Annotated in this window: 51 protein-coding genes and 1 tRNA gene; 39 read left to right on the top strand and 13 right to left on the bottom strand. The window is 72.6% G+C overall.

Features of this window, described 5'->3' with window-relative positions; all coding sequences use genetic code 11:
• Positions 1 to 244 precede the first annotated feature (244 nt).
• The 12 genes from infC (at position 245) to SGA01_RS24855 (ending at position 14,841) form a co-directional block, all read left to right on the top strand.
• Entirely contained in the window at positions 245 to 1,003 is a 759-nt protein-coding gene (infC, locus tag SGA01_RS24910; protein ID WP_141298628.1) for a translation initiation factor IF-3, read from the top strand.
• 123 nt (positions 1,004 to 1,126) lie between these two features.
• On the top strand, positions 1,127 to 1,321 hold the full coding sequence (rpmI, locus tag SGA01_RS24905; RefSeq protein ID WP_024760685.1) for a 50S ribosomal protein L35: 195 nt from the start codon (positions 1,127 to 1,129) through the stop codon (positions 1,319 to 1,321).
• 107 nt (positions 1,322 to 1,428) lie between these two features.
• Positions 1,429 to 1,815, top strand: coding sequence for a 50S ribosomal protein L20 (rplT, locus tag SGA01_RS24900; RefSeq protein ID WP_024760684.1), 387 nt, complete (start codon positions 1,429 to 1,431; stop codon positions 1,813 to 1,815).
• 113 nt (positions 1,816 to 1,928) lie between these two features.
• Entirely contained in the window at positions 1,929 to 2,768 is an 840-nt protein-coding gene (locus SGA01_RS24895; RefSeq protein WP_141298626.1) for a TrmH family RNA methyltransferase, read from the top strand.
• 81 nt (positions 2,769 to 2,849) lie between these two features.
• Positions 2,850 to 4,031, top strand: a complete 1,182-nt coding sequence (locus tag SGA01_RS24890) for a sensor histidine kinase (RefSeq protein ID WP_141298624.1) — start codon at positions 2,850 to 2,852, stop codon at positions 4,029 to 4,031.
• A 169-nt stretch (positions 4,032 to 4,200) separates the two neighbouring features.
• A complete protein-coding gene (gene pheS / locus SGA01_RS24885; RefSeq protein ID WP_055644487.1) occupies positions 4,201 to 5,340 on the top strand; it encodes a phenylalanine--tRNA ligase subunit alpha in 1,140 nt (379 codons plus the stop codon).
• A complete protein-coding gene (gene pheT / locus SGA01_RS24880) occupies positions 5,340 to 7,868 on the top strand; it encodes a phenylalanine--tRNA ligase subunit beta (protein WP_141298622.1) in 2,529 nt (842 codons plus the stop codon). The genes pheS and pheT overlap by 1 nt, the downstream gene beginning before the upstream one ends.
• Before the next feature lie 152 nt (positions 7,869 to 8,020).
• Entirely contained in the window at positions 8,021 to 10,795 is a 2,775-nt protein-coding gene (locus SGA01_RS24875) for a Vgb family protein (protein ID WP_141298620.1), read from the top strand.
• A complete protein-coding gene (locus SGA01_RS24870) occupies positions 10,792 to 11,295 on the top strand; it encodes a hypothetical protein (protein WP_141298618.1) in 504 nt (167 codons plus the stop codon). Before SGA01_RS24875 ends, SGA01_RS24870 begins: the two co-directional genes overlap by 4 nt.
• Positions 11,296 to 11,544: 249 nt before the next feature.
• On the top strand, positions 11,545 to 12,612 hold the full coding sequence (locus tag SGA01_RS24865) for a PP2C family protein-serine/threonine phosphatase (RefSeq protein WP_141298616.1): 1,068 nt from the start codon (positions 11,545 to 11,547) through the stop codon (positions 12,610 to 12,612).
• A gap of 292 nt (positions 12,613 to 12,904) precedes the next feature.
• On the top strand, positions 12,905 to 14,248 hold the full coding sequence (locus tag SGA01_RS24860) for an NsdA family TPR-like regulatory protein (RefSeq protein WP_141298614.1): 1,344 nt from the start codon (positions 12,905 to 12,907) through the stop codon (positions 14,246 to 14,248).
• A gap of 62 nt (positions 14,249 to 14,310) precedes the next feature.
• Positions 14,311 to 14,841: an NUDIX hydrolase gene (locus tag SGA01_RS24855; protein WP_167534175.1), complete on the top strand. Its 531-nt coding sequence runs from the start codon at positions 14,311 to 14,313 to the stop codon at positions 14,839 to 14,841.
• An 81-nt stretch (positions 14,842 to 14,922) separates the two neighbouring features.
• On the opposite strand, the gene SGA01_RS24850 is transcribed toward SGA01_RS24855, so the two are convergent.
• On the bottom strand, positions 14,923 to 15,783 hold the full coding sequence (locus SGA01_RS24850) for a 3-hydroxybutyryl-CoA dehydrogenase (protein ID WP_141298612.1): 861 nt from the start codon (positions 15,781 to 15,783) through the stop codon (positions 14,923 to 14,925).
• A 170-nt stretch (positions 15,784 to 15,953) separates the two neighbouring features.
• Here SGA01_RS24850 and SGA01_RS24845 point away from each other — a divergent pair, with 170 nt between their 5' ends.
• Positions 15,954 to 17,261 (top strand): glycoside hydrolase family 10-like protein, encoded by a 1,308-nt coding sequence (locus SGA01_RS24845; protein ID WP_443098389.1) that lies wholly within the window; start codon positions 15,954 to 15,956, stop codon positions 17,259 to 17,261.
• On the opposite strand, the gene SGA01_RS24840 is transcribed toward SGA01_RS24845, so the two are convergent.
• Together SGA01_RS24840 and SGA01_RS24835 are read right to left on the bottom strand one after the other, a co-directional pair.
• Entirely contained in the window at positions 17,237 to 17,440 is a 204-nt protein-coding gene (locus tag SGA01_RS24840) for a DUF1918 domain-containing protein (RefSeq protein ID WP_141298608.1), read from the bottom strand. The genes SGA01_RS24845 and SGA01_RS24840 overlap by 25 nt on opposite strands.
• Positions 17,441 to 17,523: 83 nt before the next feature.
• Positions 17,524 to 18,519, bottom strand: a complete 996-nt coding sequence (locus SGA01_RS24835) for a DMT family transporter (protein WP_141298606.1) — start codon at positions 18,517 to 18,519, stop codon at positions 17,524 to 17,526.
• On the opposite strand from SGA01_RS24835, the gene SGA01_RS24830 reads away from it, so the two are divergent.
• The 4 genes from SGA01_RS24830 to SGA01_RS24815 all read left to right on the top strand — a co-directional run bounded on the left by SGA01_RS24830 (position 18,518) and on the right by SGA01_RS24815 (position 22,416).
• Positions 18,518 to 19,951 carry an aminotransferase-like domain-containing protein gene (locus SGA01_RS24830; protein WP_141298604.1) on the top strand — a complete coding sequence of 478 codons (1,434 nt, stop codon included), beginning with the start codon at positions 18,518 to 18,520 and terminating at the stop codon, positions 19,949 to 19,951. The genes SGA01_RS24835 and SGA01_RS24830 overlap by 2 nt on opposite strands.
• Positions 19,952 to 20,054: 103 nt before the next feature.
• A complete protein-coding gene (locus SGA01_RS24825; protein ID WP_229918031.1) occupies positions 20,055 to 20,516 on the top strand; it encodes a GNAT family N-acetyltransferase in 462 nt (153 codons plus the stop codon).
• A 69-nt stretch (positions 20,517 to 20,585) separates the two neighbouring features.
• Positions 20,586 to 21,161: a histidine phosphatase family protein gene (locus tag SGA01_RS24820; RefSeq protein WP_055646433.1), complete on the top strand. Its 576-nt coding sequence runs from the start codon at positions 20,586 to 20,588 to the stop codon at positions 21,159 to 21,161.
• A gap of 73 nt (positions 21,162 to 21,234) precedes the next feature.
• Positions 21,235 to 22,416, top strand: a complete 1,182-nt coding sequence (locus tag SGA01_RS24815; protein ID WP_141298602.1) for a methyltransferase — start codon at positions 21,235 to 21,237, stop codon at positions 22,414 to 22,416.
• A gap of 4 nt (positions 22,417 to 22,420) precedes the next feature.
• On the opposite strand, the gene SGA01_RS24810 is transcribed toward SGA01_RS24815, so the two are convergent.
• The 3 genes from SGA01_RS24810 to SGA01_RS24800 form a co-directional block, all read right to left on the bottom strand.
• The gene (locus SGA01_RS24810; RefSeq protein WP_141298600.1) at positions 22,421 to 22,822 is read right to left on the bottom strand and encodes a VOC family protein; all 402 of its coding nucleotides are present in this window, start codon (positions 22,820 to 22,822) and stop codon (positions 22,421 to 22,423) included.
• Positions 22,823 to 22,939: 117 nt separating this feature from the next.
• A complete protein-coding gene (locus SGA01_RS24805; RefSeq protein WP_174867458.1) occupies positions 22,940 to 24,538 on the bottom strand; it encodes an ABC-F family ATP-binding cassette domain-containing protein in 1,599 nt (532 codons plus the stop codon).
• Positions 24,539 to 24,679: 141 nt separating this feature from the next.
• Entirely contained in the window at positions 24,680 to 25,498 is an 819-nt protein-coding gene (locus tag SGA01_RS24800) for a sigma factor-like helix-turn-helix DNA-binding protein (RefSeq protein ID WP_141298598.1), read from the bottom strand.
• A 129-nt stretch (positions 25,499 to 25,627) separates the two neighbouring features.
• On the opposite strand from SGA01_RS24800, the gene argC reads away from it, so the two are divergent.
• The 5 genes from argC to SGA01_RS24775 are packed head-to-tail and all read left to right on the top strand — an operon-like array spanning position 25,628 to position 30,467.
• The gene (argC, locus tag SGA01_RS24795; RefSeq protein ID WP_141298596.1) at positions 25,628 to 26,656 is read left to right on the top strand and encodes an N-acetyl-gamma-glutamyl-phosphate reductase; all 1,029 of its coding nucleotides are present in this window, start codon (positions 25,628 to 25,630) and stop codon (positions 26,654 to 26,656) included.
• Complete coding sequence (argJ, locus tag SGA01_RS24790) at positions 26,653 to 27,819, top strand: bifunctional glutamate N-acetyltransferase/amino-acid acetyltransferase ArgJ (RefSeq protein WP_141298594.1); 1,167 nt, start codon at positions 26,653 to 26,655, stop codon at positions 27,817 to 27,819. The genes argC and argJ overlap by 4 nt, the downstream gene beginning before the upstream one ends.
• On the top strand, positions 27,816 to 28,718 hold the full coding sequence (argB, locus tag SGA01_RS24785) for an acetylglutamate kinase (RefSeq protein WP_141298592.1): 903 nt from the start codon (positions 27,816 to 27,818) through the stop codon (positions 28,716 to 28,718). Before argJ ends, argB begins: the two co-directional genes overlap by 4 nt.
• Entirely contained in the window at positions 28,718 to 29,923 is a 1,206-nt protein-coding gene (locus SGA01_RS24780) for an acetylornithine transaminase (protein ID WP_141298590.1), read from the top strand. Before argB ends, SGA01_RS24780 begins: the two co-directional genes overlap by 1 nt.
• A 7-nt stretch (positions 29,924 to 29,930) precedes the next feature.
• Positions 29,931 to 30,467, top strand: coding sequence for an arginine repressor (locus SGA01_RS24775; RefSeq protein WP_141298588.1), 537 nt, complete (start codon positions 29,931 to 29,933; stop codon positions 30,465 to 30,467).
• Positions 30,468 to 30,484: 17 nt separating this feature from the next.
• On the opposite strand, the gene SGA01_RS24770 is transcribed toward SGA01_RS24775, so the two are convergent.
• Together SGA01_RS24770 and SGA01_RS24765 are read right to left on the bottom strand one after the other, a co-directional pair.
• Positions 30,485 to 31,177 (bottom strand): L,D-transpeptidase family protein, encoded by a 693-nt coding sequence (locus tag SGA01_RS24770; RefSeq protein ID WP_141298586.1) that lies wholly within the window; start codon positions 31,175 to 31,177, stop codon positions 30,485 to 30,487.
• Positions 31,178 to 31,272: 95 nt separating this feature from the next.
• Complete coding sequence (locus tag SGA01_RS24765; RefSeq protein WP_141298584.1) at positions 31,273 to 32,502, bottom strand: hypothetical protein; 1,230 nt, start codon at positions 32,500 to 32,502, stop codon at positions 31,273 to 31,275.
• Between the two features lie 188 nt (positions 32,503 to 32,690).
• Here SGA01_RS24765 and argH point away from each other — a divergent pair, with 188 nt between their 5' ends.
• The 3 genes from argH to SGA01_RS24750 all read left to right on the top strand — a co-directional run bounded on the left by argH (position 32,691) and on the right by SGA01_RS24750 (position 36,380).
• On the top strand, positions 32,691 to 34,121 hold the full coding sequence (gene argH / locus SGA01_RS24760; RefSeq protein ID WP_141298583.1) for an argininosuccinate lyase: 1,431 nt from the start codon (positions 32,691 to 32,693) through the stop codon (positions 34,119 to 34,121).
• Positions 34,122 to 34,287: 166 nt separating this feature from the next.
• A complete protein-coding gene (locus SGA01_RS24755; RefSeq protein WP_141298582.1) occupies positions 34,288 to 34,839 on the top strand; it encodes a TetR/AcrR family transcriptional regulator in 552 nt (183 codons plus the stop codon).
• A complete protein-coding gene (locus tag SGA01_RS24750) occupies positions 34,836 to 36,380 on the top strand; it encodes an MFS transporter (protein WP_141298581.1) in 1,545 nt (514 codons plus the stop codon). The genes SGA01_RS24755 and SGA01_RS24750 overlap by 4 nt, the downstream gene beginning before the upstream one ends.
• 78 nt (positions 36,381 to 36,458) lie before the next feature.
• On the opposite strand, the gene SGA01_RS24745 is transcribed toward SGA01_RS24750, so the two are convergent.
• On the bottom strand, positions 36,459 to 37,130 hold the full coding sequence (locus SGA01_RS24745; protein ID WP_055646436.1) for a lysophospholipid acyltransferase family protein: 672 nt from the start codon (positions 37,128 to 37,130) through the stop codon (positions 36,459 to 36,461).
• A 222-nt stretch (positions 37,131 to 37,352) separates the two neighbouring features.
• Between SGA01_RS24745 and SGA01_RS24740 the strand changes: the two genes are divergently transcribed.
• The 3 genes from SGA01_RS24740 to SGA01_RS24730 all read left to right on the top strand — a co-directional run bounded on the left by SGA01_RS24740 (position 37,353) and on the right by SGA01_RS24730 (position 39,847).
• Entirely contained in the window at positions 37,353 to 38,531 is a 1,179-nt protein-coding gene (locus tag SGA01_RS24740) for a glycerophosphodiester phosphodiesterase (protein WP_141298580.1), read from the top strand.
• A gap of 112 nt (positions 38,532 to 38,643) precedes the next feature.
• The gene (locus tag SGA01_RS24735) at positions 38,644 to 39,315 is read left to right on the top strand and encodes a sigma-70 family RNA polymerase sigma factor (RefSeq protein ID WP_229918033.1); all 672 of its coding nucleotides are present in this window, start codon (positions 38,644 to 38,646) and stop codon (positions 39,313 to 39,315) included.
• Positions 39,316 to 39,352: 37 nt separating this feature from the next.
• Positions 39,353 to 39,847 (top strand): GNAT family N-acetyltransferase, encoded by a 495-nt coding sequence (locus SGA01_RS24730; RefSeq protein WP_055644510.1) that lies wholly within the window; start codon positions 39,353 to 39,355, stop codon positions 39,845 to 39,847.
• A 28-nt stretch (positions 39,848 to 39,875) separates the two neighbouring features.
• On the opposite strand, the gene SGA01_RS24725 is transcribed toward SGA01_RS24730, so the two are convergent.
• Positions 39,876 to 40,313, bottom strand: coding sequence for a hypothetical protein (locus tag SGA01_RS24725; protein WP_141298579.1), 438 nt, complete (start codon positions 40,311 to 40,313; stop codon positions 39,876 to 39,878).
• Between the two features lie 2 nt (positions 40,314 to 40,315).
• A complete protein-coding gene (locus SGA01_RS24720; RefSeq protein ID WP_141298578.1) occupies positions 40,316 to 40,678 on the bottom strand; it encodes a hypothetical protein in 363 nt (120 codons plus the stop codon).
• A 657-nt stretch (positions 40,679 to 41,335) separates the two neighbouring features.
• On the opposite strand from SGA01_RS24720, the gene SGA01_RS24715 reads away from it, so the two are divergent.
• From SGA01_RS24715 to SGA01_RS24680, 8 genes are all read left to right on the top strand, one after another.
• On the top strand, positions 41,336 to 42,394 hold the full coding sequence (locus SGA01_RS24715) for a methionine ABC transporter ATP-binding protein (RefSeq protein WP_141298577.1): 1,059 nt from the start codon (positions 41,336 to 41,338) through the stop codon (positions 42,392 to 42,394).
• The gene (locus SGA01_RS24710; RefSeq protein WP_055644514.1) at positions 42,391 to 43,059 is read left to right on the top strand and encodes a methionine ABC transporter permease; all 669 of its coding nucleotides are present in this window, start codon (positions 42,391 to 42,393) and stop codon (positions 43,057 to 43,059) included. Before SGA01_RS24715 ends, SGA01_RS24710 begins: the two co-directional genes overlap by 4 nt.
• Positions 43,060 to 43,151: 92 nt before the next feature.
• Entirely contained in the window at positions 43,152 to 44,015 is an 864-nt protein-coding gene (locus tag SGA01_RS24705; protein ID WP_055644515.1) for a MetQ/NlpA family ABC transporter substrate-binding protein, read from the top strand.
• A 246-nt stretch (positions 44,016 to 44,261) separates the two neighbouring features.
• Entirely contained in the window at positions 44,262 to 44,897 is a 636-nt protein-coding gene (locus tag SGA01_RS24700; protein WP_141298576.1) for a GNAT family N-acetyltransferase, read from the top strand.
• Between the two features lie 72 nt (positions 44,898 to 44,969).
• Positions 44,970 to 46,247 carry a precorrin-6y C5,15-methyltransferase (decarboxylating) subunit CbiE gene (gene cbiE, locus SGA01_RS24695; RefSeq protein WP_141298575.1) on the top strand — a complete coding sequence of 426 codons (1,278 nt, stop codon included), beginning with the start codon at positions 44,970 to 44,972 and terminating at the stop codon, positions 46,245 to 46,247.
• 306 nt (positions 46,248 to 46,553) lie between these two features.
• Positions 46,554 to 50,129 (top strand): nicotinate-nucleotide--dimethylbenzimidazole phosphoribosyltransferase, encoded by a 3,576-nt coding sequence (cobT, locus tag SGA01_RS24690; protein WP_141298574.1) that lies wholly within the window; start codon positions 46,554 to 46,556, stop codon positions 50,127 to 50,129.
• 239 nt (positions 50,130 to 50,368) lie between these two features.
• The gene (cobA, locus tag SGA01_RS24685; protein ID WP_141298573.1) at positions 50,369 to 51,610 is read left to right on the top strand and encodes a uroporphyrinogen-III C-methyltransferase; all 1,242 of its coding nucleotides are present in this window, start codon (positions 50,369 to 50,371) and stop codon (positions 51,608 to 51,610) included.
• Positions 51,611 to 51,685: 75 nt separating this feature from the next.
• On the top strand, positions 51,686 to 52,504 hold the full coding sequence (locus SGA01_RS24680; RefSeq protein ID WP_141298572.1) for a TrmH family RNA methyltransferase: 819 nt from the start codon (positions 51,686 to 51,688) through the stop codon (positions 52,502 to 52,504).
• A 101-nt stretch (positions 52,505 to 52,605) separates the two neighbouring features.
• Here the strand turns inward: SGA01_RS24680 and SGA01_RS24675 are convergent, their stop codons facing one another.
• Positions 52,606 to 53,790 (bottom strand): serine/threonine-protein kinase, encoded by a 1,185-nt coding sequence (locus tag SGA01_RS24675; RefSeq protein ID WP_141298571.1) that lies wholly within the window; start codon positions 53,788 to 53,790, stop codon positions 52,606 to 52,608.
• Between the two features lie 551 nt (positions 53,791 to 54,341).
• Here SGA01_RS24675 and SGA01_RS41175 point away from each other — a divergent pair.
• The 3 genes from SGA01_RS41175 (at position 54,342) to SGA01_RS24665 (ending at position 56,176) form a co-directional block, all read left to right on the top strand.
• Positions 54,342 to 54,509 carry a hypothetical protein gene (locus SGA01_RS41175; RefSeq protein ID WP_024758747.1) on the top strand — a complete coding sequence of 56 codons (168 nt, stop codon included), beginning with the start codon at positions 54,342 to 54,344 and terminating at the stop codon, positions 54,507 to 54,509.
• Between the two features lie 322 nt (positions 54,510 to 54,831).
• The gene (locus SGA01_RS24670; protein ID WP_141298570.1) at positions 54,832 to 55,851 is read left to right on the top strand and encodes a phosphotransferase; all 1,020 of its coding nucleotides are present in this window, start codon (positions 54,832 to 54,834) and stop codon (positions 55,849 to 55,851) included.
• A 46-nt stretch (positions 55,852 to 55,897) separates the two neighbouring features.
• On the top strand, positions 55,898 to 56,176 hold the full coding sequence (locus SGA01_RS24665; protein ID WP_141298569.1) for a TFIIB-type zinc ribbon-containing protein: 279 nt from the start codon (positions 55,898 to 55,900) through the stop codon (positions 56,174 to 56,176).
• A gap of 57 nt (positions 56,177 to 56,233) precedes the next feature.
• Here the strand turns inward: SGA01_RS24665 and SGA01_RS24660 are convergent.
• Positions 56,234 to 56,308 (bottom strand) — tRNA-Val (locus SGA01_RS24660).
• Positions 56,309 to 56,351: the final 43 nt, after the last annotated feature.

The following is a 56,351-nucleotide window of genomic DNA, read 5'->3' as shown; positions in this document are numbered from 1 at the left end:
AACCTTGTGTAACGACCGGCCGGACACTTGTGTGCCCGGCCCACAAGTGGAGGCTCCGTACTCCCACCTGACCACCCTCGCGGGTGGCGGGTCACCGGTCAGGTGGTCCCCATCGTTCCGTACGGACGATGGAGCCGCCCGATTCTGCGCCCCGCGGTTGACCGCGGCGGTGCTCCGGTTTTCCTTGGAGCCCCGCCTGTGTCCCGTCCGGGGCGTTTTTCATGTGCCGGCTCGGTTGGTCTCAATGAACAGACGTTGCGCGTCCGTCCGCCAGGCGGTCGCGTGGTGCTACCGAGGAGGATCCATCAGCGCCGAGCCCCGCATCAACGACAGGATTCGCGTTCCCGAGGTGCGACTTGTCGGACCCAGCGGCGAGCAGGTCGGGATTGTTCCGCTTGCCAAGGCCCTGGAGCTCGCACAGGAGTACGACCTCGACCTGGTCGAGGTCGCGGCGAACGCCCGTCCGCCCGTGTGCAAGCTCATGGACTACGGGAAGTTCAAGTACGAGTCGGCCATGAAGGCCCGTGAGGCGCGCAAGAACCAGGCGCACACGGTCATCAAGGAGATGAAGCTCCGGCCGAAGATCGACCCGCACGACTACGACACCAAGAAGGGTCACGTCGTCCGGTTCCTCAAGCAGGGCGACAAGGTCAAGATCACGATCATGTTCCGTGGTCGTGAGCAGTCCCGCCCCGAGCTTGGTTTCCGGCTGCTTCAGCGGCTGGCGTCGGACGTCGAGGAGCTTGGCTTCATCGAGTCCAACCCGAAGCAGGACGGCCGGAACATGATCATGGTTCTCGGCCCGCACAAGAAGAAGACCGAGGCCATGGCCGAGGCGCGTGAGGCCCAGGCCGCACGCAAGGCCGAGCGCCAGGGTGTCGCCTCCGACGAGGCGGCCGACGAGGTCGAGACGTCCGAGGCTCCGGTCGAGGAGGCTCCGGCCACCGACGCTCCGGTCGCCGAGGCTCCGGCCGACGCTCCGGTCGAGAACCCCGAGGCGTGACCCGACGGGCTGCCATCCAGGCAGCCCCGGGACCCGCCCGGAACCACCAAAACTAAGAATTGACGCTCCCGGCAGTCCGGTGTCCGCACCGGGGGAGCGCCACTGACGAGGAGATACGGCGCGATGCCGAAGAACAAGACGCACTCCGGTGCCAAGAAGCGCTTCAAGGTCACCGGCACCGGCAAGATCATGCGCGAGCGCGCCGGCAAGCGCCACCTGCTCGAGCACAAGTCGTCCAAGCTGACGCGTCGCCTCACCGGCAACGCCGAGATGGCCCCGGGTGACGCCGCCAAGATCAAGAAGATGCTGGGCATCTGATCTTGATCTCCCGCCCTCGGCGACGAGGGCATCCGGCTCAGACCGGGATCCATTCGTTTTTCGGGTCGTGTGAGGACCACCGCGACCCCGCTACAAGGAGTTAACAAGTGGCACGCGTCAAGCGGGCAGTCAACGCCCACAAGAAGCGCCGGGCAATCCTCGAGGCGGCCTCCGGCTACCGCGGTCAGCGTTCGCGCCTGTACCGCAAGGCCAAGGAGCAGGTCACCCACTCGCTGGTCTACAACTACAACGACCGCAAGAAGCGCAAGGGCGACTTCCGCCGTCTGTGGATCCAGCGCATCAACGCCGCTGCCCGTCAGAACGGCATGACGTACAACCGCCTCATCCAGGGTCTGAACGCCGCCAACATCGAGGTGGACCGCAAGATCCTCGCCGAGCTGGCCGTCAACGACATCAACGCGTTCGCCGCGCTGGTCGAGGTCGCGCAGAAGGCTCTGCCGGCCGACGTCAACGCCCCGAAGGCCGCCGCCTGATCTTCCAGGCCGCAGTACCTCTGCCCGGACCCGCAGGCGCGTGCGCCTGCGGGTCCGGGTGCGTCGGCCCCCGAAGTCGCCGTCCCCCTCGATAGAGAGAACCGCCGCACCTCATGGTCACCCCCGAGCTGATCTCCCCGCGTTCCCCGCGCGTCGTCGCCGCCCGGCGGCTCGCCAAGCGCAACTTCCGGGGCAAGGACCGCCTCTTCATCGCCGAGGGCCCGCAGGCCGTCCGGGAGGCCGTCGGACACCGAGGGGCCGGCGGCGAACCCACTCTCGTCGAGCTCTTCACCACCGTCGAGGCCGCCGAGCGGTACGCCCCGATCATCGAGGCCGCCCTCGCCTCCGGAGCCCGCGTCCACCACGCCTCCGACGCCGTCCTCGCCGAGGTCTCCCAGACCGTCACCCCGCAGGGCATCGTCGGCGTCTGCCGCTTCCTGGACTCGCCCTTCGAGGAGATCATCGCGGCCCGGCCCAAGCTGGTCGCCGTCCTCGCGCACGTCCGCGACCCCGGGAACGCCGGCACCGTGCTGCGCTGCGCCGACGCCGCCGGCGCCGACGCCGTCGTCCTCACCGACGCCTCCGTCGACCTCTACAACCCCAAGTCCGTCCGCGCCTCCGTCGGCTCCCTCTTCCACCTGCCGGTCGCCGTCGGCGTCCCCGTGGAGCAGGCCGTCGCCGGGCTCAAGAGCGCGGGCGTACGGATCCTCGCCGCCGACGGAGCGGGCCAGGACGACCTCGACGACGAGCTGGACGCCGGCACCATGGGCGGGCCCACCGCCTGGATCTTCGGCAACGAGGCCTGGGGCCTGCCCGAGGAGACCAGGGCCCTCGCCGACGCCGTCGTCCGCGTCCCCATCCACGGCAAGGCCGAGAGCCTCAACCTCGCCACGGCGGCCGCCGTCTGCCTGTACGCCTCCGCCCGCGCCCAGCGCCCCCGAACCTCCGCCTGAGGGGTCCATTCCGGCGTCCGTGCCCAGTAGAGTGACGCACTCGGGGGCCCACTGCGCTACACGGAGGGGTGGGATACGGGGATGACGGTCGGCACGGACAGTCCCGCACAGGCACGGAGCGACGCGCCGCACGCGCCGGAGCCGCCCGGAGCCGCCCGGACACCCGCGGACGACACAGCTGCCGCCGACACCGCCGGGGACATCACCTTCGCCGGAGTCCACCCCGACGACCTGCCCGACGGTCTCGTCATCGCCGACGAGACCGGCAGGGTCGTCTGCTTCAACGCCGCGGCCGGCCGCATCACCGCCGTACCCGCCGACCGGGCCCTCGGCCTCCCCCTGGACCAGGCCCTCCCCCTGGAGGACCTCAAGGGCCGCCGCTGGTGGACACTGACCGACCCGTACGGCGGACTCGCCACCCGCCGCGGCCAGCCCGAGCGCAATCTGCTCCTCCCCGGCGGCCGCGAGATCCTCGTCTCCGCCCGGTACGTCCGCGAGCACCCCACAGGCCCGGTCCGCCGCGTCGTGGTCTCCCTGCGGGGCACCGACGCCCGCCGCCGCACCGAGCGCAGCCACGCCGAGCTCATCGCCACCGTCGCCCACGAGCTGCGCTCCCCGCTCACCTCCGTCAAGGGCTTCACCGCGACCCTCCTCGACAAGTGGGAGCGGTTCACCGACGAGCAGAAGCGGCTCATGCTGGAGACCGTCGACGCCGACGCGGGCCGCATCAAGCGCCTCATCGCCGAACTCCTCGACATCTCCCGGATCGACTCCGGCCGCCTGGAGGTGCGCCGTCAGCCCGTCGACCTCGCCGCCGCCATCGGCCGCCACATCCAGGTCCACACCACCGGCGGCCAGTCCCCGGACCGTTTCTTCGTACGGATCAGTCCGAAACTGCCCGCGCTGTGGGCCGACCCCGACAAGATCGACCAGATCCTCGGCAACCTCCTGGAAAACGCGGTGCGCCACGGCGAGGGAACCGTCACCATCGAGGTGGCACCCGGTACGGCGGGCGACGACGGAGAAGAGGGGACGGAGGTCACTGTGAGCGACGAGGGCCCCGGCATCCCCGAAGCGTCGATGAGCCGTGTCTTCACCCGCTTCTGGCGGGGCAGCAAACGCGGCGGCACCGGCCTCGGCCTCTACATCGTCAAGGGCATCGTCGAGGCCCACGGCGGCACCATCACCGTCGGACGGGGCCCCCGCGGCGGGGCCGAGTTCCGATTTACCCTGCCCGTAGGCACCCCGGCCCATCTCATCTGACGAGATCTGACGCGATTCAGACGCGTTCCAGACCAGATCCGAGGCCGCCCGGCCTGCCCACGGGCTCATCACCGTCCGAGCGCCCCGTTAGACTCGACCTTTGGCACGTTTGCGCCCTTGTCGTCGAGCGGGGCCGCGCCCAGCCAGCCAAACGGAAGCACGGGAAGAGATGTCGGCACCGAATAAGTCGTACGACCCGGTCGAGGTCGAGGCCTTGAAACCGGAAGAGATCGAGCGCATGCGGGACGAGGCGCTCGCCGCCTTCGCGGCCGCCGGCGACCTCGACGCGCTCGCGCACGCGAAGACCGCGCACACCGGTGGCACCTCGCCGCTGGCGCTCGCCAACCGCGAGATCGGCGCCCTGCCCCCGCAGGCCAAGGCAGCCGCCGGAAAGATCGTGGGCCAGGCCCGCGGCGCGGTCTCCAAGGCGCTCGCCGCCCGACAGACCGAGCTGGAGGCCGAGCGGGACGCCCGCGTCCTCGTCGAGGAGGCCGTCGACGTCACCCTGCCGTACGACCGTGTCCCGGCCGGCGCCCGGCACCCGTTGACCACGCTCATGGAGCGCGTCGCGGATGTCTTCGTCTCCATGGGGTACGAGGTCGCCGAGGGCCCCGAGGTCGAGGCGGAGTGGTTCAACTTCGACGCCCTGAACTTCGTGCCGGACCACCCGGCGCGGCAGATGCAGGACACCTTCTTCGTCCAGGGAACCTCCCCCGACGGGAAGGCCACCACGGGCGACGAGTCCGGCGTCGTGCTGCGGACCCACACCTCGCCGGTCCAGGCCCGCACCCTCATCGACCGGGAGCCCCCGGTCTACGTGGTGTGCCCCGGCCGCGTCTACCGCACCGACGAGCTCGACGCCACGCACACCCCGGTCTTCCACCAGATCGAGCTGCTCGCCGTCGACGAGGGCCTCACCATGGCCGACCTCAAGGGCACCCTGGACCACATGGTCCAGGCGCTCTTCGGCCCGGACATGAAGACCCGGCTCCGCCCGAACTTCTTCCCCTTCACCGAGCCGTCCGCCGAGATGGACATGCTCTGCTACGTCTGTCGCGGCGAGTCCGTCGGCAACCCGGACCGTCCCTGCCGCACCTGCGGCAGCGAGGGCTGGATCGAGCTCGGCGGCTGCGGCATGGTCAACCCGAAGGTGCTCGTCGCCTGCGGTGTGGACCCCGAGAAGTACAGCGGATTCGCCTTCGGGTTCGGCATCGAGCGGATGCTGATGTTCCGCCACAACGTCGACGACATGCGAGACATGGTCGAGGGTGACGTCCGGTTCACCCGACCGTTCGGGATGGAGATCTGATGCGGGTCCCGCTTTCTTGGCTGCGGGAGTACGTCGACCTGCCGGCGACGGAGACCGGCCGCGACGTCCAGGCCAAACTCATTTCGGCAGGCCTCGAGGTCGAGACCGTCGAGCAGCTCGGCACCGGTCTGACCGGTCCCCTGGTGGTCGGCAAGGTCCTCACCATCGAGGAGCTGACGGAGTTCAAGAAGCCCATCCGCTTCTGCACCGTCGACGTCGGCCAGGCCAACGGCACCGGCGAGCCCCAGGAGATCATCTGCGGGGCCCGGAACTTCGCCGTGGGCGACAAGGTCGTCGTGGCCCTGCCCGGCGCCGTCCTCCCCGGTGACTTCCGGATCGCCGAGCGCAAGACGTACGGCCGGGTGTCCCGCGGCATGATCTGCTCCGGCGACGAGCTGGGCATGGGCGACGACGGCACGCACGGCATCATCGTGCTCCCGCCGGAGTACGAGATCGGCATCGACGCCACGGTCCTCCTGGAGCTGTACGACGAGGTCCTCGACATCGCCGTCACCCCGGACCGCGGCTACTGCCTCTCGATGCGCGGTGTCGCCCGCGAGACCGCCACCGCGTACGGCCTGCCGCTGCGCGACCCGGCGCTCCTCGACGTGCCCGCGCCGAACGCGTACGGCTACCCGGTCCAGGTCTCCGACCCGATCGGCTGCGACCGCTTCACCGCGCGCACCGTCGTCGGCCTGGCGCCCGAGGCGCGCTCCCCGATCTGGCTGCAGCGCCGTCTGCAGAAGGCCGGCATGCGCCCGATCTCGCTGGCCGTGGACATCACCAACTACGTGATGCTGGAGCTCGGCCAGCCGCTGCACGCCTACGACCGGAGCCGGATCGACGGCCCCATCGGGGTGCGCCGCGCCGAGGCCGGCGAGAAGATCACCACGCTCGACGGCACCGTGCGCGTCCTGGACGCGGCGGACCTCGTCATCACCGACAACCGCGGAGCCATCGGCATCGCCGGCGTCATGGGCGGGGCCAACACGGAGATCGCCGACCCGGTGACCGACCCGGAGACCGGTTTCGTCACCGGCACCTCCGAGGTTGTCATCGAGGCCGCGCACTTCGACGCGATCTCGATCGCGCGCACGGCCCGCCGGCACAAGCTGTCCTCCGAGGCGTCCAAGCGCTTCGAGCGCGGTGTCGACCCGCAGGCCGCCGCCGCTGCCGCGCAGCGCACCGTCGACCTCCTCGTGCTGCTCGCGGGCGGCACGGCCGAGGCCGGCGTCACCGAGATCAGCGCCCCGTCCGCGCCGCGCACGATCGCCATGCCGGCGAACCACCCGGACAAGGTCGCGGGCGTCGACTACGGCCGCGAGACCGTCGTCCGCCGCCTCCAGGAGGTCGGCTGCGACGTCTACGGCCAGGACGAGCTCGTCGTCACCGTGCCCTCGTGGCGCCCCGACCTCAACGTGCCGAACGACCTCGCCGAAGAGGTCATCCGGCTGGAGGGCTACGAGAACCTGCCCTCCACGCTGCCGAAGCCCCCGGCCGGCCGCGGGCTCACCGAGCGTCAGCGCACCTACCGCCGTGTGGGCCGCGCCCTGGCCGGCGCCGGTTACGTCGAGGCGCTGAACTACCCGTTCATCGGGACGCAGGCCCTCGACAACCTCGGTCTCGACGCCGACGACGCCCGTCGCCGGCTCGTGACCCTGGTCAACCCGCTCTCGGACGAGGAGCCCGCGCTCCGTACGACGCTGCTCCCGGGCCTGCTCGGTGCGCTCCGCCGCAACGACAGCCGAGGCAGCCACGACCTGGCGCTCTTCGAGACCGGTCTCGTCTTCCGGCCCGAGGGACAGCCCGGCATCGCCGTCCGGCTGCCCGTCGACCGCCGTCCCACCGACGAGGAGGTCGCCGAGGTCAACGCCGCGCTGCCGTCGCAGCCGCGCCGCGCCGCCGTCGTCCTCGCCGGTGCGCGCGAGCAGGCCGGCTGGTGGGGCAAGGGCCGTCCGTCCGACTGGGCGGACGCGGTCGAGGCCGGCCGGACCGTGGCCGCCGAGGCCGGGGTCGAGCTGATCATCAGCGCCGACCAGCACGCCCCGTGGCACCCGGGCCGCTGCGCCGCGTTCCACGTCGAGGTGGACGGCGAGGAGGTCCTCGTCGGCCACGCAGGCGAGCTCCACCCGCGCGTGGTGAAGGCCTTCGGCCTTCCCGCCCGCAGCTGCGCCATGGAGATCGACCTGGACCTCCTGGAGAAGGCGAACGAGGGCCCGCTGAAGGCTCCCCGTATCTCCTCCTTCCCGGTCGCCACCCAGGACGTCGCCCTGGTCGTCGCCGCCGAGGTCCCGTCCGCCGAGGTCGAGACCGCGCTCCGCGAGGGCGCGGGCGAACTCCTCGAGTCCGTCCGCCTGTTCGACGTCTACACGGGCGACCAGCTGGACGAGGGCACCAAGTCCCTGGCGTACGCACTGAAGTTCCGCGCCACGGACCGCACCCTCACGGTCGACGAGGCCACCGCGGCCCGCGACGCGGCCGTGGCCCTGGCCACCGAGCGCACGGGCGCCGTACTGCGCGGCGCCTGAGCGCCGTAGCGGAGCACGGAAGAGGAGGGCCGCCCCGGACATCCCGGGGCGGCCCTCCGCCGTACCGGGAGTCGGACGCCATTCAGGCGGACCTCGGGCACCCGCGCGTCGTGCCACCCGGCGACGCGAGGCCATCATGAGATCTTCTGCCGGTGGGCAATGATCCTCCGGACCACCAAGCGGAGAACCAGGACGCAGCCGAAGCACTGCCGGAACTCGGTGTCCTCTTCGTCCACGGAATCGGCTCCCAGAAACGTGGCGACACGCTGCTGCAGTGCGGCGAGCCGCTGCGCCTCTGGCTGAAGGAGTGGCTCGCCGGCTCCCGGCCGTCGGGAAGCGTCGAGGACTTCGCCATCACGCTGTCGGACACACGCCTGCGGCGCTGCGAAGAAGGCGAACGCGCCAGCACACTGCTGTCGCTGGAGGGGCGGGCCGGTGGCTCGCGCACCTCAAGGGCGTGGCTCCTGGCGGAGTCATGGTGGGCCGAGGACTTCCCCACGCCGTCGTTCCGCACGCTCGCGAGATGGTCGCTCCTGGCCGGGCCGTGGCTCGTACAGCGACATTTCCTCCTGAGGTTCGTCGGCTCTCCGCCGAAGACCCTTGCTCAGGAACGGAAGGAGGCGCGCGCCTTCGTCGCGATGTACGTCCCGATGGACGACACGATGCAGTATGCCTTCAAGATCGTCATGCCATTCCTGGCATACGTCTTGCTCGTAGCGCGCCGCGTCCTCGCCTACATGCTCGCCTTCGTCGTGGGATTGGTCGCCCAGGTGGCCATCGCCCTGCTCGTGGTGCTCAGCGTCGTCCCCGCCCTGCGCGGGATCGTCCAGCGGATCCAGATCGTGCTCTCCGAGTCGATCGGGGACAGTTTCGCGCTGACCGACCAGCCGCTCGTCTTCGACGCGATGGCCAGTCGCGTCCAGACGGACATCGAGTGGCTCGCGGGGAGATGCGAGCGCGTGGCCGTGGTCGCGCATTCGCAGGGCGCTGCCATCGCCCATGCGGCGCTGCGCAGGTCCCGGCCTGAGAACGTGTCCTTGTTCGTCACCTACGGTGCGGGAATCGCCAAGCTCGGTGCCGTGCGGGGCCTCGACCTGGGGCGAGCGGGCCTCAGCTTCGGGACGCGTCTTCTCGCGGTCCTTTCGCTGGCTGCCTCCATCGCCCTCGTTCTCAACGCCCACCCCGTGCTCGCCATCGCTCCCTTCCTGGTGGCCGTCGGCCTCGGCTGGCTCTCCGTGAAGCTCAACCCGCCGGATCCGGAACGCCCAGGGACGCACCTGGGCCTGCCCGAACTCGGTGCGTCCCTGCGCTGGATCGACCTCTTCGCCTCTGCGGATCCCGTGTCCGAGGGGTCGCTCGCACGTCCTCCCCGCTCAGGCCTGATCTCCCAGCCCGTCCGCAACCGCGGGTCCAGCTTCTCCGACCACACGACGTACTGGCAGAACACCGAGGAGTTCGTGGCGAGAGTCAGCGCCGAGCTGGCGCGGGAGGCCGGCTGGACGGAGTACGCACGGCTCACCGAGGCCGACCGGAGGATCGCGGCCGCTTCCGAGCAGGCGCGGCGGAGCAGAACGGAATGGCTCACCGTGGCACGGTGGGTCCTGGGCGTCGTGCTGATCGGCGTGCCGTTCGCCCTGGGCGTGGACGCGCTGGCGCGTCTTGCCGGGACCACCGGCGACATCGCGGCACGAGTGCCGGGGCTCTTCTCCGACTCGGCCCAGCGCGCCGTGCAGGATTTCGCGAGGGGCGATCTCGCGGGTCGGGTGCTCGGCGCCGTCGTCGCCGCCGCGGTCGTGACCGCGGTCTCGGCACTCGTCATGTTCCCGACCTGGCGGGCATGGGACAACCGGGCTCGCCGTGCCCTGGTGAGCCGTCGACCTGCCGAATCCGGCACTCCTCTGAGTGTGAGACTGGCCGCGTGCGTACCACTGCTCGCCTGGATCCCCGTCTTCTTCCTGGGCGGCCCGGCCATGATCGTCCTCGGGCTCTTGGCGTTCGTGTGCATCGTGTCCTTCGTGCCGCCGGAGGGCGATGCGGCTCGTGAGGGCGATGCCGTGCTCGTCGTCCACCACCGGGACACGCTCGAGCTGCGGGAGCCTGCCTTCCGTCTGCCGGTGCGCTTCGAGCAGTCGAACCAGCTCGGGCTGGACGTCAGCGGCGAGACCGTATGGGTGGGCAGCGGCCCGACGGGCGAGCTTGTCCGCGTCGACCTCGCCACCTGGCAGCCGCGCCTGCTCGACGTCGGCGAGCGGATCCATGCCGTCCGCGCCGGGCCGGACACCGTATGGGTGACGACCGACGACTCCCTCGTACGGATCGACCCCCGTGCCGTCGCCGACGGCCGCCCCGGCGCCGTCGTCGGTCGGTACCTGCTTGAGCCGGGGCTCGGCGACGTCGTCGAGGGTGAGGCAGGAGTCGTATGGGTCGCGGCCGAGAGGTCGTCGACCGTGCTGCGGGTGAATCGTGAGACCGGACGGGTCGAAGCCGTCGTATCGGTGCCCGAGCAGCCGATCGGCATGATCGCCCTCGACGGCGATGTGTGGGTGCTCAGTCCGAAGAGCCAGACTCTTTCCCGGATCGATCCCCTGAGCAACACGGTCGCCCAGGCGCTCGACCTGAACGCCGTGCCCTTCGGCCGGCCGGTCGTCACGTCGGAGGCCATCTGGATCTACGACATGCGAGGCGCGCTCGTGCGCGTGGACCGGGGCACACGTGCTGTCACCAGGGTGCTCCGCACGAACCGACCGAGCGTCGGCGGCCTCGCCGCGCATGCGGACGACATCTGGTTCGTGGACGGCTGGAAGCGGCGTGCGGTCGAGGTGGCCGGTGGCGAGAGGGGACGCGAGCTGGACCTCAAGGGCCGGGGGCAGGAGATCGCGCTGACCGACAGCTGGATCTGCACGGTGATCTGTGGAGGAGCGAGATGACCGGTGAGGAGTCGCCTTCTCCGGAGGTCGAGGCGCGCTACGCGCGACTGTTGGAGAACGAGCAGGCACTGACGGCCACTCTGCAGCTCGTCCTGGAGGCGACCTACCTCACCGTCGGGCACGGTGAGGTCGTCGAGTACGAGCACGTCGCCGAGCGTGAGCGGTACGCCGAGACGGCGGTCTTCTGGTACTGGTGGACCGCGAACCTGATCCTCAATGCCACCGCGTACGAGTGCAAGTCGGACTACGCGAACCTGCTCGCCAACGACCTGGCACTGAGCGTTCCTGGCGTGGCGGAGATCATCACTCAGCGCTGGGACGAGTACGAGTACGACGACACGGAGACGGACAGGATCGCGAAGGCGGAGCTGGCCTTCCGGCGCGCGCTCGCGCACATCGATCCCCGGGTGCCGGTACCGGAGCCGCTCCGTGGGGACTTCGTCGCCGAAGCCGTCAAGGAAGTCACGCAAGCCTTCCGGGAGCGCACGACCTGGACGTGAGCGCGCCCGCGGCGGGGAGGCGAGGCAAGGATGCCTTGGGTCGGTCGCCCGCTCGTCGTTCGGCCGCGCGTGCGCGTGGCGGAGGGCTGGCGAAGGGCGGCGCGCCGGGGGTGCTCACTCCTTCGGGTGAGATCGCCGGGGGGTGTTCCCCGGTGGCCCGTGCGGTCGGCAGAATCGACGCGGCCGCAGGGGCGGACCTGTGGGCCGCAGGGCCTTCGGGCGCTGTCGGTGGCTCGGGAAGGGCCGTGCATGATCCGTTCCAGGTCGTTGGTCTCCGCTGGCTCCCGGCTCCGCCGGCTGGCCCCGCTCGCTCTTCCCACCGCCTGGGGCGCGGTGGCCGTGGTGTGGAAGTTCGGCTGTCCGCTGGCTCGGCAGCCGGGGCTGCCCATGCGGATCGCCACCAGCGTCGTCTTCCTCACCGTCGGCACCGGGCTCGTCCTCGGTGTCCGGCGGGGACTCGCCCGCGAGTTGGCCCGGGTGCGTGCCGTCGCCGATGCCACGCAGCAGGTGCTGTTGCGTCCGCCGCCCGCCCGGCTCGACGGACTGTCGCTCGGTGCCGGGCAGTTGTCGGCCTCCCGGGGCGCGTCCGTCGGCGGGGACCTGTACGAGGCGGTGGCCACTCCGTACGGCGTGCGGATCGTCGTCGGGGACGTGCGGGGGCACGGGCTCGCCGCGCTGGGGGCCGTGGTGGCCGTGCTGGGGAGTTTCCGCGAGGCCGCCCATGACGAGCCCGAACTCGGGGGTGTGCTGCGGAGGTTGGAGCGGGCCCTCGAACGGCACCTGCGGGAGCGGGCGCGCGACGAGCACCCGGCGCGGAGCGGGGTGGAGCCGGAGCATCCGGTGGCCGAGGAGTTCGTGACCCTGCTGCTCCTGGAGGTCGCTGCCGACGGGCGGCTCTCCGTGCTCAACTGCGGTCACCCCGGCCCGTACCGCATCGGGCGGCGGGTGGAGCGGCTGCCGCTCGGCGAGCCGCTTCCGCCGCTCGGGGTCCTTCCGCTGCCCGCGGTGCTCGCGCCGTACGCCGGTTCCCGGCTGCTTCCCGGCGAGACGATGGTGCTGTACACCGACGGGGCGGAGGAGGCCCGTGATCACCGTGGCCGGTTCTTCGCCCTCGACGATGCTCTCGTACGGCTGGCCGGTGAGGCGCCAGCGGCGCTGGTCCGCCGGCTCCACGCGGCCCTCCTCGACCACACGGGCGGCCGGCTGGCGGACGACATCGCGCTCCTCGTCGTACGCAACGACCGTGTCCGGGTGCCGGCGCAGCCCGCCGAACCCGGGCTGCGCCGCCCCCGGCCCGCCCCCTCCTCCCACTGTTGAGCGGAGGGGCCGGAGCCGGCGTCGCCCGCCCCGCCACGGAGTGTCGGGCAGATCAGCGGGACGGACGACGCGGGACCGGGCGGCCGCACTGTTTGAGGGGGGAGCCGGCGGCCCGGTCGTCGCCTTGCGGCGAGAAGCACAGTCAAGCGGTGCGGGGCCGGGCCGGGCAGAGTACGCGGACCGGAAGAACGGGTACTTCGTTCACACCCCGTGCGAAATCCACCCGTTCGGTTTCGGCCACGGGCCGACTCCGAGACCCCTAGGCTGAGTCCACCGAGCGACCGGAGGGGGCATGCAGCCCAACACCCTGCTTGACGCCCTGCTCGACGAAGCGGGCGTCTCCCACGCCGGGCTCGCCGCCCGCGTGAACCGGGCCGGCCGGGCCAGGGGGATCCCCCTGCGCTACGAACACACCGCCGTGGCCCGGTGGTTGAAGGGCCAGCGGCCGCGCGGTCAGGTGCCCGACCTGATCTGCGAGGTGCTCGCCGCCCGGCTGCACCGTCAGGTGACGCTGGACGACATCGGCCTCGGAGTGCCGGGCGGAGCACCGCCCGCCTTCGGTACGCCGCTCTCCGGCTTCGTCGAGCGCGCGGCCGCCCTGTGGCGCTCCGACGAGCAGCAGCGGCCGCACATAGTCGGCGCGCAGGCGGTGACGGGCACACCCGCGGTGATGCCGGTGTGGGAGTGGGAGAACCCGCCGGAGGACGTGGACGTCTCCCGCGACGGCCGGGGGACCACGGTCTCCGCGGCCGACATCGCCGTACTGAGCGCCGCCCGGTCCCACTACGAGCAGATGTACCGCAAGGCGGGAGGCATCGCGACCCGCTCGCGGATCGTCGGCTTCCTGACCACCGAGACCGCGCCGCTGCTCAGGGGCGCGTACAGCGACGCGCTCGGCCGACGGCTGCACCGGGCCACCGGCGGTCTGGTGGCGGTGGCCGGAATCTGTGCGTACGACGCGGACGCGCACGGTCTCGCCCAGCGCTACTTCCATCAGGCGCTGCGGCTCGCGAAGGCCAGCGGGGACCGGGGGCTCGGCGCCTATGTCATCGCGCTCCTGGTCAACCAGTCGCTGTTCATGGGGGAGTACCGGCAGGCGGTGGCCTTCGCGGAGGCGGCGCTGAGGGCCGCCGGACGGCAGATCACCCCGGCGCTCGCCGCCGATCTGACGGCGATGCAGGCGAAGGCGTACGCGCACCTCGGCGACGCGGCGGCCGCGCTGGCCTGCATCCGGCGGGCGGAGGCGGAGGCGGAGCGGATCAGTCCGGGCGCGGAACCGGCCGAGACGGGATACGTCCAGCCGGGGCTCGTCAACGTGCAGGTCGCGGAGGCCCTGCTCAGTCTGGGTGACCTCCCGGCGGCCCACGAGCACGCCTCGGCGGCGGTCCGGACGCCCTCGCACGACCGGGGCCGGGTGCACCGGCTGGCCATGCTGTGCCAGATCGAGCTGCGGCGGGGCGAGGTCGACGGGGCCGCGCGCACGGCGGTGGAGATGACCGAGCGGGCCTGGGGCATGGAGTCGCGGCGGATGCGGGACCGTCTGCGTCAGGTGCGGGAGCATCTCCTCGCGAGCGGCGGAGGCGACGCCCGGGAAGCGGCGGCTCTCATCGACGGGGCTCTGCGCGTTCCCCTGTAGGCCGTCAACTGCTGCGATATTGCCACCAAACAAGCACCGACCAGTCGGAAGGTGGCAAGAACGTGCAGTGGACGAAACTGAGCGAACGCTCTGTCTATGAGAATCGCTGGTTCCAAGTGAACCTCGCGGACGTCGAACTCCCGGACGGCCGCCACCTCGACCACTATCTGATCCGGCTTCGCCCGGTCGCCGTCGCGACCGTCGTCAACGAGGCCGACGAAGTCCTGATGCTCTGGCGCCATCGCTTCATCACCGACAGCTGGGGCTGGGAACTGGCCGCCGGCGTCGTCGAGGACGGGGAGGACGTCGAGACCGCCGCCGCCCGCGAGATGGAGGAGGAGACCGGCTGGCGGCCGGGGCCGCTGCGCCATCTCCTCACCGTCGAGCCGTCGAACGGCCTCACCGACGCCCGCCACCACCTCTACTGGGCGGAGCGGGCCACGTACACCGGTCCGCCCGAGGACGCGTTCGAGTCCTCACGGCGGGCCTGGATCCCGCTGAAACAGGTCCCCGACATGATCACCCGCGGTGAGATCCCGGCCGCCAACATGGCCGCCGGGCTGCTGATGCTCCACCATCTGCGCCTCGGCTGAGGCCGGCGGCCCGGAGACATGCCGGACGGCCCGTACCTGTGCGGGTGTACGGGCCGTCCGGTGTTCTGGGGGAGGAGCGGGTCAGGAGTACGGGTAGAAGCCCGAGCCCGTCTTCCGGCCGAGCCGGCCCGCGTCCACCATGCGCTGGAGCAGCGGAGGAGCGGCGTACAGCGGCTCCTTGAACTCGGCGTACATCGAGTCGGCGATCGAGGCGATCGTGTCCAGACCGATGAGGTCGGAGAGCTTCAGCGGGCCCATCGGGTGGGCGCAGCCGTACTCCATGCCGTTGTCGATGTCCTCGCGGCTCGCGATACCCGACTCGAACATCCGGATCGCGGAGAGCAGGTACGGCACGAGCAGGGCGTTGACGACGAAGCCGGAGCGGTCCTGCGCGCGGATCGCGTGCTTGCCGAGCGCCTTCTCGGCGAAGGCCTGCGCACGGCTGATCGTGCCCTCGGAGGTGGTGAGGGCCGGGATCAGCTCGACGAGCTTCTGCACCGGGGCCGGGTTGAAGAAGTGGATGCCGATGACGTGGTCGGGGCGGGAGGTCGCCACGGCCAGCTTGACGAGCGGAATGGAGGAGGTGTTCGAGGCCAGGATGGCGTCGGGCCGGGTCATCACCTGGTCGAGCACCTGGAAGATCTCGGTCTTGACCTGCTCGTTCTCGACGACCGCCTCGATCACGAGGTCGCGGTCGGCGAACTCGCCCAGGTCGGTGGTGAAGCTGAGGCGCGCGAGCGTCGCGTCCCGCTCCTCCTCGCTGATCTTGCCGCGTTCGGCGGCCTTCGACAGCGAGTTGTAGAGCCGCGTGCGGCCGAGCTCCAGCGCTTCGCCGGTGGTCTCGGCGACCTTCACCTCAAGGCCGCTGCGGGCACACACCTCCGCGATGCCCGCGCCCATCTGGCCGCAACCCACCACTCCGACGCGCTCAATGTCGGCCATGGAGTCCGTCACCTCGTGCCTTTCGCTCTTCTCTGGCGGCGGGCCCCGTGTGATTCCGGTGCGTCCGCCTCGACCCCCACGACGTTACCGCTCATTAACCGATGATCGATCGTCCGGGGCGGGCATGCTGTCCGGGTGGGTGTGACGTATCCGACAGAAGAGGGGTACAAGTGCGGCCTATCGGCAGAAGAGGGTTCGTGGCCGGCGCCACCGGGGCGGCGCTCGCGGTGACGGGAGCGACGGGACTGCCCGGCGAGGCGGCCACCACCACCGAGTCCGCCTCGGCCGCCGCGTCCCCGGGCCGGAAGGGATCGCACCGCAGACGCGAGTTCCGGGGCATGTGGGTGGCCACGGTCGCCAACCGCGACTGGCCCTCCCGGTCCGGCCTGACCGCCGAGGAGCAGCGCGCCGAACTCCTCGCCCACCTCGACACGGCCGTCGAGCGCCGCCTCAACGCGATGGTCCTCCAGGTCCGGCCGACCGCCGACGCCCTGTGGCCCTCGCCGTTCGAGCCCTGGGCGCAGTACCTGACCGGTACGCAGGGCCGCGATCCGGGCTGGGACCCGCTGGGCACGGCCGTCGAGGAGGCCCACGCGCGGGGGCTCGAACTGCACGCCTGGTTCAACCCGTACCGTGTGGCGAACCACACGGATCCCGCCCGGCTCGTCGCCGACCATCCGGCCCGGCTCCGTCCGGAGTGGGTGCTGCCCTACGGCGGGAAGCTCTACTACAACCCCGGCCTGCCCGAGGTCCGCCGCTTCGTCCAGGACGCGATGCTGGACGCGGTGCGCCGCTACGACGTCGACGCCGTGCACTGGGACGACTACTTCTACCCGTACCCGGTGGCCGGGCAGGTCTTCGCCGACGACGAGGCGTACGCGCGGTACGGAGCGGACTTCCCCGACAAGGCGTCCTGGCGGCGGAACAACACCGATCTGCTGGTCTCCGAGATGGCCGCCCGGATCAAGGAGGTCAAGAAGCACGTGGCCTTCGGGGTGAGCCCCTTCGGCGTGTGGCGGAACATCGCCACCGACCCGGAGGGCTCCGACACCCGAGCCGGTGTCCAGACGTACGACGACCTGTACGCGGACACACGCAAGTGGATCCGGGAGGGCTGGATCGACCACGTCGTGCCGCAGCTGTACTGGAACATCGGCCTCCCCGTCGCCGACTACGCGAAGCTGCTGCCCTGGTGGGACGCGGTCGTCCGGGGGACCGGGGTCGGCCTGTACATCGGCGAGGCGCTCTACAAGGCGGGCGATCCCGCCCAGCCGGCGGCCTGGCAGGACCCGAAGGAGCTGTCACGCCATCTGGAGCTCGCCGCCACGTACGGGTCGGTCGGCGGGCACTGCTTCTTCGCGGCGAAGGAGGTCGCCGCGGACCGGGTCGGGGCGATGGCCACCGTGGTGGCCGATCACTACCCGACCAGGGTCCGTCCGCCGAAGGAGAGGACTCAGCGGGCCTCCGCCCCCGGGTGATGGCGTACGACGGTGTCGGGGCCCGGCGACATCAGGGCCTCGTGACCGTCGTCGTCGAACTTCACGCGGTACGGGGGAGTGCCGTTCTCCCCCAATACCTGCAGAACCTCGGCCGTACGGTCGTGCTGACCGACGGTGCGGCCGTGCATCAGCAGCTTGTCTCCCACGCTCGCCTGCATCGGGGTGACCTCCTCGCGAACGCGCCAGTCCTACTCGGAGTCTCTGACTGCCATTGTGACCCGCGCCACCCCGATCCGTCGCGTCAGCTCTTCGCCCGCTGGGTGACCGCGATGCAGACGAGGACGCCCACGGCGGCGAGCGGGGCGGCCAGGGGCAGCGACTCGCCGAGCAGGAAGACCGACCAGAACAGGGTGAGCAGCGGCTGGGAGAGCTGGAGCTGGCTGGCCTTGGGGATGCCGATCTCCGCCATGCCCCGGTACCAGACGTACAGGCCGAAGAAGGTGGAACCGGCGGCGACCCACACCAGGCCGAGGATGCCGTGGGCGTTGAGGTGGACCGGCTCGATCGACAGCATGACCGCCGAGGCGACCGTCATCAGCGGCAGGCAGAGGACCAGGGCCCAGCCGATGACCTGCCAGCCCGGCATGAGCGAGGCGAGCCGGCCGCCCTCCGTGTAGCCGGCGGCGCAGACGAGCAGCGCGCCGAAGAGGTAGAGGTCGCTCGTGGACAGGGCGCCGCCGCTCTGCTGGAGCGTGAAGGCGAGCACCACGACGGCTCCGGAGACCGCGGCGAACCAGAAGGTACGGGACGGGCGGCGCCCGGTCCGGATCGCGGCGAGCGTCGCCGTGGTGAGCGGCAGCAGGCCCACGACGACGGCGGCGTGCGAGGTGGTGGAGGTCTGCAGGGCCAGCGTGGTCAGGAGCGGGAAGCCGATGACGACGCCGCCGGCGACGACGGCCAGGCCGGCCCAGTGGCGGCGCTCCGGCAGCGGCACCCGGCCGGCGAGGAGGAAGGCGCCGGCGATGAGGGCGGCGAGCGTGGAGCGGACGGCCACCAGGGACCAGGGCCCGAAGCTCTCCAGGCCCCAGACGGTCGACGGGAACGTCAGGGAGAAGGAGACCACGCCGAGGAGGGCGAGCAGGGTGCCACGGGTCCGGGAGGCGGGAGCCGTCGATCCGGAGGTCCGCTGCGCGACGGTGGCGGTGGTGGTGGCGCCGGCGACCGCGGTGGCCGGCGCGGCCGAGGTGATCGTGACCGCTATCGTGCTGGCGTTGGTAGCGCTATCCTGTGCTCTCATGCATGAGCGTAGCAGTGTCGCGGAACTGGCGGAATCCCTGAGAGCGGAGCTCAACCGCTACTCACCTGGTGGAAAGCTGCCGTCGAGTCGCGCGCTCGTCGAGCGCTATCGCGTCTCCCCGGTCACCGTCACCCGAGCCCTCGCCCAGCTCGCCGCCGAAGGCCTCGTCGTCACCCGTCCCGGCGCCGGCGCCTTCCGCGCCGAGCCGCGGGCCACCCCCGTCGCCGGCGACACCTCCTGGCAGGAGCTCGCCCTCAGCGCCGACACCGCAACCGAACTCGTCCCCCGGGCCGTCGACGCCTCCGGCGTCCTCGCCACCCTCTCCACGCCGCCGCCCGGAGTGATCGAGTTCAACGGCGGCTACCTCCACCACTCCCTCCAGCCCGAGCGGGCCCTCGCCGCCGCCCTCGCACGGGCCGGACGCCGCCCCGGCGCCTGGGGGCGACCGCCCACGGACGGCCTGCCCGAGCTGCGCGAGTGGTTCGCCCGCGAGATCGGCGGCAGCGTCACCGCCGCCGAGGTGCTGATCACCGCGGGCGGCCAGTCCGCCATCACCACCGCCCTGCGCGCCCTCGCCCCGCCCGGCACCCCCGTGCTCGTCGAGTCGCCCACCTACCCGGGCATGCTCGCCGTGGCCCGCGCCGCCGGACTCCGACCCGTCCCCGTACCGTGCGACGCCGACGGGGTCCGCCCCGATCTCCTCGAAGCCGCCTTCCGCGCCACCGGCGCCCGGGTCTTCGTCTGCCAGCCGCTCTTCCAGAACCCGACCGGCACCGCGCTCCCACCCGCCCGGCGCAAGGAGATCGTCCGCATCGCCCGCGCCGCCGGTGCCTTCGTCGTCGAGGACGACTTCGCCCGCCGGCTCGTCCACGAGGACGCGGGGCCGCTCCCCGCGACGCTCGCCGCCGAGGACCCCGACGGCGTCGTCGTCCACGTCTGCTCGCTCACCAAGCCCACCTCGCCCAATCTGCGCGTCGGCGCCCTCGCCGCCCGCGGCCCCGTCCTGGAACGCCTGCGCGCCATCCAGGTCGTCGACAGCTTCTTCGTCCCCCGCCCCCTCCAGGAGGCCGCCCTCGAACTCGTCGGCTCCCCGGCCTGGCACCGCCACCTCCGGGCCGTCTCCCACGAGCTCAGGAACCGCCGCGAGGTCATGACCGGAGCCGTCGCCCTCCACCTGCCGGAGTTCGCCCTGCCCCGCATCCCCTCGGGCGGCTACCAGCTCTGGCTGCGCCTCCCCGACGCCCTGCCCGAGGCCGCGCTCCTCGCCACGACTCTGCGCACCGGCGTCGCCGTCGCCCCCGGCCGCCCCTACTTCTGCGCCGAACCCCCCGCCGGCCACATCCGGCTGAGTTTCGCGGGTGTGGCGGGCCCCACCGAGATCGCGGAAGGGGTGCGCCGCCTGCGGACGGCGGTCGACGAGCTCGCCGTCTGAGCGGCCCCCGGTCCGGGCGAGGGCCCGGACCGGGCCGCGCCGCGACGGCCGCGCGTGGCAAATTCACCTGACACGGTCCCGCGCGGCCTGGAACCCTGCGGCCATGAACTCCGGCCCCGCCTCCGCCCCCTCCGTCGCCACCGTCATGCACGGGGCGTACGAGATCTCAGTCGACCCCGCAAGGGTCGACGCGGCCCGCGTCCACCACTGGCTCTCCACCGACGCCTACTGGGCCCTCGGCCGACCTCGGGAGAAGCAGGACGCGGCCATCGCGGGATCGCTCAACTTCGGCGCCTACGACGCGGAGACCGGGGAGATGGCGGCGTACGCGCGCGTCGTCACCGACTACGCCACCTTCGCCTGGCTCTGCGACGTCTACGTCGACCCGCGGGCCCGCGGCACCGGACTCGGCACCGCGCTCGTGGCCGCCGTCCGTGACCACCTCGCACCGCACGGCCTGCGGCGCATCATGCTCGCCACGGCCGACGCGCACGGCGTGTACGAGAAGGTCGGTTTCACGCCACTGCAGAATCCGGACAAGTGGATGGCTCTCGGGCAGCAGTGACCCGGTGCCCCTCCGGTCCCGGGAAACAACCCCTTGACCTGGGAGGCCACCGGCCTCACGATCGCGGCCATGAGTCTTCGGGTGACGCTCGTCGCGGCGGCACGCAGCTCCTCCCTGCTCGCCGAACGCTTCGACGACGACCGGCCGCTCGACGAGGCCGGCTGGTACGAGGTGCAGGTCGCCGCGCCCGCGCTCATCCCGCTCGGCGCGGCCGAACTGCGCTACTGCTCCCCGACCCCGCGCAGCCGTGCCACCGGCACCGCCCTCGGCTACGCGCCCCTGGCCCAGCCCGCGCTGCGAGAGTGCGACATGGGCCGCTGGCGCGGCCTCACCCTCGCCGAGGTCGCCGCCCTCGAACCGTCCGCCGTCGACGCCTGGCTCACCGACGCCCGCACCGCCCCGCACGGCGGGGAACCGCTCCTCGCCTTCATCACCCGGATAGGGAACTGGCTCGACACCCGCCCCGCCGAGGACTGCTCCATCGTCGCCGTCGCCGAACCCTCCGTCGTCCGGGCCGCCCTCGTGTACGCGCTGAAGGCGCCGCCCTCCACGTACTGGAACGTCGACGTCCGCCCGCTCTCCACCGTCACCCTCAGCGGCCGCCCCGGCCTCTGGCACCTCCAGCTCGACGCGGCCCTGCGCTGAACGGCGGCTCACATCCGTGACCGACGGGTATCCGGCGGGGAAGAAGGCCGCGACCGGCTAGCCTGAGAGCACGATGAACCGTTTGAGCACGTCATGGGGCGCCTTCACGCTGACCCGTTTCCCCGAGGACCCGCGCGAGCAGCTGCGTGCCTGGGACGCGGCCGACGAGTACCTCCTGGGCCATCTGGCCGAGAGCGGTACCGACCTCTCCGGCACCGTCGCCGTCCTCGGCGACCGCTGGGGAGCCCTCGCCACGGCCCTGCAGGCCGCCGGTCCCGCCGAAGTCGTCCAGATCACCGACTCGTACCTCGGCGGCCGAGCCACCCGCGCCAACCTCGCGCGCGCCGGCGCCGCCCCCGAGGCCGTCCGGCTGCTGACGACGCAGGACCCGCCGCCCGAGCGGATCGACGTGCTCCTCGTCCGCGTCCCCAAGAGCCTCGCGCTCCTGGAGGACCAGCTGCACCGGATCGCGCCCGCCGTGCACGAGGGAACCGTGATCGTCGGCGCCGGCATGGTCAAGGAGATCCACACCTCCACCCTCAAGCTCTTCGAGCGGATCCTCGGCCCCACCCGCACCTCGCTCGCGGTGAAGAAGGCCCGACTGATCCACACCACTCCCGACCCGGCCCTCACGCCGGGCCGGAACCCCTGGCCGTACTCGTACGACCTCCCGGCCGACACCCCCGCGCCCGGCCTTCCCGGACTCACCGTCACCAACCACGCCGGTGTGTTCTGCGCCGACCGCCTCGACATCGGCACCCGCTTCCTCCTCGCGAACCTCCCCGGCGGTTTCGGCCGGGCCCGGGTCGCCGACCTCGGCTGCGGCAACGGCGTCGTCGGCCTCGCCATCGCCCTGGCCGAGCCCGAGGCGGAGCTGGTCCTCGCCGACGAGTCGTACCAGGCGGTGGCCTCCGCCCGGGAGAACTTCCGCGCCCACGTGAGCGACGACCGCCAGGTCGAGTTCCTCGTCGGCGACGGGCTCAGCGACCTGCCCGCAGGCTCGTTCGACCTGGTCCTCAACAACCCGCCGTTCCACACCCACCAGGCCACCACCGACCGCACCGCCCGCCGGATGTTCACCGACGCGCGGCGCGCGCTGCGGCCGGGCGGCGAACTGTGGATCATCGGCAACCGCCACCTCGGCTACCACGTGACCCTCCGCCGCATCTTCGGGAACAGCGAACTCGTCGCGAGCGACGCCAAGTTCGTGGTCCTCCGAGCCGTGCGTCAGCCGGACCGGGAAGACAGCCGCTGAGGCGTCAGCCCCAGGTGCGGGAGCAGAGGACGAGCGGGTAGCCGTCGGGGTCGGCGACGGTGACGCCGTACTCGTCCCAGTACGGGTTGTGCGCGGGTATCCGCGTACCGCCCGCCGCGAGCAGCCGCTCGACCTGCTCCTCCTCGACGGGCGCGCCGAGGTAGACGACGAAGAGGTCCTCGACGGTCGGGGCCGGCTCCACCGGCCGCTCGGGGTCGCGCGTCAGCTCGAAGTGCCAGCCGCCGCCGGCCGGGCCGACCATGAGCAGGTCGTGCTTGCCGGGCTCCCGCGCGGTGGTGCGCCACTGCACGTCGAGGCCGAGCCCGTCGACGTAGAACCGCTCGGCGGCGGCGAGGTCCCGCGAGGGGCGGGCGATCCGTACATGGGTCCGCGCATTGACGATCATGCCGTCACATTAGGCCCGCCGAGGGTTTCGGGACCTCGGGGGTCTCCCTCCCGCTCCCCGGACAGGACCCTGACACGCAGGTCAGGGTCCTGTTCGAGTCCCGGGCCCACCCCTCCCTCACGCCAGGGTGACGAGCTCCCGGTACTCCTCGCTCCACAGGTCCTCGTCCGCCCCCGGGAGCAGGAGGACCCGCTCCGGGCGCAGCGCGTCGATGGCACCCTCGTCGTGCGTGACCATGACGATCGCGCCCGGGTAGGTGCCCACGGCCGCCAGGACCTCGTCCCGGGAGGCGGGATCCAGGTTGTTCGTGGGCTCGTCGAGGAGCAGCACGTTCGCACCGGAGTGGACCAGCGCGGCCAGTGCCAGCCGGGTCCTCTCGCCGCCGGAGAGCACCCCGGCCGGCTTGTCGGCGTCGTCACCCCGGAAGAGGAAGGCGCCGAGCACCGCCCGTACCTCGCCGTCCGTCAGGTGCGGCGCGGCCCCAGCGAGGTTCTCCCGGACCGTGCGGCCCGGGTCGAGGGTCTCGTGCTCCTGGGCGAAGTAGCCGAGGCGCAGCCCGTGCCCACGCACGACCCGTCCCGCGTCGGGCGTCTCCGCCCCGGCGAGGAGCCGTAGCAGCGTCGTCTTCCCGGCGCCGTTGTACCCGAGGACGACCAGCCTGCTGCCCCGGTCCACCGCCAGGTCCACCCCGCCGAGGACGGGACGTTCCCCGTAGGCCTTGGTGAGCGAGACGGCGCCCAGCGGCGTACGGCCGCAGGGCGCGGGCTCGGGCAGCCGGATGCGGGCGACCCGCTCGGCCTGCCGTGCGGGGTCGAGCCCCGCGAGCATGCGGTCGGCCCGGCGCGCCATGCTGCGGGCCGTCGTCGCCGTCGCCACCCGGGACTTCATGCGCTCCGCCTGCGCGTGCAGCGCGGACGCCTTGCGCTCGGCGTTGGCCCGCTCGCGCACCCGGCGCCGCTCGTCGGCCTCCCGCTGCGCGAGGTAGGCGCGCCAGCCGGTGTTGTGGACGTCGAGCGCGGCGCGCCCCGGATCGAGATGGAAGACGCGGTTGACGGTGTCGGTGAGGAGGTGGACGTCGTGGCTGATCAGCACCAGGCCGCCCCGGTGCGCGGTCAGGAAGCCGCGCAGCCAGCCGATCGAGTCGGCGTCCAGATGGTTGGTCGGCTCGTCGAGGAGCAGGGTGTCCTCCGGGCCGTGACCGGCGAAGAGGATCCGCGCCAGCTCGACCCGCCGCTTCTGCCCGCCGGACAGCCGGCCGACGGGCCGGTCCAGCACCTCGGCGGGCAGCCCGAGCCCGGCGGCGACCCGGGCCGCCTCCGCCTCGGCGGCGTACCCGCCGCCCGCCTCGAAGGCGGCCTCCGCCCGGTCGTACGCGGCGAGCGCCCGCGCGTCGGGCGCCTCGCCGAGCCGACGGGCCGCCTCGGCGAGCCGGCGGACGGCCCGGTCGAGGCCGCGCGCGGAGAGGATCCGGTCGGTGACGGACACGGTCGGGTCGGCGGCCCGCGAGTCCTGCGGGAGATGGCCGACGGAGCCGGTACGGGTCACGGTGCCGGCGGCCGGGACGCGCAGCCCGGCCAGGGTGTCGAGCAGGGTGGTCTTGCCGGCGCCGTTGCGGCCGACGAGGCCGATCCGGTCGCCCGGGGCGACGTGGAAGGAGACGCCGGACAGCAGGAGCCGGGCGCCGACGCGCACGTCGGCACCACGAACGGTGATCATGGGATAACGCTCCGAAACAGCTGAGGGACACACGGGTGGCGTGGAAGCGGGTCCGCAGCTAGGAGATTCGGGGCGTTGACATGCGTCGAGGCTAACGGAGCGGGCCGCCTCGACGCATGGGCATTTCGTCCCGCCGCACCCTCAGTCCTCGGAGAAGGCCAGGTCCAGGGCGCGCACTCGGTCCTCCCCGGTGGTGATGTCGAGGACGGCGATCCGGTCGTGCCGGAGCGCGAACGCCACCGCGGAGACCGGGACGCCGGCCGCGAAGGCGACGAGCCCGACCGACCCGTCGACCAGTGCGGGCCGCGCGGCGCCGATGTGGCTCGCGAAGGCGGCGGCCGCCTCCGCGACGGCCGGGGCGCCGTGGACCGGCCCGCGCTCGGAGTAGGCCACGACGTCCGGGGTGAGGACGGCGGCCAGCGCGCGGGCGTCACGCGCGCGTGCCGCCGCGAGGAACCGCTCCACGACCGCGCGCTGCCGGCCCGTACCGCTGTCGCCGCGCCCCGCCCCGCCGCCCCGGATCCGCTCCCGGGCTCGCCGGGCGAGCCGGGCGACCTCCACGGGGGACCCGCCGGTGACCCGCGCGGTCTCGTCCGGCGGCAGCCCGAACAGGTCGTGCAGGACGTATGCGAGGCGCTCCTCGGCCCCGAGGCCCTCAAGGACCACGAGCAGCCCGAGCCATACGGAGTCCACCCCGCCCCGGGCGCCCGGCGCCCCGGCCCCCGGCCGTCCCGAGGCGGCGCGTTCCTGGAGTCCTCGTACGCATGCCCGCACCACGTAAGCCGTCAGCCAGGCCCGTACGGCGGCCGTCCCGTCCCGCCCGAGCTCGGCCCGTGCCGCCGCGAGCGCGTCCTCGGCCTCGGCCCGCGACCCCGTCATGTGCAGGGCCACGCCCCGCAGCTGCTCCTGATCGGCGTCGAAGCGCCTGGTCAGGGCGGTGAGCAATGTGTCGTCGTGCATGGGGCCTCACTCCTCGTCGGTGCCGTCACCGCGTTGACGTGGGGGCGCCCGCCGATGTGACACCGCAGCGACTCGTTGCATAAAACTGCGGACGCACGTATAGTCATGCCATCTATGAGGAGGGTTTCGATGAAGGTACGAGCAGCGGTCGCGGGCGCGAGCGGATACGCGGGTGGAGAACTCCTGCGCCTTCTTCTCGCCCACCCCCACGTCGAGATCGGCACCCTGACGGGCCACTCCAACGCGGGCCAGAAGCTCGGTGCCCTCCAGCCCCACCTGCTTCCGCTCGCCGACCGCGTCCTCGCGCCGACCGCCGCCGAGGAGCTCGCGGGGCACGACGTCGTCTTCCTCGCGCTGCCGCACGGCCAGTCCGCCGCCGTCGCCGAGCAGCTCGGACCGGACGTCCTCGTCGTCGACATGGGCGCCGACTTCCGGCTGCGGAACCCCGCCGACTGGGAGACGTACTACGGCTCCCCGCACGCCGGGACCTGGCCCTACGGGCTTCCCGAACTCCCGGGTGCCCGCGCCGCGCTGGAAGGCTCCAAGCGCATCGCGGTGCCCGGCTGCTACCCCACCGCCGTCTCGCTCGCGCTCTTCCCGGCGTACGGAGCGGGCCTCGCCGAGCCGGAGGCCGTGATCGTCGCCGCCTCCGGGACCTCCGGCGCCGGCAAGGCCGCCAAGCCGCACCTCCTCGGCAGCGAGGTCATGGGCAGCATGTCTCCGTACGGCGTCGGCGGCGGCCACCGTCACACCCCCGAGATGATCCAGAACCTCAGCGGACCGGCGGGGGAGCGGGTCACCGTCTCCTTCACGCCCACCCTGGCCCCGATGCCCCGCGGCATCCTGGCCACGTGCACGGCCACCGCGAAGCCGGGCGTCACCGCCGAAGCCGTACGGGACGCGTACGAGAAGGCCTTCGCGGACGAGTCCTTCGTCCATCTGCTCCCCGAGGGGCAGTGGCCGGCGACGGCGTCCGTCTACGGTTCCAACGCCGTTCAGGTGCAGGTCGCGTACGACCCGGCCGCGAACCGGATCATCGCCATCAGCGCCATCGACAACCTCACCAAGGGCACGGCCGGCGGTGCGGTGCAGAGCATGAACATCGCCCTCGGCCTCCCTGAGGACACCGGACTTTCCATGATTGGAGTTGCGCCGTGAGCGTGACCGCAGCGAAGGGATTCACGGCAGCGGGCATCGCCGCCGGGATCAAGCAGAACGGCAACCCGGACCTGGCCCTCGTGGTCAACACCGGGCCCCGCCGCGCCGCCGCGGGAGTCTTCACCTCCAACCGCGTCAAGGCCGCGCCGGTCCTCTGGTCCCAGCGGGTGCTCGACGACGGGGAGCTGACCGCCGTCGTCCTCAACTCGGGCGGCGCCAACGCCTGCACCGGCCCCCAGGGCTTCCAGGACACCCACGCCACCGCCGAGAAGGTCGCCGAGGTCCTGAGCGCCAAGGGCCCGGAGGTCGGAGCCGGCGAGGTCGCCGTCGCCTCCACGGGTCTCATCGGGGTCCTGCTCCCCATGGACAAGCTCCTCCCCGGCGTCGAGAAGGCCGCGGCCGAACTCTCCGAGCACGGCGGCGAGAAGGCTGCCATCGCCATCAAGACCACCGACACCGTCCACAAGACCTCCGTGGTCACCAAGGACGGCTGGACGGTCGGCGGCATGGCCAAGGGTGCCGGCATGCTCGCCCCCGGCCTCGCGACCATGCTCGTCGTCCTCACCACCGACGCCGACGTCGACGCCAAGGGCCTGGACAGCGCGCTCCGGGGCGCCACCCGCGTCACCTTCGACCGGGTCGACTCCGACGGCTGCATGTCCACCAACGACACCGTGCTCCTCCTCGCCTCCGGCACCTCCGGCGTCAGCCCCGCGCAGGACGAGTTCACCGAGGCCGTACGGGCCGTCTGCGACGACCTGGCCCGCCAGCTCATCGGCGACGCCGAAGGCGCCAGCAAGGACATCCGCATCGAGGTGATCAACGCCGCGACCGAGGACGACGCCGTCGAGGTGGGCCGGTCCATCGCCCGGAACAACCTCCTCAAGTGCGCCATCCACGGCGAGGACCCCAACTGGGGCCGGGTGCTCTCCGCCATCGGCACCACGTCGGCGGCCTTCGACCCGGACGAGCTGAACGTCGCCATCAACGGCGTGTGGGTCTGCAGGAACGGCTCCGTCGGCGAGGACCGCGAGCTCGTCGACATGCGCTACCGCGAGGTCACCATCACCGCCGACCTCGCCGCCGGCACCGAGTCCGCCGTCATCTGGGCGAACGACCTCACCGCCGACTATGTCCACGAGAACAGCGCGTACTCGTCATGAGCAACACCGCGCGGAAGCACACCGCCCTCCCCAAGGCCCAGATCCTCATCGAAGCCCTGCCCTGGCTCACCCGCCACCACGGCAAGACCGTCGTCATCAAGTTCGGCGGCAACGCCATGATCGACGACGACCTCAAGGCCGCCTTCGCCCAGGACGTCGTCTTCCTGCGCCACGCCGGCCTCAAGCCGGTCGTGGTGCACGGCGGCGGCCCCCAGATCAGCGCCGCCCTCGACCGGCACGGCATCGTCAGCGAGTTCAAGGCGGGCCTGCGGGTCACCACCGAGGACGCCATGGACGTCGTACGGATGGTCCTCGCCGGACAGGTCCAGCGCGAGCTCGTCGGGCTGCTCAACCAGCACGGCCCGTTCGCCGTCGGGATGACCGGCGAGGACGCCCACACCATCACCGCCACCAAGCACCAGCCGGTCATCGGCGGCGAGACGGTCGACATCGGCCGGGTCGGCGAGATCACCGCCATCGACACCGGTGCCATCGAGGCGCTCCTGGAGGACGGCCGGATCCCGGTCATCTCCTCCATCGCCCGCTCCCAGGACGACGGACATGTCTACAACGTCAATGCTGATACGGCGGCTGCGGCACTCGCTGCGGCGCTGGGTGCCGAGACGCTGATGGTCCTGACCGACGTCGAGGGCCTCTACGAGGACTGGCCGAACAGCGACGAGGTCATCAGCCGGCTCACCGCGAGCCAGCTGGAGAAGCTGCTGCCCGAGCTCTCCAGCGGCATGGTCCCCAAGATGGAGGGCTGCCTGCACGCCGTACGGAACGGGGTCACCACGGCCCGCGTGATCGACGGCCGGGTCCAGCACTCGATCCTGCTGGAGATCTTCACCGACGAGGGCATCGGCACGATGGTCGTGCCGGACGGACAGGGGGACTGATGAGCAGCACCGGCAACGAGCAGCTGACCCAGCGGTGGCAGGGCTCGCTCATGAACAACTACGGCACCCCCCGGCTGCCCCTCGTCCGCGGTGAGGGCGCCAAGGTCTGGGACGCCGACGGCCGCGAGTACCTGGACTTCGTCGGCGGCATCGCGGTCAACGCCCTCGGCCACGGGCACCCGGCGATCGTCGAGGCCGTGACCCGGCAGATCCAGACCCTCGGCCATGTCTCGAACCTCTTCGTCGCCGAGCCGCCCGTCGCCCTCGCCGAGCGGCTGCTCGCCCTCTTCGGCCGGCCCGGAAAGGTCTTCTTCTGCAACTCGGGCGCCGAGGCCGTCGAAGGAGCCTTCAAGATCGGCCGGCTGACCGGCCGCTCCCACATGGTCGCCACCGAGGGCGGCTTCCACGGCCGGACCATGGGCTCCCTCGCCCTCACCGGCCAGCCCGCAAAGCAGACCCCGTTCCTGCCGCTCCCCGGTGACGTCACCCACGTCCCGTACGGCGACGTCGAGGCGCTGCGCGCCGCGGTGACCGAGGAGACGGCCCTCGTCGTCATCGAGCCGATCCAGGGCGAGAACGGCGTCGTCGTCCCGCCCCCCGGCTACCTCAAGGCCGCCCGGGAGATCACCCGCGCCACCGGCACCCTCCTCGTCCTCGACGAGGTCCAGACCGGCATCGGCCGCTGCGGCCACTGGTTCGAGTACCAGGCCCACGAAGGCGTCGAGCCGGATGTCGTGACCCTCGCCAAGGGTCTCGGCGGCGGACTGCCGATCGGTGCGACCGTCGCCTTCGGCCCGGCCGCGGAGCTCTTCGGCCCCGGCCACCACGGCACCACCTTCGGCGGGAACCCGGTCGCCTGCGCCGCCGGACTCGCCGTCCTGGACACCCTCGGGGCCGACGCGGCCCTCGATCACGTCAAGGCGGTGGGGGAGCGGCTGCGCCAGGGAATCGAGGGTCTCGGTCACCCGCTGGTCTCCCACGTCCGTGGTGCGGGCCTTCTGCTGGGTATCGTGCTCACCGGGCCCCTCGCACCCCAGGTGCAGCAGGCGGCCCAGGACGCCGGCCTCCTGGTGAACGCGCCCGCCCCCGATGTCATCAGGATCATGCCTCCGCTGGTCCTCACCGACGCCGAGGCGGACGCCTTCGTCCAGGCCCTCCCCGGGGTCCTCGACGTGGCGAACGGGCAAGGACGAACCGGAGAATGAGACGACGATGACCGACGCGCAGGAGAACGAGCACGGCGGGCCGTCCGTTCCGCAGACCCGCACCGCACGCCACCGCAGGATCGTCGACATCCTCAACCGCCAGCCTGTGCGCTCGCAGAGCCAGCTCGCCAAGCTCCTCGCGGACGACGGGCTGAGCGTCACTCAGGCGACGCTCTCCCGCGACCTCGACGAGCTCGGCGCGGTGAAGATCCGCAACACCGGTGGAGAGCTGATCTACGCGGTGCCCAGCGAGGGCGGCTTCCGTACCCCGCAGGCCCCGCTCGGCGAGTCCGCCAAGGAGGAGCGCATGCGGCGCCTCTCCGGCGAACTGCTGATCTCCGCCGAGGCCTCCGCCAACCTGGTGGTCCTGCGGACCCCGCCGGGCGCGGCGCAGTTCCTCGCGTCCGCCATCGACCAGGCCGAACTCCACGCGATCCTCGGCACGATCGCGGGTGACGACACGCTCCTGCTGATCAGCCGTGACCCGACGGGCGGCCAGGCGCTCGCCGACCACCTGCTGCGCCTGGCGCAGAAGGACCGCTGACCTGACGTATCACGGGGTCAGTACCGGGTGATCGCCGTCGGACCGCTCCGCGTGCCGACGGCGATGTGCGGCCGGCGCGCGGGATCCGCCCAGGCGAGGACCGCGCGCATGGCGTCGGCCGGCACGGAGACGCAACCGGCCGTCGCCCCACGACCGTTGACGTGGAGAAAGATCCCGGCTCCGCGCCCGCGCACCGGACGGTCGTAGTTGAAGCCGATGACGAGCGCGTGCGCGTACTGCGTGCCGTACGAGACGAGGTGCTCGGCCTCGGTGGCCCGGCAGTCCCGGGGCAGGCCCTCGACCCGGCGGTTGTACGCGCGTGAGTCGTTGTCCTGGCACCACCAGGAGCGCTCGGTCACCCGGACGTACGGGAAGCGGGTCCCGGCAGGCCGGGCCCGCACCCCGAAGGCGTACGGAAGCCGGTAGAGCCCGGTCGGCGTGGTGTTCGTGCCCTGCCGCCGCCGCGCCCCCTCGACGAGCCCCTGGGCGCCGAAGCGCGCGGGAGCGGATCCGGCCTTCACCCACCGCCCACCGCGCCGGTCCCACCAGGTGAGCGTTCCCGTGGTGGCACCCGTGCGGGCGGCCTCGGCCGTGATCAGCTGCGAGCCCCCGCCGGTGTCCGCCATCCGCGCGGGCAGCGGCGCGGGTACGGGTACGGGTACGGCGCCCAGGGAGAGCAGGGCGGCACCGAGGACGAGCAGGACGCGCATGGGTGCGACGCTAGGCCGGAGCCGGCGGCGGCGCCCCTCGTGCGCGGCTGTTCGGCGGCGGCGCCCCTCGTGCGCGGCTGTTCGGCGGCGGCCGTTCAGCCCTGGTCGGCCCCGCGCCGACGGGCGATCCCGAGCACCCGTCGGACCCATGAACGCGGCTGGGGGACAGGTGCGTCCACCGGCACGCCGACGGGTACCGGGGGTGGTGCCGGTGGCGGGGTACCGGCCAGAAGGTGGTCGTCCCAGGGGGCCAGTGCCTTCAGGGTCTCGCGGACGACCCGGGGCGAACTGTCGTCGAGCAGCGGTACGAGCCGCGGGAACCGGACGGCGTCGAGCAGCCGCAGCCCCACCACGGCACCGGCCCGCACCCGGGGCAGCTCGTGCCCGGTCAGGGACCAGAGCACCGGCGCGTCCGCGACCCGGTCGCCGCATTCGGCGAGACCCACCGGAGCGAAGAAGGGCGTCGGGTCCCCGGCCGCGCAGGCGGCCCGGTAGAGCGGCAGCGGATCCGTGCCCGCCTGCCGCAGGGTCCAGCGGGCGCAGGCCCGGACGAGCGCGGAGCGGTCGTAGAGGAACGGCTCGGCCTCGGCGGCCCGCCCGGCCCGGCGCAGCGCCGTCACGCCCGCCGCCCGCACGCGGCCGCTCCGGGAGCCCAGCAAGGGTGCGAGGACCGTTTCGTCGACGGTGTCGCCCGCGGCGGTGATCGCCGCGCTCGCGCACATGTCCTGGACGACCACGTCGAGGTGGGTGGCGGCGATCGTGGCGAGCCGGGCGGGAGAGAGCAGGTCGCGCTCGACGGCGATCCGGTGCGCGAGCCGCCGAAGCTCCCGTTCCTCGCTGGTGAGCAGCGGGGCCAGGTGCGCCTCGGGAACCTCGCGGAGTCGCGCGGTCAGCAGTTCGCGCGCGGCCTCTCCGCGCAGCCGCCGGCCCTCCCGGAGGACGACGGAGGCCACGGAGGCGAGCGCCTCGGGCGCGAGACCCGGCAGCTGCGCGCACAGCAGGGCCCGGGCCCGGTCCCGTACGGGCTCGGCCCAGTCGGCGCACCGGACCACGACCAGGGGGAGGAGCGCGGGGGTGTGGGCCGCATACGGAAGGGCGGCCTCCCGGGCCCGGCCGTCGGGGTCGCACAGGGCGAGGGCCAGTTCGAGGACGGTCGGCTGTCGGGGCGGCGTGGCGGACAGCCACTCACCGGGCGCCGGGACGAGGCCGCCCCACCGGACCAGACCCCGGATCTGCCCGTCCAGTTCGGCCCACGCGCCGGGGTCGGCCCCCACCAGGGCCTGGGCGAGACGTTCGGTGACGTCCTCGTACACGCTGCTCGACATGACCGGAGCCTAGGTCGGGGGGTCTCAGGGACGCGCCTGAATTATCGGGATCACCGGGCGGGTGCCGGCCCGCCGGCCACCAGATTGACAAAACATACGGTGCATCGCATAGTTATGCCTACCAGAGGGCGAGCGATGGCCGCCCGGCGCGACCCGCACACGTACACCCACCCTCCTGAGGAGCAGCAGTGAGCAGCAACAACGGTGACGTCCGGCTCTGGGGCGGCCGGTTCGCCGACGGCCCCGCCGAGGCCCTCGCGAAGCTGTCCGCGTCGGTCCACTTCGACTGGCGTCTCGCGCCGTACGACATCGCCGGCTCCCGCGCCCACGCGCGTGTGCTGCACAAGGCGGGCCTGCTCACCGAGGACGAGCTGACCCGCATGCTCGCGGGCCTCGACCAGCTGGAGGGCGACGTCGCCGACGGCTCCTTCGTCGGCACCATCGCCGACGAGGACGTCCACACCGCCCTGGAGCGCGGCCTCCTGGAGCGGCTCGGCCCGGACCTCGGCGGCAAGCTGCGCGCCGGCCGGTCCCGGAACGACCAGGTCGCCACCCTCTTCCGGATGTACCTCCGGGACCACGCCCGCATCATCGGCGGCCTCATCGCCGAGCTCCAGGACGCCCTCGTCGGCCTCGCCGAGGCGCACGCGGACGTCGCCATGCCGGGCCGTACGCACCTCCAGCACGCGCAGCCGGTGCTCTTCGCCCACCACGTCCTGGCCCACGCCCAGTCCCTCTCCCGGGACGCCGAGCGGCTGCGGCAGTGGGACACCCGGACGGCCGTCTCCCCGTACGGCTCCGGCGCCCTCGCGGGCTCCTCGCTGGGACTCGACCCGGAGGCGGTCGCCAAGGACCTCGGCTTCGAGCGCGGCTCGGTCGGCAACTCGATCGACGGCACGGCCTCCCGTGACTTCGTGGCGGAGTTCGCCTTCATCACGGCGATGATCGGGGTGAACCTCTCCCGGATCGCGGAGGAGATCATCATCTGGAACACGAAGGAGTTCTCCTTCGTGACCCTGCACGACGCCTTCTCCACCGGCTCGTCGATCATGCCGCAGAAGAAGAACCCGGACATCGCCGAGCTGGCGCGGGGCAAGTCGGGCCGGCTCATCGGTAACCTGACGGGCCTGCTCGCCACCCTCAAGGCCCTCCCGCTCGCGTACAACCGCGACCTCCAGGAGGACAAGGAGCCGGTCTTCGACTCCTGCGACCAGCTGGAGGTCCTGCTGCCGGCCTTCACCGGCATGATGGCCACGCTCACCGTCAACCGCGAGCGCATGGAGGAGCTGGCCCCCGCGGGCTTCTCCCTCGCGACGGACATCGCGGAGTGGCTGGTCAAGCAGGGCGTGCCGTTCCGGGTGGCGCACGAGGTCGCCGGCGAGTGCGTGAAGGTCGCCGAGTCCGAGGGCAAGGAGCTCGACGAGCTCACGGACGAGCAGTTCGCCAAGATCTCCGAGCACCTCACCCCCGAGGTCCGCACGGTCCTCAACGTCCCCGGCGCCCTCGCCTCCCGCGACGGCCGCGGCGGCACCGCCCCCTCGGCGGTCGCCACCCAGCTCGTCGAGGTCAAGGCGGACCTGGTGATCCAGCACGCCTGGGCCACCGCCAAGCAGAAGTAGCCCGCAGAGCCCCCGCTCAGCCGTCACAGCGCCGCCGCCCGCCCCGGGCGGCGGCGCTGTCGTCGTCTCCCCGCGTATCGGGCCTTCCGGAAATTTTCGTCACGTTCAATGAGGCATCAGGTAATCAGGTGAGACATTGATGTCTCATTCGGTGTATGGTCGTCTCATGTCAGTCGATCGCACCCAGGTGCTCCGTGCCGCCGCCGCCCTGCTCTCCCGCAGGGCGACCGCCACCATGGACGAGGTCGCGCGGGCCGCCGGGATCGGCAGGGCCACGCTGCACCGGCAGTTCGCCGGGCGGGACGCGCTCGTGCGGGCGCTCGAAGAGCTCGGGATCCAGGAGCTGGAGGCGGCCCACGACCGGGCCCGGACCGGCGAAGGTCCCGCGGACGAGGCCGTACGAAGGCTCGTCGCCGAGGTGGAGCCCGTCGCGCCCCTGCTGTCGTTCCTCGTGACCGAGAACCAGCTCTTCGAGGGCGACCAGCAGAACGAAGGCTGGGCCCGCCTCGACGCCCGGGTCTCCGACCTCTTCCGGCGCGGCCAGGAAGAGGGCACCTTCCGGATCGACCTGACCCCCGCCTGGCTCACCGAGGCCCTCTACGGGCTCATCGGTTCCGGAGCCTGGGCCGTGCAGGACGGCCGGGTCGCCGCCAAGGACTTCCAGTACATGATCGTCGAGCTGCTGCTCGGCGGAGCGCGCAGGAGCGTGGAGAAGTGAGCATCAGCACCATCAAGCACCCGGACCATATCGAGGGCGTGCGCCGCCCCGGCCGGTGGCTCGCCCTTTCCGTTCTCGTCCTGGCCGTCCTCCTCGTGGCGGTCGACGCCACGGTGCTGGGCCTCGCCACCCCCTTCCTCTCCGAGGACCTCAAGCCCTCCGGCACCCAGCTGCTCTGGATCGGTGACGTCTACTCGTTCGTCATCGCCGGACTCCTGGTCTCCATGGGCAGCCTCGGCGACCGCATCGGCCGCAAGAAGCTGCTGCTCATCGGCGCCACGGCCTTCGGCGCGGTCTCCGTACTGAACGCCTACGCGACCAGCCCCGAGATGATGATCGTGGCCCGCGCGCTGCTCGGCGTCGCCGGCGCCACCCTGATGCCGTCCACCCTGGCACTCATCCGGAACCTCTTCCACGACCCGCGCGAGCGCAGCCTCGCCATCGGCATCTGGGGCGCCATGGCCTCGGCCGGTGCCGCCGTCGGACCGGTCGTCGGCGGATTCCTCCTGGAGCACTTCTGGTGGGGCTCGGTCTTCCTCATCAACCTGCCCGTCATGGCGGTCCTCGTCCTCGTCGGCATCAAGCTGATCCCCGAGTCGAAGAACCCGAACCCCGGCCCCTGGGACCTGCCCAGCGTCGGCCTGTCCCTCGTCGGCATGATCGGCATCGTGTACGCCGTCAAGGAGCTGGCCTCGCACGGCCTCTCCCTGGACGCCGGTGTCGCGGCCCTCGCCGGTGTCGGCGCCCTGACCTGGTTCGTCCGCCGGCAGCTCACCCTGCCCGCGCCGCTCCTGGACATGCGCCTCTTCCGCAACCGCGGCTTCTCCGGCGCCGTCCTCGCCGACCTGCTGACCATCCTCGGCCTCTCCGGCCTGGTCTTCTTCCTGTCCCAGTTCTTCCAGCTGGTCCAGGGCCGCCAGCCGCTGGAGGCAGGCCTCGCCGAGCTCCCCGCCGCGATCGGCGCGGTCACGGCCGGTCTGATCGCGGGCCTCGTGGCCCGTCGCTTCTCCGTACGGTCCGTGGTGGCCGGAGGCCTCGCGGCGGTCGGTCTCTCCCTCGCCGTCCTGACGACGCTCGACGCGCAGACCGGCTACCCGCTGCTCGGTGCCGCCCTGCTCGTGGTCGGCGTGGGCGCCGGCTTCGCGTTCACCGTCACCGCCGACGTGATCCTCTCCAGCGTCCCGAAGGAGCAGGCCGGATCCGCCTCCGCCGTCTCCGAGACGGCGTACGAACTCGGCGCCGCGCTCGGCATCGCCGTCCTCGGCTCCATCGTGACCGGCGTCTACCAGGGCTTCGCCACCCCGGCCGGCGTCCCCTCCGACGTCGCGTCGGCCGCCCACGAGTCGCTCGGCGGCGCGGTCGAGGCCTCCGGCGCCCTCGCGCCGGACACCGCGACGGCCCTGGTCACGGCCGCCCAGGAGGCGTTCGTCGACGGTCTGCGGATCGCGGCCGGCGTCGGCGCCGCGGTCCTCCTCGCGACGGCGGTCGCGGCCTGGTTCCTGCTGCGGGGCCAGAAGCTGGAGGACGGCGTCGAGCACTGACGCCACGCCTGGTGGAGAACGTGACGGTGCCCCCGTACAGCAGGACTGTACGGGGGCACCGTCATGTGCGTCAGAGGGTCACGCGGCCTTCGCCTTGGTGGCGTACATGTCCACGTACTCCTGCCCGGAGAGCCGCATCACCTCGGCCATCACCGAGTCCGTCACCGCCCGCAGGACGTAGCGGTCGCGGTCCATCCCGTCGTACCGCGAGAACTCCATCGGCTCGCCGAAGCGGACCGTCACCTTGCCCGGGCGCGGCAGCCCCGCCCCGCCCGGCTGGATCTTGTCGGTGCCGATCATCGCGAACGGCACCACCGGCGCGCCGGTCATCAGCGTGAGACGCGCGATGCCCGTACGGCCCCGGTACAGCCGGCCGTCGGGGGAGCGGGTGCCCTCCGGGTAGATCGAGAAGATCTTGCCCTCCTCCAGGACCCGCCGCCCGGTCATCAGCGCCGCCACACCGCCGCGGCCGCCGTCCCGGTCCACCGGGATCATGCCGACGCTGGTGAAGAACCAGGCCATCGCCCGGCCCTTGATGCCCTTGCCCGTCACGTACTCGTCCTTGCCGATGAAGAAGACCTGACGGTCCAGGCAGATCGGCATGATCATCGAGTCGATGAAGGTCAGGTGGTTGCCCGCGAGGATGACGGGACCGTCCCCCGGGATGTTCTCGGCGCCCTCCACGCGGGGGCGGAACATCAGGCGCATGACCGGCCCGAGCACTGCCTTGATGATCGCGAGACGGGACAACGGTTCCTCCGGGTGACGCGCGGGGTCGGACCAGCTGACGGTGCAGCTGGCGACGATACTCGCGGGTCACCGCCGTACGCACATCGGGTTCACCGAATGGATACACGGTGTTGACGCGTGTTTCCGCCATGTTCGACGCAGGTCTGCCCTTTGTAGGGCCTCCTTGCCTAGCGTCGGAGCTCCCCGTTGACAGGTGCGGGACATCACACACGAGGAGCCTTCATGACCCAGGGCGAGCGCCGGACGCCGGCACGGCGGACCGTTCTCGGAGCGGCCGGAGCCGCGGCGGTACTGGGGGCCTCGACGGCCCTCCCCACGGGCACCGCCCAGGCCGCCGAGGCCCGCGGCGACGGTCACGGCCGTGGCCACGGCTACCGCTCCCTCCCCGTCCCCACCGTCATCGCCCACCGCGGCGCCAGCGGCTACCGCCCCGAGCACACCCTCGGCTCCTACCGGCACGCCCTCGACCTCGGCGCCCACGTCATCGAGCAGGACCTCGTCCCCACCCGTGACGGGCACCTCGTCTGCCGCCACGAGAACGACATCACCGGCACCACCGATGTCGCCGACCACCCCGAGTTCGCCTCCCGGAAGACCACCAAGAGTGTCGACGGCACCACGCTCACCGGCTGGTTCACCGAGGACTTCACGCTCGCCGAGCTCAAGACCCTGCGGGCGAAGGAGCGGATCCCCGGCACCCGGCAGGAGAACACCCTCTACGACGGTCGCTGGACGATCCCCACCTTCGAGGAGGTGCTGCGCTGGGCCGAGGAGGAGGGCCGCCGCCGGGGCCGCGACGTCTGGCTGCACGTCGAGACCAAGCACCCCACCTACTTCCGCTCCCTCGGCCTCGGCCTGGAGGAGCGGCTCGCCAAGCTCCTGCGCCGGTACGGACGCCACCGCGCGAACTCCCCGGTCTTCCTCCAGTCCTTCGAGCCCAGCAGCATCCAGCGCCTGGCGAAGCTGGTCGACTCCCCGGGAGTGGTCCTGCTCTCCGCCGCGAGCAGCCGCCCCTGGGACTTCGTCCAGGCCGGGGACCCGCGCACGGTCGCCGACCTGGTCACGCCCGCGGGCCTGAGCTGGATCGCCTCGTACGCGCAGGGCATCGGCCCCACGCTCGACCTGGTGATCCCGAAGGACGCGACCGGGCGCCTCGGCACCCCGACCACCCTCGTCCGCGACGCGCACGCCGAGGGCCTGGTCCTCCACCCGTACACGCACCGCAACGAGAACAGCTTCCTGCCCGCCGACTTCCGCCGGGGCACGGACCCGACGGCCTACGGCGACTCCTTCGGCGCACTGAAGCGGTACCTGGAGACGGGCATCGACGGCATCTTCTCCGACAACCCCGACACGGCACTGCTCGCCGCGGCGGACTTCACCGCCGCCACCCGAGGCTGACGGCTCCCGGGAGGGGGCCGTTCGGCCCGGCCGCCGGGCCGCACGACCTCCTCCCGGGTGGTTTACGCCCCGTACCGCAACCGCGCCCGCGCACCCGGACATCGTGCCGGTCATGACGACCCCCGAGACCACCACCACGACCGCGCCGGCCCCCGAGGCGCAACCGGTTCCCCAGGCGCCCCCGGCTCCCGGGACGCCCCCGGAGCCTGCCGTCGCAGAGACCCCTGCCGCTGCCGCGCCCCCCGCCGACGCCGCGACCCCCGGTCTCCTCGCCGCGCTCGCCCCGCTGCTCGCCGCCGAGTCGGACGCCGAGGCCCCGGCCGCCGGCATCGACCCCGGCGACCTCGAACAGGCCGTCTGGCTCCGTCTCCTGGAGCGCCTCCAGGAGACGGGCGCCCCCGAGCGACCGGCCGACTGGCTGCGCCGCGCCGTCCGCGCCGAGGCCCGCCGCGCCCGCCGGACCATCGACCGGGAGCGCCCCTACCAGGACGAGCCCGCCCCGCCGCCGGACACCGAAGGACCGCACGGCTCCCCGGAGACCTCCCTGCTCGTCGCCGAACGCCACCGCACCCTGCGCGCCGCCGTCACGCGTACCCCCGGCCGATGCCCGAGCCTGCTCACCGCGATGCTCGATCCGCAGGACCCCACCTACCGAGAAATCGCAGGAGAGTTGGGTATCTCACAAGGCAGTTTGGGGCCGATGCGTTCCCGTTGCCTGGGATGCCTGCGCAGAATGCTGGCTGCAGAGGTTCCCGCCCCCGGCCGACGGGGAAGGGTGCGATAAACCGACGGCGAACCACATGAGCGGGAGGCGTGCACACATGGGCCTGAGTGTGACCATCTCAGCAGCGGACGCGCAGGACGCGGAGCACATCCTGAAGCTGCAGTACCTCTGCTACCAGAGCGAGGCGGAGCTGTACGGAGACTGGTCCATCGAACCGCTCACCCAGCCGCTCGACGCCCTGCGCGCCGAACTGGACGAGGGCTACGGCCTGGTGGCCCGGCTCGGCGACGAGGTCGTCGCCTCGGTGCGGGCCCGCCTCGACGAGGACGGCACGGTGCACATCGCCAAGCTGATCGTCCACCCGCGCATGCGGCGCCACGGCCTCGGAAGCCGCCTCCTCGACGGCATCGAGCGCCACTTCGCCGCCGCGACCGCGCCCGCCGAACCCTCCGCCAAGCGCTTCCAGCTCTTCACCGGCCACCGCAGCGAGGGCAATCTGCGGCTCTACCGCAGCAAGGGGTACGCCCAGGTGTCGGCCCGCGAGCTGGGCCCCAAGCTCACCCTGGTGACCCTGGAGAAGGCCGCCGCCTGAGGACGCGGCGGCCGTCGGGACCGTCGCCTCAGGCGGCGGTCGTCACCGCGCGCGACCTCCGCAGCCACCAGATTCCGGTCAGCGGCAGCAGGACCGGAATGAAGAGGTAGCCGTAGCCGTAGTCCGACCAGACCGTCGCGTCGGGGAAGGCGGACGGCTCGACCAGCGTCCAGGTCCCCACGATCAGCACGCCCGCGAGCTCGGCGGCGCAGCAGACCAGCGCCGCCCTGCGGGCCGCCTCCCCGCCCCGTACGAGGGTGTAGGTGATGAAGGCGTAGACGACCGCGGCCACCGCCGACAGGCCGTAGGCGAGCGGCGCCCGGTCGAACTCGGTCGCGATCTGGTAGATCGAGCGGGAGACCGCGCCGACCGACATCACGCCGTACAGCCAGACGAGCAGGATGCCCGGGCCCGAGACGAGACGGGTCCGCTTGCCCTCCGCTGTCCTCTCCTGCGTCCCGGTCATGGTCAGCCCACCGTCCAGATGTCGTAGAGACGCACTTCGAGCACGGCCAGGACGACCGCACCGGCGGCCACCGTCGCCGAACCCCACCGGCTGCGCTCCGCGAGCGACATGAACCCGGCGATCGGCACCGCGCACAGCGCGCCCAGCAGATAGGCGACGAAGATCGTCGTGCCCTCCTCGGCCTTCTCGCCGCGCACCAGCTGCACGATGCCGACGACCAGCTGGGTCAGGACCAGGAAGGTCACGACGGCCATACCGATGAAGTGCCAGTCCTTGGTCGGCTGGTCCCGGAAGGCGGCGAAGCCGCACCAGGCGGCGAGGGCGAGCGCGGTCACGGAGACCGTGACCGTCAGGGCGTCGAGCATGCGCCCGAGGGTATTACGGTCCGAAAGGCCCGATGCGCTCGCCCCCCGCCTCCGCGCTCGCCTCGACGCTCGCCTCCGCCTTCGTATTGCTCCCGTCCCCGCCCCTTGAGACTCCCCGATACGCGGCCCGGCGCGTGCCGGGTGCGCGGACCGTGGCCTTGGCCACACCCGAGGCCCGTACCCGCCCCCGAACCGCACCGCCGGCATCCCCCGACCCGACCCGTCCCCGCAGGCCACACCGGGCGGGAGCGGCCTCCCCTCGGCCCCCGCCCGCGCCCGTCGGGCGTCCGCATGTCGTCTCAGCGGCGTCCGGTATTCGGACACCCCCCTTTCGTTCGCGAGTGCGCATGCTTTACTTGCAGACATGACCACGACGAGCAGCCGCATCCTTGCGACCGAGGCGATCACGACGCCCGGTGCTCGTTGTATGTGTCGAATGTGCGCCTTCTGAGGGCTCCCGACAGCGTCTCGCGCCCCGAAGCGAGACTCGACGGCCGCGCCGATCCTCCCGCCATCCGGCGGCGGACCGTGCCTGCCCCGCGCACCCGCTGCCCCCGGCCATCCGCCGGACGGCCTCCGTGCGCCTGACTGTCCGAACGACGAATGCCCCGTGCCCGGCGGACCCCGCGCCGCGCACTCGACAGTGACGGAAACCCTGTGATCACCACTTCGGGCCTGACCAAGGTCTACGAGTCGCGCGGCCGCCAGGTCACCGCTCTGGACGGCGTCGACCTGCACGTCCGCGAGGGCGAGGTCTTCGGCGTGATCGGCCAGAGCGGCGCCGGCAAGTCCTCGCTCATCCGCTGCGTCAACCTCCTGGAGCGCCCCACCTCCGGCACCGTGACCGTCGACGGAGTCGACCTCACCGCACTCGCCGGAAAGGGCCGCCGCGCCGGGAAGGACCTGCGCCGGGCGCGCAGCAGCATCGGCATGGTCTTCCAGCACTTCAACCTGCTGTCCTCCCGCACGGTCAAGGACAACATCGAGCTCCCCCTGGAGATCCTCGGTGTCTCCGGCGCCGAGCGCTCCCGCCGCGCCCTCGAACTCCTCGACCTCGTCGGCCTCGCCGACAAGGCCAAGTCCTACCCGGGCCAGCTCTCCGGCGGCCAGAAGCAGCGCGTCGGCATCGCCCGCGCCCTCGCCGGCGAGCCCAAGGTCCTCCTCTCCGACGAGGCCACCAGCGCCCTCGACCCGGAGACGACCCGCTCGATCCTCCAGCTCCTGCGCGACCTCAACCAGCAGCTCGGCCTCACCGTCCTGCTGATCACGCACGAGATGGACGTCGTCAAGACGATCTGCGACTCCGCCGCCCTGATGCAGCGCGGCCGCGTGGTCGAGTCCGGCACCGTCACCGAACTGCTCGCCACCCCCGGCTCCCAGCTGGCGGCCGAGCTCTTCCCGGTCAGCGGCGCCCCCACCGGCCCCGACCGCACGGTCGTCGACGTCACCTTCCAGGGCGAGTCCGCGACCCAGCCGGTCATCTCCCAGCTCGCCCGCACCTACAACATCGACATCTCGATCCTCGGGGCGGCGATGGACACGGTGGGCGGGAAGCAGATCGGCCGGATGCGGATCGAGCTCCCCGGACGCTACGAGGACAACGTCGTCCCGGTCGGCTTCCTGCGCGAGCAGGGCCTCCAGGTCGAACTCGTCGAAGCCGAAGAAGCAGCCGTGGCGGACACCGTGCCCGTACTGGCCAAGGAAGGTGCCAAGTGACCTGGTCGGAGATGCAGCCCCTCCTCGAGCAGGGCACTGTCGACACGCTCTACATGGTCCTCTGGGCCACCGTCGTCACCGTGCTCGGCGGCCTGCCGCTCGGCATCCTCCTCGTCCTCACGGACAAGGGCGGACTGCTGCAGAACCGGCCGGTGAACAAGATCGTCGGTGCGATCGTGAACATCGGGCGTTCGCTCCCGTTCATCATCCTGCTGATCGCCCTGATCCCCTTCACCACCTTGGTCGTCGGCACCTTCATCGGTCCCACCGCGATGATCGTGCCGCTCGCCATCGGCGCCATCCCCTTCTTCGCGCGACTCGTCGAGACGGCGATCCGTGAGGTCGACCACGGGCTCGTCGAGGCCGTGCAGGCCATGGGCGGCGGTATCCCCACCATCGTCCGCAAGGTGCTGCTCCCGCAGGCCCTGCCCTCGCTCGTCTCGGGCGTCACCACCACGGTGATCGTGCTCATCGGCTACTCGGCGATGGCCGGCGCGGTCGGCGGCGAAGGCCTCGGCTCCAAGGCCGTCACCTACGGATACCAGCGCTTCGACACGACGTTCATGCTCGTCACGGTCGTCGTCCTCGTCCTGATCGTGACCGTCGTCCAGCTCATCGGCGACGGAGTCGTCCGACTCCTCGCCCGCCGGGGCCGTACCGCGTAACGGCTCCCCGGCCACCCAGACTTCGTCCTTCGAAGAACAGCCCGGACTTGTTGTCCAGGCGTCCACCGCACCACCGGAAAGAGGCACTCTTCGTGCGTAAGAACATCAAGCTCACCGCCGGTATCGCCGCCACCGCCGCCCTCGCCCTCGGCCTCACCGCCTGCGGCACCTCCTCGGACCCGTCCTCCGCCAAGGACTCGGCCGGCTCCGGCGACACCTCCAAGCCGCTCGTCGTCGCCGCGTCCCCGACGCCGCACGCCGACATCCTCAACTTCGTCAAGGACAACCTGGCCGAGAAGGAAGGCCTGAAGCTGGAGGTGAAGGAGTTCACGGACTACGTCCTGCCGAACACCGCCACCCAGTCCGGCCAGGTCGACGCCAACTTCTTCCAGCACAAGCCGTACCTCGACGACTTCAACCAGAAGAACAAGACCACCATCGTCCCGGTGGTCAACGTCCACCTGGAGCCGCTGGGCCTCTACTCCAAGAACATCAAGTCGGTGAAGGACATCAAGGCGGGCCAGACCATCGCCGTCCCCAACGACACCACCAACGGCGGCCGCGCGCTCCAGCTGCTCGCCGAGAACGGCCTGATCACCATCAAGCCGGGTGTCGGCACCAACGCCAAGCTCTCCGACATCACCGACAAGAAGGGCCTGGAGTTCAAGGAGCTGGAGGCCGCCACCGTGCCCCGCGCCCTGAACGACGTGGACGCCGCCGTCATCAACGGCAACTACGCCATCGAGGCCAAGCTCTCCCCGGCCAAGGACGCCATCGCCCTGGAGAAGGCCGAAGGCAACCCGTACGCCAACTTCCTCGCCGTCAAGGAGGGCAACGAGAAGGACGCCCGCGTGCAGAAGCTCGCCAAGCTCCTCAACTCGCCCGAGGTGAAGAAGTACATCGAGGACACCTACAAGGGCTCGGTCATCCCGGCCTTCGGAGCCGTCGCCAAGTAAGGCACCGAGCAAGGCGCCAAGTTAGGCACCGAGCAAGGCACCGAGCACGGCGCCGAGCAAGGCTTACGGCATCCGAGGAACCGTCAGACCGGTTCCCTCGTACAGTTCTTGTGCAGAAGGCCCCCCGCACCCCGTCCGGTGCGCGGGGCCTTCGCCACACCCCACCCGGCCATGCGCGCCGACGGCCGCATGCTGCATGCTGTGCGTTCACGGTCGATTCGGACGGTCCACGGCATGGAGCTGAGCATGACTACCACCTTTCCGGACATCTCCATCAACACGGACCGGTTGGTGCTGCGCGCGCTCGAAGAAGGCGACGCCCCCGCGCTCGCCGAGATGATGAACGACGAGATGGTCGGCGCCTGGACGGCCGTCCCCCAGCCGTACACCGAGGACGCCGCCCGCCGCTGGATCACCGAGTACGCCCCCACCGAACGCACCGCCGGCCGGGGCCTCGACCTCGCCGTCACCGAGTTCCTCACCCAGCGGCTCGTGGGCATCGTCCAGTTGAGCAACACGAACTGGCGCGTGCGTTCCACCGAGCTCTCCTACATCGTCGCCCCCTGGGCCCGCGGCGAGGGATACGCCTCCGAAGCCTCGCTCGCCACCGCCCAGTGGCTCTTCGGCGACCAGAAGTTCGAGCGCCTCGAACTGCGCACGGCGGCGGACAACACCGCCTCCCAGCAGGTCGCCCAGAAGATCGGCTGCATCAGCGAGGGCGTCCTGCGCAACGCCTGCATAGCCCGCACCCGTACCGAGGACGGCAGCTGGACCGAGCTGCGCACCGACTTCATCGTCTGGGGCCTCCTCCCCGAGGACCTCGACGGTGTCGCCGACCAGATGGCCGAGGCCGGATACTCCTCGTACACCGACTGGAGCTGAGCCCCGGCGGCCGACCCGGGGTACGCTCGGCACGCCCCCGACCTGCGACAACACCACAGGAGACAGACGACGATGGCCGACCGGGTCACGGTGATCGGCTGGGACGGCTCGCCCCTCACCGCGGCGGCCAGATCGGCACTGTCGGCCGCCACCCTCGTGGCCGGCGCCGCCCACCACCTGGCGCTGCCCGAGGTGCCCCCCGCGGCCGAACGCGTCCGCCTCGGCAGCGTCGACCTCGCCGCCCGCCGCATCGCGGGCCACCGCGGCACCGCCGTCGTCCTCGCCGACGGCGACCCCGGCTTCTTCGGCGTCGTCCGCACCCTGCGCGCCCCCGAGCACGGCCTGGAGGTCGAGGTCGTCCCCGCCGTCTCCTCCGTCGCCGCCGCCTTCGCCCGCGCCGGGATGCCCTGGGAGGACGCCCGGATCGTCGTCGCCCACCAGCGCACCCTGCGCCGCGCCGTGAACGTCTGCCGCGCCCACCCCAAGGTCGCCGTCCTCACCTCGCCCGGCGCCGGACCGGCCGAGCTCGCCCTCCTCCTCGACGGCGTCCACCGCACCTTCGTCATCTGCGAGGAGCTCGGCACCGACCGCGAACGGGTCTCCGTCCTCACCTCCGACAGGGCCGCCGACCACTCCTGGCGCGACCCCAACGTCGTCCTCGTCATCGGGGGAGTGGGCGGGGCGGGCGGCGGCACCCCGGCCGCCCCCTGGCTGATGGGCCTGGACCCGGCCGTGCGGTCCGTACGGGGCTGGGGGCTGCCCGCCGAGGAGTACGCCCCCGAGGGGCACGGCCCCCGGGGATACGGCCCCGGGCCCACCGGCGCCGCCCCGCCGAGGCCCGGCGCGGGCGAGGACCCGGCGCTGCGCGCCGCCCAGCTGGCCCGCCTCGGCCCCCGGATCGGCGACCTCGTCTGGGACATCGGCTGCGCGGGCGGCGCCTTCGCCGTCGAGGCGGCCCGCTTCGGCGCCGCCGTCATCGCGGTGGACACCGACCTCGACGCCTGCGCCCGCACCGAGGCGGCCGCCCGCCGCCACGGCGTACCCCTCCAGACCGTCCACGGCCGGGCGCCGCACGTCCTGGAGAACCTGCCCGAACCGGACGTCGTCCGCATCGCGGCCGGCGGCGTCCCCGTCGTCACCGCCTGCACCGACCGGCGTCCCGAGCGCATCGTCGTCCACGCGTCCACACGCGACGAGGCGGAGGCCGTCGGCACCGCGCTCGCCGACGGCGGCTACACCGTCGAGAGCCTCCTCCTCCAGACCGTCGGGCTCGACCCGGACGACTGGTCGGAGCGGGAGCGTTCGGTGGTCTTCCTGCTGGCCGGACGCAGGAGCGACAGCGCCCCGTGACCCCGCCGCTCCACGGGGACAGGTAGGCTGGCCGATTGTTGTACCGCACCGGGCGTTCGGCGTTTACTTCTCGAATGTCTCGAATCGGCGGCCGTTCCGGCTCGCCGATGTGGTACGCAGCAAAGGGGGGACCGCGCGACGTGGCGCAGTCCACAGCCCGCCGTGGCGGATCTGCCTGCCACGACGGCCGAGGGCCGCGACAATGAGTGGGTGTCCGCGCGTCCTTCGTGCCGCGCGGCGCGTGCGCTCGTTGTTCTCGACGGGCGCAGGTCTGAAGGAAGCACAAGCGATGGGCGAGGGGTACGCATGACGGACACCGGCCAGGTCTCGGGCGAGGGACTGCCGGAGAACGCAGGCATGGTCGAGCAGCCGGGCATCCCCGCACCGGGCGCGTACACCTTCCTGGACCCCTCCGAGCACGCAGCCGAGGACGACGACATCCTTCTCATGCCGGGCGCCCAGGGCGCCTGGAGCGAGCACCCGCCGGGCGTGGCACCCGCGCCGCCGGTGGCCGTACCGGCCCCGCTCGCGCCCCCCGTGGTCCCGCACCAGGGCGCCGCGCCCGTGACCGCCGCTCCGCCGGCGGCCCCGATGGTCGACCCGCTCACGGGCCCGCTCCCGGAACCCTTCGTCCTCGCCGACGTGCTGACCGCTCCTCAGGGCCAGACGCCGCCGCAGGCGCAGACCGCCGGCACCCCGGCGCACGGGACCCCGGTGCACGGCACTCCCGTGCACGGCATGCCCGCCCAGGGCACCCCGGCGCACGGCGTCCCCGTCGCCGCGCAGGAGCCCGTCCTCGCCGACCATGGCTACGAGCCCGGCATTCTCGACACCGGCGCCCACGAGGCCGCGGGCCGTGACACCGGCTCCGTCGACCTCGGCGGCGTCCGCGTCCCGCCGCCCGTCGGCGCCCCGACCCCGCCGCCCGCCCGGCGCCCGCTGCACATGGGCCCGCCCGTGCCCGAGGTCACCGGTGGCGTCGTGCTGTCGCTCGCCGACCGCGGCCCGGCCGCCGCGCCCGCCCAGGCTCCGCAGCCCGCGCCGGTCGTGGCCACCGGACCCGCGCCGATGCCCGTGAGGAACCCGGGACCGCCGACGACGGGCCCGGAGTACTTCGACATCCCCCAGGACCAGCAGCTCGCGCCGCAGGGCGCCGAGCCGTGGGCCGCGCAGCCGCAGGAGGCCGTGGCGCCCGAGCCGGTCCTCCCCGCAGAAACGGTCGTCCCGCCGACCGGACAGTTCGTCCAGGTCGAGGGTTCCGTCCCGACGGCCCCGCACCTGGCCCCGACGCCGGCCGAGGAGCCCGTCGAGGCCGCGGCGGCCCCCGTGGCTCCCGTGGCCGTGGCTCCCGAGGCGCCGGCGGCGGAGGAGGAGCCCGTCGTGGCCCCCGAGCCGCAGCCGGAGCCGGCCGAGGCCCAGGCCACCGTGCCCGCGCCGCGCGAGGCCGAGCCCGCCGCCGAGGCCCCCGCGCCCGCGCCCGAGGCAGAGGTCCTGCCGGAGCCCGTCGTGGAGATCCCGGCCGAGCCGGCCGTCGAGGCCGTCGTCGTGGCCGAGGCTCCGGTGGAGCAGGCCCCGGTGGAGACCCCCGTCGTGGCGGAGGCCGCCCCCGAGCCCCTGCCCGAGCAGGCCCCCGCAGCAGAGGCGCAGGCCGAGCCCGAGGCAGAGGTCCAGGCGGAGGTGGCGGCAGCGGTCGAACCCGTGACGCCCGAAGAGCCGGAGCAGCCCGTCGTCGCCGAGCCCACCGACACGGTGGCGGCACAGCCCGAGGCCGTGACCGAGGCGGAGACGGACCCCGAGGGCTTCGTGGACGCCGCGGAACTGGTCGAGGCCGACGAACTCCCCGCCACCGACGAAGCCGTCGTCCCGGCCGAGCCGCTCCCGGCCACGGCCGAACTCCCGACGACCGACGGACTTCCGGCCACCGACGAAGCCGTCGTCGTCCCGGCCGAGCTCCCGGTCACGGCCGAACTCCCCGCCACCGACGAGCTCGCCGTCACCGAGGAGGAGCCGGTGGCCGACGAACTCGTCGCCACCGAAGAGCTCACCGGCACGGACGAGCACCCGGCCGCCGAGGAGCCGACCGCCGGCGAGGAGCCGATCCTCGCCGAGGAACTCGTCGTCACCGACGAGGACCCGGTGGTCGCCCCCACCGCCCCGGCGCCCGGCTACGACGACGCCGAGCGCGAGGCCGTCCTGCGCGTGATGCGCGAGCGCCGCGACATCCGCAACGGCTTCCGCTCCGACCCGATCCCGCACGAGGTGCTGCTCCGCGTCCTGGAGGCCGCCCACACGGCCCCCAGCGTCGGCCACTCGCAGCCCTGGGACTTCGTCGTCATCCGCTCCGCCGAGACCCGGCAGACGATGCACGAGCTGGCCCAGCGGCAGCGCGAGGCGTACGCCAAGTCGCTGCCGAAGGCCCGGGCCAAGCAGTTCAAGGAACTGAAGATCGAGGCCATCCTCGACACCCCGGTCAACATCGTCGTGACCGCCGACCCCACCCGGGGCGGCCGCCACACCCTCGGCCGCTACACGCAGCCGCAGATGGCCCCGTACTCCTCCGCGCTCGCCGTCGAGAACCTCTGGCTCGCCGCCCGCGCCGAGGGCCTCGGCGTCGGCTGGGTCAGCTTCTTCGACGAGCGCGAGATGGTCCGCACCCTCGGCCTGCCCGAGCACCTCGAAGTGGTCGCGTACCTCTGCGTCGGTTACGTCGACGAGTTCCCCGACGAGCCCGAGCTGGCTCAGGCGGGCTGGTCCAAGCGCCGCCCGCTGGCCTGGGTCGTCCACGAGGAGACGTACGGCCGCCGCGCCCTGCCCGGCGAGGAGCCGCACGACCTGCTCCAGGAGACCGTCGCCAACATCCGCCCGCTGGACGCCAAGGCGCTCGGCGAGGCCTGGGAGCGCCAGAAGCGCATGACCAAGCCCGCGGGCGCCCTGGGCATGCTGGAGATCATCGCCGCGCAGCTCTCCGGCCTCGCCCGGGTCTGCCCTCCGCCGATCCCGGAGCCCGCGGCCGTGGCGATCTTCGCCGGCGACCACGGGGTCCACGCCCAGGGCGTCACGCCCTGGCCGCAGGAGGTCACCGGCCAGATGGTGGCCAACTTCCTCGGCGGGGGAGCGGTCTGCAACGCCTTCGCGAACCAGGTCGGCGCCGAGGTCTGCGTCATCGACGTGGGCGTCGCCTCCGAGCTCCCGGCCACCCCTGGTCTCCTTCCCCGCAAGGTCCGCCCGGGCACCGGCGACTTCACCACGGGTCTCGCGATGACCCGCGACGAGGTCCTGGCGGCGATCGAGGTGGGCATCGAAACGGCCCGCGACCTCGTGGCGGCGGGCAACAAGGCGATCCTCACCGGCGAGATGGGCATCGCGAACACCACCGCGTCCGCCGCGCTCATCTCCGTGTACACCGGGGTGGACGCCGCCGAGGTCACCGGCCGTGGCACGGGCATCAACGACGAGACGCACGCCCGCAAGGTGGACGTGGTCCGCCGCGCCCTCGACCTGCACAAGCCGGACCCGGCGGACCCGATCGGCGTCCTCTCGGCGATCGGCGGCCTGGAGCACGCGGCCCTCGTCGGCCTGATCCTGGGCGCGGCCTCGCTGCGCACCCCGGTGATCCTCGACGGCGTCTCCACCGGCGCGGCGGCCCTGGTGGCCCGTGCGATCGCCCCGGAGTCGCTCGCGGCCTGCATCGCCGGCCACCGCAGCGCCGAGCCGGGCCACGTGGCGGCCCTGAACAAGCTGGGCCTGCGCCCCCTGGTCGACCTCGACCTGCGTCTCGGCGAGGGCACGGGAGCCCTGCTCGCCCTGCCCCTGGTGCAGAGCGCGGCCCGCGCGATGCACGAGGTGGCCACGTTCGACTCGGCCGGAGTCACCGAGAAGTAGCACCACCGACGCGTCTCCCACCCCGGCAAGGGCGTGGGAGACGCGCCGGGAGCGCCCCTCCCGGGGGCGTCCCCCACGCACGGACGCGGCACGGACGCACCGACCGGGAGATCCGTCACAGCGTGACGGCCACGCACCCCCGATATCGTGGGCACCAGGCGTTCCCGCCCACCCTCACCAGCCGCTTCACCGCAGCAGCGGCCCGCACCCGCACAGCCCCTCCGAGGAGCCGCTCACCCATGGCCGAGCACACCGAGCACGCGGCGCACCCCGCCTACCCCGTCGGTCTCCGTCTCGCGGGCCGCCGCGTCGTCGTCCTCGGCGGCGGCCAGGTCGCCCAGCGCCGGCTGCCCGCACTGATCGCCGCGGGCGCCGACATCACGCTGATCTCCCCGTCCGCGACCCCCTCCGTGGAGGCGATGGCCGAGGCGGGCGAGATCCGCTGGACCAAGCGGCGGTACGAGGACGGTGACCTCGCCGACACCTGGTACGCGCTCGTGGCCACCACCGACGCGACCGCCAACGCCGCGGCCTCCGCCGAGGCCGAGCGGACCCGCACCTGGTGCGTGCGCGCCGACGACGCCGAGGCGGCCACCGCCTGGACCCCGGCCACCGGTCGCGACGCGGGCGTCACCGTCGCGGTGCTCACCGGCCACGACCCCCGCCGCTCCGCCGCCGTGCGCGACGCGATCGTCGAGGGCCTCCGGGACGGTTCCCTCGCCGCGCCCGCGCACCGCTCCCGTACCCCCTTCGTCGCCCTGGTCGGCGGCGGCCCCGGCGACCCGGACCTGATCACCGTCCGCGGACGCAGGCTCCTCGCCGAGGCCGACGTGGTCATCGCCGACCGGCTCGGCCCCCGCGACCTCCTCGACGAACTGCCCCCGCACGTCGAGGTGATCGACGCGGCCAAGATCCCGTACGGCCGTTTCATGGCCCAGGAGGCCATCAACAACGCGCTGATCGAGCACGCGAAGGCGGGCCGGTCCGTCGTCCGGCTCAAGGGCGGCGACCCCTTCGTCTTCGGCCGCGGCATGGAGGAGGCCCAGGCGCTCGCCGTCGAGGGCATCGCCTGCACGGTCGTCCCCGGCATCTCCAGCTCGATCTCGGTCCCGGGCGCGGCCGGCATCCCGGTCACCCACCGGGGCGTGGCCCACGAGTTCACCGTGGTCAGCGGGCACGTCGCCCCGGACGACCCGCGCTCCCTGGTCGACTGGGCCTCGCTCGCCAAGCTCACCGGCACGCTGGTGATCCTCATGGGCGTCGACAAGATCGGGAAGATCGCCGAGGCGCTCATCGCCCACGGCAAGGCCCCGGAGACGCCGCTGGCGCTCGTCCAGGAGGGCACCACGGCGACCCAGCGCCGGGTGGACGCCACGCTCGCCACGGTCGCGGAGACGGTCAAGGCCGAGGAGGTCCGCCCGCCGGCCGTCATCGTCATCGGTGACGTCGTCACCGAGGGCCCCGGCAAGCTGGTGAAGTAACCACAGGTAACTGAAACCTGTCACCAGCCGTCGCACCCCATTGGCACCACACCCCGGACAAGGCAGTATCACCCCGTGGCCGAACTCATCACGATCGACGACCCCGACGACCCGCGCCTGCGCGACTACATCGGCCTGACCGATGTCGAGCTCCGGCGCAGACGCGAGCCCGCCGAGGGCCTGTTCATCGCGGAGGGCGAGAAGGTCATCCGCCGGGCCCGGCAGGCCGGTTACGAGATGCGGTCGATGCTGCTCTCCGCCAAGTGGGTGGACGTCATGCGCGACGTCATCGACGAGGTCCCGGCGCCGGTGTACGCGGTCCAGCCGGACCTCGCCGAGCGGGTCACCGGCTACCACGTGCACCGCGGGGCCCTCGCCTCGATGCAGCGCAAGCCGCTCCCGGACGCGACGGAGCTGCTCGCCGGCGCCCGCCGAGTGGTGATCATGGAGTCGGTCAACGACCACACCAACATCGGCGCCATCTTCCGCAGCGCCGCCGCCCTGGGCATGGACGCCGTCCTGCTCTCCCCGGACTGCGCGGACCCGCTCTACCGACGCTCCGTCAAGGTCTCGATGGGCGCGGTCTTCTCCGTCCCGTACGCCCGCCTGGACACCTGGCCCCGCGGCCTGGAGGTGGTCCGGGAAGCGGGGTTCAAGCTCCTCGCGCTGACCCCGGCGGAGAAGGCGACGTCGATCGACGAGGCGGCCCCGCACCGGCTGGAGAGGGTGGCGCTGATGCTCGGCGCGGAGGGCGAGGGCCTCACCACGCAGGCGCTGCGCGCGGCCGACGAGTGGGTCCGTATCCCGATGGCCCACGGCGTCGACTCGCTCAACGTGGGCGCGGCGGCGGCGGTCGCGTTCTACGCGGTGGCGACGGGCCGCCCGGATTCCTGACGGCGGGAACGGAAGAGGTCCGACGACCTCCCGGCCATGAGCCGCAAGCCGACCGGGGTCTCACGACCCCTGGTCGGCTTGTTGCTTTTCCCGCCTGCTGTCTAGCCCTGCAAGGCCTGTGCGGCGGCGATGCCCAGGGCCACGACCAGTGTCACGACGACGAAGACGAAGAGCCGCTGGCGCAGTAGGCGGGGGTTGGCGGGACGGCGTCCCGTGGACGTCGAGCGGGCGCCCGGCCGGGTGCCGGGACGTGACTGGGGGGCTCGCGAGCCGCCGGTGCGCGGCCCCGCGGAGGGCCGCGAGGCCGGGTTCGCGCCCCGCGCCTGACCTCGCTGCTCGCGCTCCGCGTCCCGCTCGGGACCGTGGCCGCGGGTGTCCCGCTCCGTGTACCGCTCGGTCGGCCGGGCGGGGTTCCGCTCCTCGGTCCGCTCCCGCTGGACGGGGGGACGCGAGACCGGCAGGCCCTGGGCCTCGCGGGCGGCGATCTCCTTGAGCCGCATCGACAGCTGGAGCGTGCTGGGACGTTCCTCCGGGTCCTTCGCCAGACAGGCCCGGATCAGCGGGGCCAGCGCGTCCGGGACGCCGTGCAGCTGCGGTTCCTCGTGCACGACCCGGTAGAGCATGACCTCCGAACTCCCGTGCCCGAAGGGGGAGTCGGCCATCGCGGCGTACGCGAGGGTGGCGCCGAGCGAGAACACGTCCGTGGCCGGGGTGACGGCCGCGCCGCGCACCTGCTCCGGGGCGAGGAAGCCGGGCGATCCCACGGCCGTACCCACGTGGGTGAGCGTGCTGGCCCCGGTGGCCCAGGCGATCCCGAAGTCGATGATCCGGGGGCCCTTGGGGGAGAGCAGGATGTTCGAGGGCTTCAGGTCGCGGTGGACGACCCCGGCCTCGTGGACCGCGACCAGGCCCTCCGAGAGCGCGGCCCCGATGGAGGCCACGTCGGCGGCGCGCAGTCCGCCCTCCTCGGCGACCCGGTCGTGCAGGGAGGGGCCGGGCACGTACTGGGTGGCGAACCAGGGGCGGTCGGCCTCCAGGTCGGCGGCGACCAGCCGGGCCGTGCAGCCGCCGCGGATCCGCCGGGCCGCGGACACCTCGCGGGCGAAGCGGGACCGGAACTCCTGGTCCTCGGCCAGGTCGGGCCGGATCACCTTGAGCGCCACGCGCTGGCCGCGCCGGTCGGACCCGAGGTACACGACCCCCATCCCGCCGGCCCCCAGCCTGCGGTGGAGCCGGAACGACCCGACGATCCGCGGATCCTCGCGCCGGAGCCGCATCATCGCCATGTCCGTCCCCTCGTCCGTTCGACGTGGCACAGCTTACGTAGTGGCGCCCGAACGTGCTCATAGGCCGCGCCCTCGCACCGGGATCGATTGTCAGTGCTGAAGGGTACGGAAGGAGGCGGGGCGTACTCGATCTCCTCCCCAACCCCCTTTCGCCGTCGATCACTTGACGGAGGGCTGCGAGAACCCCGCGACGGCTCGGAGGGCGACTCCCGGGCCCTGGGGAGGGCTCGGGGGACCCTGAGATCAGGACGACCTCCGGCGAAGTGAGCGATGTCACGCCCGGTGACCTGCCCGATACCCCCCGACGCCCGCGGCTCGGGCCTCCGGGGCGGGGTCGACCCCTCCGGGAAGACCCCCACTTCCGGGCGCCCGTCTCCACCCAGGGGAGTACTCCGTGGGGCGGGTCGTCATCCTCCGGGAGGCCCGCAAGTCGGTACGCGGGCATGACGTCCGGGGGCCTCCCGATCCCTAGTGTTGTTGTCAGCGGCGGGTGCAGCACTCGTCCCCCGAGGTCACGTACCCGCCGCGCCAACCACGACAGGAGAGGAACCATGGCTTACACGGCACCGCGGTCGACCACCAGCCCTTCGGGCCGCCGTCACCCCTTGGTGGCCACGGCCATGGTCCTCCCTCTCGCGGCCCTGCTCGTGGTCGTCTTCGGCGGCTGGGAAGCGGTGGTCACACAGGCGTCGTCCGTGGGCGTGATGTTGGGGCGCTGAAAAGCGCCCGGACCCGGGAGAGCGGCCCGGGTCGGGGACATCCGGCCATCAACCCCGTGGGGACGGGGGTGTGGCGGACGGCAGCGTGAGGCCGGTCAGCTGGGGAGCTGACCGGCCTTCGCGCTTCCCGGACCGGTTCCCCCGACCAGCTCTCAGAGCCGCTCCCCGGAACCAGTTCCCCGGAACGGCTCGCCGGGTCGCTCCCCGGACCGGCTTCCCGGACCGCTTCTCAGACTCAGCTCCCCGGACCAGCTCTCCGGACCGACTCTCCCGAGCCGCTCCCCGCTGCAGTCGCGCCCACAGCGGCGCGTACGCTCCCCGCGTGGACCCCGCCGCCCCGCCCTCGCCCGCCCCGACGCCGCCCGGTCGGCCCGCCCGTGCCGACGGGCTCGACCGGCTCGCCGCCGTCGCCCGCGCGGCCGCTCACCGCCCCGGCGCCCCCTGCCACTGCGCGAGCGGCCTCGTCGGAGTGCTCGCCGACCGCGACGACGGGACCGTCGTGCGCCACGGGCCGCTCGTCGCCAAGGCGCACGCGCCCGACACCGACCCCGAGGCGCACCGCGCCCGCCTTGCCCTCGCCGCCCACCCCGACGCGGCCGGCGTCCTCCTGCCGCCACTCCCGCTCCCGATCCCCGCCCCGGCGCATGGCGGCGCCGAACCCGACGGCCGGCCCATCACGGTCTGGCCGTACGGATCGCCCGTCGCCCCGGACGACCCCGACGCCGCCCCCTGGGAGGACGCGGCACGGCTCCTCGCCCTGCTCCACCGCACGCCGCCCCCGCCGGAGCTCGCCCTCCGGCTCCCGGCGATGCGGGCCCCGCTCAAGGTGTCGCTCGCGGTGGACCGGATGCGCCGCGCGGCGCCGGACCACCCGGCGGCCGCCACCGTGCTGAGCGCCTGGCGCACGATCCCCGGGGGCGGGGCGCCGGGCCCCCGGCTGCTCTGTCACGGCGACTTCCACCTCGGCCAACTGGTGCGCGAGCCCCGGCCGGTCGGCGACGGGCCCTGGCGGCTCATCGACGTCGACGACCTCGGCCTCGGCGATCCCGCGTGGGATCTGGCCCGCCCCGCGGCCTGGTTCGCCGCGGGCATCCTGCCGCCGGAGGTGTGGTCCCGTTTCCTCGGCGCGTACCAGGAGGCGGAGGGGCCGGCCGTCGGAGCCGATCCGTGGGTCCAACTCGACGTCCCGGCCCGGGCCCTGACGGTCCAGACGGCTGCCCTGGCCGTCGCCAAGTCCACGGCCGAGCGCCGGCCGCTCGACGAGGTCGAGGACGTGATGATCGACACCTGTGGGCGGATTGCCGGACATCGAACCGATTCGGCTTCTTCGGCGTCCACGTAAGGTGAAGCCACCATTCGAACGGCAATGTCAGGGAGTTGAGCCGAGCATGCAGTGTCCCAAGTGTCATGCGGCCATGCACACGTACAACCGCAACGGCGTCCAGATCGAGCAGTGCAGCGGCTGCCGCGGCATATTCCTGGACTTCGGCGAGCTGGAGGCCCTGACCCGCCTGGAGTCCCAGTGGACCCAGCAGGCGCCGCCGCCGCAGGCCTACCCGGCGCAGCCCGCCCCCGCCGCCCCCGCCTGGGGCGCCCCGCACCAGGGCGGTCACCACGGCGGTCACTACCGCCAGCGCGGCTTCGGCCGGATGCTCTTCTCCTCCTGAGCGTGCGGAGCACGAAGAAGCCCCCGACCGCGAGCTGCGGTCGGGGGCTTCTTCAGATGGTGCGCGATACTGGGATTGAACCAGTGACCTCTTCCGTGTCAGGGAAGCGCTCTCCCGCTGAGCTAATCGCGCGGGTGGTGCACACGTCGTACTCGAAGATACTACGTGCTGCGTG

The organism is Streptomyces gardneri, assembly GCF_006539185.1.
Lineage (GTDB): Bacteria > Actinomycetota > Actinomycetes > Streptomycetales > Streptomycetaceae > Streptomyces > Streptomyces gardneri.
Note: the sequence above shows the minus strand (reverse complement) of the source record. Positions and strands in the feature narration are given on the sequence as shown.

What these genes read in the sequence shown, in the direction of transcription:
- SGA01_RS24850 (WP_141298612.1), bottom strand. Translation starts at nt 15,783, where the DNA reads ATGGCCGACATTGAGCGCGTCGGAGTGGTGGGTTGCGGCCAGATGGGC.
- SGA01_RS24675 (WP_141298571.1), bottom strand. Translation starts at nt 53,790, where the DNA reads ATGGCGATGATGCGGCTCCGGCGCGAGGATCCGCGGATCGTCGGGTCG.
- SGA01_RS24820 (WP_055646433.1), top strand. Translation starts at nt 20,586, where the DNA reads ATGAGTCTTCGGGTGACGCTCGTCGCGGCGGCACGCAGCTCCTCCCTG.
- SGA01_RS24810 (WP_141298600.1), bottom strand. Translation starts at nt 22,822, where the DNA reads ATGATCGTCAATGCGCGGACCCATGTACGGATCGCCCGCCCCTCGCGG.
- SGA01_RS24830 (WP_141298604.1), top strand. Translation starts at nt 18,518, where the DNA reads ATGCATGAGCGTAGCAGTGTCGCGGAACTGGCGGAATCCCTGAGAGCG.
- SGA01_RS24835 (WP_141298606.1), bottom strand. Translation starts at nt 18,519, where the DNA reads ATGAGAGCACAGGATAGCGCTACCAACGCCAGCACGATAGCGGTCACG.
- cobT (WP_141298574.1), top strand. Translation starts at nt 46,554, where the DNA reads ATGACGGACACCGGCCAGGTCTCGGGCGAGGGACTGCCGGAGAACGCA.
- SGA01_RS24665 (WP_141298569.1), top strand. Translation starts at nt 55,898, where the DNA reads ATGCAGTGTCCCAAGTGTCATGCGGCCATGCACACGTACAACCGCAAC.
- SGA01_RS24770 (WP_141298586.1), bottom strand. Translation starts at nt 31,177, where the DNA reads ATGCGCGTCCTGCTCGTCCTCGGTGCCGCCCTGCTCTCCCTGGGCGCC.
- SGA01_RS41175 (WP_024758747.1), top strand. Translation starts at nt 54,342, where the DNA reads ATGGCTTACACGGCACCGCGGTCGACCACCAGCCCTTCGGGCCGCCGT.
- cbiE (WP_141298575.1), top strand. Translation starts at nt 44,970, where the DNA reads ATGGCCGACCGGGTCACGGTGATCGGCTGGGACGGCTCGCCCCTCACC.
- SGA01_RS24865 (WP_141298616.1), top strand. Translation starts at nt 11,545, where the DNA reads ATGATCCGTTCCAGGTCGTTGGTCTCCGCTGGCTCCCGGCTCCGCCGG.
- SGA01_RS24765 (WP_141298584.1), bottom strand. Translation starts at nt 32,502, where the DNA reads ATGTCGAGCAGCGTGTACGAGGACGTCACCGAACGTCTCGCCCAGGCC.
- SGA01_RS24720 (WP_141298578.1), bottom strand. Translation starts at nt 40,678, where the DNA reads ATGCTCGACGCCCTGACGGTCACGGTCTCCGTGACCGCGCTCGCCCTC.
- SGA01_RS24805 (WP_174867458.1), bottom strand. Translation starts at nt 24,538, where the DNA reads ATGATCACCGTTCGTGGTGCCGACGTGCGCGTCGGCGCCCGGCTCCTG.
- SGA01_RS24895 (WP_141298626.1), top strand. Translation starts at nt 1,929, where the DNA reads ATGGTCACCCCCGAGCTGATCTCCCCGCGTTCCCCGCGCGTCGTCGCC.
- SGA01_RS24755 (WP_141298582.1), top strand. Translation starts at nt 34,288, where the DNA reads ATGTCAGTCGATCGCACCCAGGTGCTCCGTGCCGCCGCCGCCCTGCTC.
- SGA01_RS24870 (WP_141298618.1), top strand. Translation starts at nt 10,792, where the DNA reads ATGACCGGTGAGGAGTCGCCTTCTCCGGAGGTCGAGGCGCGCTACGCG.
- argC (WP_141298596.1), top strand. Translation starts at nt 25,628, where the DNA reads ATGAAGGTACGAGCAGCGGTCGCGGGCGCGAGCGGATACGCGGGTGGA.
- SGA01_RS24860 (WP_141298614.1), top strand. Translation starts at nt 12,905, where the DNA reads ATGCAGCCCAACACCCTGCTTGACGCCCTGCTCGACGAAGCGGGCGTC.
- SGA01_RS24735 (WP_229918033.1), top strand. Translation starts at nt 38,644, where the DNA reads ATGACGACCCCCGAGACCACCACCACGACCGCGCCGGCCCCCGAGGCG.
- infC (WP_141298628.1), top strand. Translation starts at nt 245, where the DNA reads ATGAACAGACGTTGCGCGTCCGTCCGCCAGGCGGTCGCGTGGTGCTAC.
- SGA01_RS24730 (WP_055644510.1), top strand. Translation starts at nt 39,353, where the DNA reads ATGGGCCTGAGTGTGACCATCTCAGCAGCGGACGCGCAGGACGCGGAG.
- rpmI (WP_024760685.1), top strand. Translation starts at nt 1,127, where the DNA reads ATGCCGAAGAACAAGACGCACTCCGGTGCCAAGAAGCGCTTCAAGGTC.
- SGA01_RS24890 (WP_141298624.1), top strand. Translation starts at nt 2,850, where the DNA reads ATGACGGTCGGCACGGACAGTCCCGCACAGGCACGGAGCGACGCGCCG.
- SGA01_RS24700 (WP_141298576.1), top strand. Translation starts at nt 44,262, where the DNA reads ATGACTACCACCTTTCCGGACATCTCCATCAACACGGACCGGTTGGTG.
- SGA01_RS24815 (WP_141298602.1), top strand. Translation starts at nt 21,235, where the DNA reads ATGAACCGTTTGAGCACGTCATGGGGCGCCTTCACGCTGACCCGTTTC.
- cobA (WP_141298573.1), top strand. Translation starts at nt 50,369, where the DNA reads ATGGCCGAGCACACCGAGCACGCGGCGCACCCCGCCTACCCCGTCGGT.
- pheS (WP_055644487.1), top strand. Translation starts at nt 4,201, where the DNA reads ATGTCGGCACCGAATAAGTCGTACGACCCGGTCGAGGTCGAGGCCTTG.
- SGA01_RS24825 (WP_229918031.1), top strand. Translation starts at nt 20,055, where the DNA reads ATGAACTCCGGCCCCGCCTCCGCCCCCTCCGTCGCCACCGTCATGCAC.
- pheT (WP_141298622.1), top strand. Translation starts at nt 5,340, where the DNA reads ATGCGGGTCCCGCTTTCTTGGCTGCGGGAGTACGTCGACCTGCCGGCG.
- SGA01_RS24725 (WP_141298579.1), bottom strand. Translation starts at nt 40,313, where the DNA reads ATGACCGGGACGCAGGAGAGGACAGCGGAGGGCAAGCGGACCCGTCTC.
- argB (WP_141298592.1), top strand. Translation starts at nt 27,816, where the DNA reads ATGAGCAACACCGCGCGGAAGCACACCGCCCTCCCCAAGGCCCAGATC.
- SGA01_RS24740 (WP_141298580.1), top strand. Translation starts at nt 37,353, where the DNA reads ATGACCCAGGGCGAGCGCCGGACGCCGGCACGGCGGACCGTTCTCGGA.
- SGA01_RS24775 (WP_141298588.1), top strand. Translation starts at nt 29,931, where the DNA reads ATGACCGACGCGCAGGAGAACGAGCACGGCGGGCCGTCCGTTCCGCAG.
- SGA01_RS24800 (WP_141298598.1), bottom strand. Translation starts at nt 25,498, where the DNA reads ATGCACGACGACACATTGCTCACCGCCCTGACCAGGCGCTTCGACGCC.
- SGA01_RS24780 (WP_141298590.1), top strand. Translation starts at nt 28,718, where the DNA reads ATGAGCAGCACCGGCAACGAGCAGCTGACCCAGCGGTGGCAGGGCTCG.
- SGA01_RS24840 (WP_141298608.1), bottom strand. Translation starts at nt 17,440, where the DNA reads ATGCAGGCGAGCGTGGGAGACAAGCTGCTGATGCACGGCCGCACCGTC.